The sequence below is a fragment of the Sphingomonas sp. PvP018 genome (assembly GCF_017876865.1).
GTDB classification, from domain to species: domain Bacteria; phylum Pseudomonadota; class Alphaproteobacteria; order Sphingomonadales; family Sphingomonadaceae; genus Sphingomonas; species Sphingomonas aerolata.
On sequence record NZ_JAGIOU010000001.1, the window covers coordinates 2,564,022 to 2,619,741 of the forward strand.

Genomic DNA, 55,720 nt, shown 5'->3' on the forward strand with positions numbered 1-55,720 from the left:
GCGAGTGCGCGTGAACAGGTCGAACAGCTCGTCGCCCTTGCCCCAGCGGATGGCGCGTTGCAGCGCGCTCAGATCCTCCGAAAAACGCTGCAGCATGTCGAGGACCGCCTCGCGATTGGTCAGGAACACGTCGCGCCACATCGTTGGATCCGATGCCGCGATACGAGTGAAGTCGCGAAAGCCGCCCGCCGAATATTTGATCACCTCGGACTGGGTGACCTCTTCAAGGTCGCTCGCGGTGCCGACGATCGTGTAGGCGATCAGATGGGGCAGATGGCTGGTGATCGCCAGCACCCGGTCATGATGATCCGGGGCCATGAACTCAATCTGCGCGCCCAGCCGCCGCCAGAATTCGGCGACCCGCTCGACCGCAGCCGGCTCTGCGCCCTCGGGGGGCGTGACGATGCACCAGCGATGGTTGAACAGTGTCGCGAACCCCGCCTCGGGCCCACTGCGTTCGGTGCCAGCGACCGGATGCGCGGGGATCACGGTCGCGCCCGGCAGCGCCTCCGCCAGCACGCGTGCGACCTCGGTCTTGCTGCTGCCGACATCGCTGACGATCGCCTCGGCGGGCAGGTCCGCGGCAAACTCCGCCGCGACCGCCGCCATCGCGCCGACGGGGACGCACAGGATCACCAGATCGGCGTCGATCACCGCACTCCCCGCCGTGTCGGCGATATCGTGGCACAGCTCCAGCCGGTCCGCGGTCGCACGCACCGCGGGATCGGCGTCATAGCCGGTGAGCCGCACCGTCGGCATCGCCTGCAGCACGCCGCGCGCGATCGACGATCCGATCAGCCCCAGTCCCAGAATCGTGACGCGTGCGAACGGCAACATCAGCCCCGCTCGACCAGCGCGCGCAACGCCGCGATCACGCCGCGCGTCTCATCCTCGGTGCCGATCGTGATACGCAGCGCGTTGGGCAGGCCCTGTCCGGGCAGCCAGCGGACAATATACCCCGCCTCCATCAGCCCGTGATAGGCCGCGTCGGCGGTCAGCTGACCTTCGAACAGGACGAGCACGAAATTCGCCTTGGAGGGTACACAGCGAAGCCCTGCGTTGCCCATCTGCGCGACCTGCTCGACGAACCAGCCGCGCCAGCGGTCGTTGTGCGCGCGAGTCGCATCGACGAAGCCGGTATCCGCCAGCGCCGCGACCGCCGCCGCCTGGCCCGCCGTCGTGACGTTGAAGGGCGCGCGGATGCGGTGCATCGCATCGATGATCGGCGCGCAGGCATAGCCCCAGCCGATCCGTTCGGCGGCCAGGCCGTGGATCTTCGAGAAGGTCCGCGTGACGAGCACGTTCGCCTCGGTCATCGCCAGCGCGAGGCCCGCGTCATCCTCCTCGGGGCTGAGATATTCGGCATAGGCCTGGTCGAGGACGAGTAGCACCGAGCGCGGCAGGCCGGCGTGCAACCGGGCGATCTCGGCGCGCGGCGTGAAGGTGCCGGTCGGGTTGTTCGGGTTGGCGACGAACACGACGCGGGTGCGTTCGGTGACTGCGGCGAGGATCGCATCGACATCGGTCGCATAGTCGTGGTCGTCGACGACGACCGGCTCGGCACCGACGCGCCGCGTTGCGATCTCGTACACCGCAAAGCCGTAGCGGACGTGGATGATCTCGTCTCCGGGGCCCGCATAGGCGCCCGCGACCAGATGCAGGATCTCGTCCGATCCGGTGCCATAGATCACGCGTGCCGGATCGAGGTCGTAATGCGCCGCCAGTGCCTCGCGCAACGCGGTCGCGCTGGCGTCGGGATAGCGTTCGAGCGTGTGATCCGCGCCATCGAACGCGGCCTTGGCCGCGGGGCTTGTCCCGAGCGGGTTCTCGTTCGACGACAGCTTGATCACCGTGCGGCCATCATCGGTCGTCGAGCGACCGGGCGTGTACGGCGCGATCCCCAGGATCCAGGGCTTCGGCGTGGGTGCGGGCATGATGTTTGTCATGGCCGCGGGGCATAGCGGTCGGTGTGGCGCAGTGGCAAATGGTTGTGGTAGCGGACGCGTCATGCTCGACACGATTGATCCCGACCGGACGACCGACGCGCGCTTCGGCCTGGCGCGTCGCGTGACCTTGCCGGGACCGTTGCGGCTCGATGGCGGCGTCCTGCTGTCGCCGGTCGACATTGCCTATGAAACCTATGGCACGCTGAACGCCGACGCCTCGAACGCGGTCCTGATCTGTCATGCGCTGACCGGTGATCAGCATGTCGCCTCGACGCATCCGCGGACCGGCAAGCCCGGCTGGTGGACGCGCATGGTTGGTGAGGGGCGACCGATCGATCCCGCGCGGCATTTCGTCGTCTGCGCCAATGTGCTCGGCAGCTGCATGGGCTCGTCGGGGCCTGCGACGATCAACCCCGCGACCGGGCGCGCCTGGGCGATGGGATTTCCGGTCATCACGATCCGCGACATGGTCCGCGCACAGGCGATGCTGCTCGACCATCTCGGCATCGACGTGCTGCAGGCGGTGGTCGGCGGGTCGATGGGCGGGATGCAGGCGCTGAGCTGGCCCGCCACCTTCCCCGACCGGGTCCGCGCCTGTGTCGTGATCGCATCGACCGCGCGCCACACCGCACAGAACATCGCCTTTCACGAGGTTGGCCGCCAGGCGGTGATGGCCGATCCGAACTGGCGCGGCGGCGATTATCACGACGAGTCCGCGCCGACCGCGGGGCTCGCGGTCGCGCGGATGGCGGCGCACATCACCTATCTGTCGGAAGCCGGGCTGACCGAGAAGTTCGGGCGGCGGCTGCAGGCCCGCGACGCCAAGTCGTTCGGCTTCGACGCCGATTTCCAGGTCGAGAGCTATCTGCGGCATCAGGGCCTCGCCTTTACCGACCGGTTCGACGCCAACTCCTATCTCTATATCACCCGCGCGATGGACTATTTCGATCTTGCGGAGGAGCATGGCGGGCTGCTCGCCAACGCCTTTCGCGCCACCAGGGCGCGCTTCTGCCTCGTCAGCTTCGACACCGACTGGCTCTATCCGACCGCGGAATCGCGCAGCATCGTCCAGGCGCTCAATGCCGCAGGCGCACCGGTCAGCTTCGTCGAGCTCAGCAGCCCGTACGGCCATGACGCGTTTCTGCTCGAGGCGCCCGAGCTCAACCGCGTCGTCGACGGATTTCTGAGGGCAGGGACATGAGCACCCCGACGCCGCAGGAGACGCTGCGCGCCGACCTGGGGATCATCGCGCATCACGTGGCCCGTGGGTCGCGCGTGCTCGACGTCGGATGCGGCGACGGCGCGCTGATGTCGGCGCTCCGCGACGAGCGCGAGGTCGATGCGCGCGGGCTGGAGATCGATCCGGGCAACGTCGCGGCGGCGGTAGGCCGCGGCCTGTCGGTGATCCAGGGCGACGCCGATGTCGACCTGCAGGGCTATCCCGATGCCAGCTTCGACTATGCGATCCTCAGCCAGACATTGCAGACCGCGCGCGCGCCCGATCTGGTGCTCGACCATCTGCTGCGGATCGGTCGGCGCGCCTTTGTCAGCTTTCCCAATTTCGCGCATTGGCGCGTGCGGCTGTCGCTGCTGTGGGGCGGGCGGATGCCGGTCACGCGGCAATTGCCCGAAAGCTGGTACGACACTCCCAACATCCATCACGTCACGATCGACGACTTCCGCGCCTTCCTCCGGCAGCGCGGCGTGATCGTCGAGGGTGCCTGGTTCCTGTCGGGCGACAAGCAGACGACGTCGGCGGCTGCCAACCTGCTCGCCGAGCACGCCGTGTTCCTGTTGCGGGGCGAACCGGGGGCATGACCCGGGCGTTCCCCCGGTAACACAGGTTATTTGTTTCAATTCGCTACAGGTTCTTGATTCAAATCAATAAACCGAAGGAACGGATAGCCCGGCCAACGGTTGCCACGACAATGACCAAGACCGCCATGATCGTTGAAGATGAAATCTTCGTCGCGCTGGATCTCGAAAGGATCCTGATCGACGCCGGATATCACGTCGTGGCGATCGCGGCGGACCGCGAAACCGCGCTCGTCGCCGCGGCCGGATGCGATTTCGCCTTTGTCGACGTGAATCTGCGCGACGGTCCGACCGGTCCGTCGATTGCGGAGACGATTGCACGCGATCACGGCGTGAAAATCGTCTTCGTCACCGCCAATCCCAGCCAGATCGGCGACGCCGATTGCCTCGGCTATATCCGCAAGCCGTTCAACGATGCCGCGATCCTTGCCGCCGCCGAACTGGCGACCACGGGTCAGGCGCTACGCGGCGGTAGCGAACTGATCCAGATCCGACGGCGCGGGAACTGACGGGGAGGCCGCGCGGTCAGCGGCAGAAGGAGGGCAGGGGGACCCCGATCTCGACGCACAGCCCCTCGGGACGCCAGTCGCGCCGTACCGTGCCGCCCAACTGTCGGACCGCACTCATTTCGATCAGTTGACTGCCGAAACCCTTATGGCTCGTCGGGTGCGCGATCGGCGGGCCACCCTGCTCGCGCCAGGTCAGACGCACCGTGCCCGTGGCGCCGTCCCCGTCATTCCCGATCGTCAGCGCGACATGCCCATCGACGGTCGACAGCGCGCCGTATTTCGTCGCGTTCGTCGCGAGCTCGTGGAACAGCAGGGCGAGCGGGGTCGCGGAACGGTCGTCGATCCGCACATCGTCGCCGATCACGACCAGACGATCCGTCCCGTCTTGCCGATAGGGTTCGAACAGATCGCCCAGCAGGCCCTTCAGACTGTCCTGCGGGGCTTCCGGACGCGACTGTGTGCTGTGCGGGCGGACGAAGTCATGCGCACGGCCCAGCGCGGTGATGCGGTGGCGCAGGTCGGTCGCGATCCCGGCGAATTCGGGTTTGCCGCGCGCGGAAAAGGCGATGAGCCCCGCGATGACGGCGAAGATGTTCTTGATCCGATGGCTCAGCTCCTGGCTGATCACCTCGCGCTCTTCATAGGCGAGCTTCTGCTCGTGGATGTCGGTGCAGGTCCCGAACCAGCGCGTGATCGCGCCCTGGTCGTCGCGCACGGGCAGCGCGCGGCCGAGCACCCAGCGATAGGTGCCGTCCCGGTGCCGCAACCGATATTCGATCGTATAGGGCTCGCCGCTGGCGAGCGAATGGCGCCAGATCGTCCAGGCGCGGTCCTGGTCCTCGGGATGGAACACGTCGTTCCAGCCCTCGCCATCGGTCGTGCCGGGCGTCGTGCCGGTAAACTCGTACCAGCGCGCATTGTAATAATCATGGAAGCCGTCGGGCAGCGTCGACCAGACCATCTGCGGCATCGTGTCGGCCAGAGTCCGGAACCGCAGATCGCTCGCCTCGAGCGTACGCCGCGCCCGCGCCTCGGCAAAGGCCTGTTCGCGCGCGGTCCGGCGATCGTCGAGCCGCCCCATCGCCGCCTTGGCCAGCAGCGTCAGCCCGTCACGCTGGAACGGCGTAAGCCCCGCCCGCGACGTCGTCGCCAGCACGCACAGCGCGCCGAGCGGCACGCCTTCGCTCGATACCAGAGGCGCCCCCGCATAGAAGCGGACATGCGGAGCACCGGTGACGAGCGCGTTGTCCACGAACCGCGGATCGGCCTGCGCGTCGGGCACTTCCATCACGTCGTGATGGTGCATCGCATGCGCACAGAAGGACTGGCTCCGCGGCGTCTGGTCGAGATCGGTGCCGCTGCGTGAGAGGAACCGCTGATATTCCTCCTCGACCAGGCTCAGCAGCGCGATCGGCGCATCGCACAACCGGGCTGCGAACGACACGATGTCGTCCAGCTCACCCTGCATGCGCGCGCCCGCGACATCGTAGGACGAGATGACGCGTGATCGCGCCGCCTCGTCGAACACGCTCGGCGCTACTGGAGTCGAAACGGGTGGCGTCACGACGCTTAGAACGGCACGTCGTCGTCGAGATCGTCCGAGAACCCGCCGGTCTGGCCAAAGCTGCCGCCGCGCGCGCCGCCGCCACTGCCGCCACCCGACGGCGCCGAGCGGCCACCGCCGCCGCCGTAACCGCCGCCGCCCGACGAGCCGCCGCCAAAGTCGTTGCCGCCGCCGGCCCAGTCGTCGCCGCCGCCGCGGCTACCACCGCCACCGCCTGCGCCGCCGCCCTGGCCGCCATTCGGGCCGTCGAGCATCGTCAGCACGCTGTTGAAGCCCTGCAGCACGATCTCGGTCGAATACTTGTCCTGGCCCTGCGCGTCCTGCCATTTGCGGGTCTGGAGCGCGCCCTCGATATAGACCTTCGAGCCCTTGCGCAGATACTTCTCCGCGACGTTGGCGAGGCCTTCGTTGAAGATAGCGACCGAATGCCATTCGGTCTTTTCCTTGCGCTCGCCCGACATCTTGTCCTTCCAGGACTCGGACGTCGCGATGCGCAGATTGACGACCTTGCCGCCGTTCTGGAACTGCTTGCTTTCGGGATCGCGGCCGAGATTGCCGACGATGATGACCTTGTTGACGCTGCCTGCCATGATGCCCCTCAGAGGCCGGCGAACACCGCCAGCCAATATGTGATTCCGGCCATGATGTAGGCGGCGGCGAACAAATAGCCAACCATGAACGCCGGCCATTTCCACCCGTTCGTCTCGCGACGCGTGACGGCGATCGTCGAGATGCACTGCGGCGCGAATACGAACCACATCAGGAAGGCGAGCGCGGTCGGCAGGGTCCAGCGGCCGCGCAGATTCTCGACCATCGCCTTGCCGCCCTGGTTGCTGTCGGGATCGTCGATCGCATAGACCGTGCCGATCGCCGCGACCGCAACCTCGCGCGCGGCCATCGCCGGGATCAGTGCAAGCACGATGTCGCGGTTGAAGCCGATCGGCGCGAACACCGGGGCAATGCCGTTGGCGATCCGTCCCGCCGCCGAATAATCGACCGGCGACACCTTGCTGCCTTCAGGCGGCTTGGGAAAGCTCAGCATCACCCACAGGATCACGGTCGACACCAGGATGATGCCGCCCGCACGCTTCAGGAAGATCTGCGCGCGGCTCCACAGGCCGATGCCGACGTCGCGCCACTGCGGCCACTGATATTTCGGCATCTCCATCATGAAGCCCGACGACACGCCCTTGGTCACCGTCCGGCGCAGCACCAGCGCGGCGACGAACGCCCCGACGATGCCCATCACGTAGAGCCCGAGCATCACCAGCCCCTGAAGGCCGACGAACGGCAGCACCTGCGTGTTGGGAATGAACGCGCCGATGATCAGCGTGTAGACCGGCAGCCGCGCGGAGCAGGTCATCAGCGGCGCGATCAGGATCGTCGTCAGCCTATCCTTCTCGTCGTCGATCGTCCGCGTCGCCATGATCCCGGGGATCGCGCAGGCGAAACTCGACAGCAGCGGGATGAATGCACGCCCCGACAGCCCGACGCTCGCCATCACGCGGTCCATCAGGAACGCCGCGCGGACCATGTAGCCGCTCGCCTCGAGCACGAGGATGAAGAGGAACAGGATCAGGATCTGCGGCAGGAACACGATCACAGCGCCGACGCCCTTGATCACCCCGTCGACCAGCAGCGACCGGAGCAGCGAATCGGGAAGCTCCGACGTGATGAACGCCTGCAGCGCCGTGAAGCCGCCGTCGATCAGGTCCATGAACGGCTGCGCCCAGCTGAACACCGCCTGGAACATCAGGAACATGATCGCCAGCAGCAGCACCGGCCCGGCGATGGGATGCAGCGCGACCCCGTCGAGCATGTGCGTCCAGCGCCGCACCGGCGTCTCGGACAACGTGGCGGCCGTCGCAATGTCGCGCGCGCGCCGCTGCAGCGTGACGATGTCGTCCTGCACACTGCCATCCGATTTGCGCAGCCGGATCGGACCGTTGACGACGGTCTGCGTCAGGATCGCACGCAGCGCGTCGAGCCCGCGTTTGCGGACCGCGACCGTCGGGATCACTGGCACGCCGAGTTCGCGCGAAAGCACCGCCGCGTCGAGTTTCAACCCGTCGCGTTCGGCGAGATCGACCATGTTGAGCGCCACCACGACGGGCAGGCCGAGCGCGATCAGCTGGAGCGTGAAGCGCAGGTGATTGTCGAGATTGGCGGCATCGACGACCACGACCAGCGCGTCGGGCAGGCGTTCGCCGTCCTGCGTTCCGGTGACGACGTCGCGCGTGACGCGCTCATCGGGGGAGGAGGGCTCGAGGCTGTAGGCGCCGGGCAGGTCGACCAGCTCGACCGGGCGGCCGTCGTCGAGCGTCAGCCGTCCGGCCTTGCGCTCGACCGTCACGCCTGGATAGTTGCCGACCTTCTGCCGCGCACCCGTGAGCGCATTGAACAGCGCGCTCTTGCCGGCATTGGGATTGCCGACCAGCGCGACCAGCGGTGCTGCGTTCATAATGTCAGGCTGATTATTCTGCGGCGGCTGGCGTGGGTGATACGCGAATCGCACCTGCGACCGCACGCCGCAATGCGACGGTCATCCGGCCGATCCGGCAGGCGATCGGACCCTGGCCCAGCGTCGCGCGGTGAAGAACCTCGACATCGACACCCTCGTCAAAGCCAAGTTCGCGCAACCGGCGTGCCTCCGGGCCTGCCAGTCTGGCCCAGTCGATCGCAGCGACGATGCCATGCTGCTTGCGGGGCAGCGTTTCGAGACTGACGGAACGATCGGGGCGAGTGTCCATGATGCGACTGATTATCAGTAACGGATCGCCAAGGGAAGCCCCGGCACGCGCACTTGACGCAGATTGCGTGCATTCCATCGCCGCGTGACGGCGCGCCGCGACCGGCTCACGCCACCGGATAGCGCAACCGCCCGACGAACCGCGACAGGCTGAAGCCATGCTCTGTCCGCTTGAGAAAGCCCGACTTTGCGGTTTCGAACCGCATGATGCCGTCGATCCGCCGGCTGAGAAACGCCCGCGTCTCGGCAAACCCCTCGCTGTCGTCGTCGAGGAAGACGGTGACGGTCGCGGCATAGACGCCGAGCAGGATCGTCCGCTTGGTATAATGATTGTAATCGGTCGCGACGTCGCCCGCGGCGCGCCAGATCGTGTCGACCGTCCGCCAGCCGAGCCGCCCCGCCTTGGTCAGATTCTGCGGCAACGCGAGGATCGCCAGCGCGCGGCGCAGCGATTCGCGGTCGGCGGCGGTCGCCTGCAGCCGGGCCTCGACCAGCGCGGCGATCCGGGCGCGGATCTTCATCGCCGACAACCGTTCGGGCGGCACGCTTTCCAGCATCGCAACGTCGATATCGGCGAACCAGGCGTCGATCATGTCGACCGGCCCATGTTCGAAGGCCAGCGCGGCGACGTCGCGGTCGATCCCCGCCGCGTCCGCCGCCATGTCGCGCGCCGCGTCGCTCCACCCGTCGAACGCCGCATTGGCGGCGATGCCGGGGGCGAGCAGCGAACGGATTTCGTCGAGCGTGAGGTCTTGGGTCATACCGTCTCCTGCCGTCCAAGATCAGGCGTGTCGAGCGCCTCTTCAATAGGGGGGCGATCCGCCGGCGTCCGGCGGACCAGCACCAGCGCGATCGCCACCATCACCACGCCGGCCAGATCGGGCAGGCCGAGCCGCTCGCCATAGACCAGCCAGCCGACCGTCCCTGCGACGACCGGCTGGATCAGCAGCGCGATGCCGATCACCAGCGGCGAAAACCGCCCGAGCGCATAGATCATCAATCCCTGGCCCAGCACCTGGCTGCACAGCGCGAGCCCGATCAGCGGCCCCCATTGCGCCGGCACGATCCGCTCGCCCATCGCAAGGGCGAACACCAGCAGCGGCACGATGCCCGCCAATGTCGACAGCACCAGCGCGGACAAGGGGGCAAGCGTCGTCCGCGCGCGCGCCATCAGGATGAAATACACCGTGTAGAGCAGCCCCGCGAGGATGCAGAGCAGGTCACCCGCCAGGTTCTTCGCATCGAGCTGATAGGAGCGTCCGAGCAGCAGCGCCGCGCCCGCTGCGGCGAGCATCAGCGCCCAGCCCTGCGTCCGCGTCGGCCAGGTTCGCGCGACGAGAAACCCGTAGATCGGAAACATCAGCGTCGCCGCATTGCCGAACAGCGTCGCATTGGCGAGCGTGGTGCGCAGGATGCCGAGATGCCAGCTGCCGAGATCCGCGGCAAAGCACACGCCGCCCGCGATCAGCCCGATCCAGACGCCGCGCCCGAGCCGCGTCGGTCGCGCGCCCTGTTGCGCGGCCAGCAGGACGAGAAACGGCACCGCCAGCATCAGCCGCCAGAACCCTGCCGCGACCGGTCCGACCTCGGTCGCGCGGACGAACCACGGCCCGAATGCGAGCGCGACATTGGCGATCAGCAGCGCGCCGAACGCGAGCGTGCCGGGGGCGCCGGTCGTCGTCGCCGTCGGCGTTTCGGGCACGCTAGATATTCTTTGCGGGGCGGGGCGATGCATGCCGCGCTGTAGCGTCCTATCTTGCCCCCGTCAGGCATTAAGGAGCCCCCATGCCAAGCCTTTTCGATCCCATCACGCTCGGCGCCGTAGAAGCGCCCAACCGCATTCTCATGGCGCCGCTCACCCGCGGGCGTTCGGACAAGGACGCCGTCCCGTCCGACCTCATGATCGACTATTACACGCAGCGCGCCAGCGCCGGCCTGATCATCTCGGAAGCCACCGGCATCAGCCGCGAAGGCCTGGGCTGGCCGTTCGCGCCGGGCCTGTGGACCGATGCCCAGGTTGCCGCGTGGAAGCCCGTCACCGCAGCGGTGCACGCCGCCGGCGGCCGCATCATCGCGCAGCTCTGGCACATGGGCCGTCAGGTCCATTCCTCGGTGATCGGTGGCCAGCCCGTCTCGTCGTCCGCGACCAAGACCGAAGGCCAGGCGCACACGTTCGAGGGCAAGAAGGATTTCGAGGTCGCGCGTCCGCTCGAACTGAACGAGATCCCGCGGCTGCTGAACGACTATGAGCTGGCGACGAAGAACGCGCTCGAGGCCGGGTTCGACGGCGTCCAGATCCACGCCGCGAACGGCTATCTGATCGACCAGTTCCTGCGCGACAATGCGAACAGCCGCACCGACGAGTATGGTGGCAGCATCGAGAACCGCATCCGCCTGCTGCGCGAAGTCACCGAGCGCGTGATCTCGGTCGCGGGTGCCGATCGTACCAGCGTCCGTCTCTCGCCCAACGGCGATTCGCAGGGCGTCGACGATAGCAATCCCGAGCCGCTGTTCACCGCCGCTGCCAAGGCGCTGTCCGATCTCGGCATCGCCTTCCTCGAGCTGCGCGAGCCGGGTCCCGACGGCACCTTCGGAAAGACCGACGTGCCGAAGCTCAGCCCGGCGATCCGCAAGGTCTTCAAGGGCGTGCTGGTCGTGAACTCGGACTATGACACGCTCGAAAAGGCGCAGGCCGAGCTCGACAAGGGCGATGCCGATGCGATCAGCTTCGGCCGGACGTTCATCGCGAACCCCGACCTGCCCGAGCGCCTGCGCACCGGCGCACCGCTGGCGCAGGATAACCCGAAGACCTGGTACAGCCAGGGCCCCGAGGGCTATATCGACTATCCGGCGCTGGAAACCGCGTCCGCCTAAGCCGACCGCCTGATTGTCACCGGTGACGCCATCGCATAGCAGCGCGGCTTTCGCGTCGCGCGCGGCGCACCGGTGACGACAGGACATGACATGACCGACGGCTGGGGCCCGCCGAGATCGCTCCCCAAATCCAGCCCCGCATCGGCCTGGCCGCTGAACGACCGCGGTCCGGGCCCGTTGCTGCCGGGCACCGCGGATCGCGCTGCCCGCCGCGCCGAAGAGCGTGCACGCGAGCGGGAACAGCGCGCGCAGGACCGCCTCGCCGCGACCGATCAACGCGCCGAAGCGCGGGCCGCGCAACGCGATGCGCTCTCGCAGGACCGTGAACGTGCGCGCGAAGCCCGTCGGGTCGAGGAAGCGCAGCGGATCCGCGCGCGTCTCGACGCACCGCCTGCCAATGACGAGGAAGCGCTCAAGATCGCCAAGCGCCGCCGCTCGGGCGCGCGTGCGCGCAGCGGCGAGGAGACGAAGACCGAACGCGACACGCGCGGTTATACGACGATCGTCGACCCCGCCCGCATCCGCACGCTCGCCGCCCGCGGCGCGTCGATCGCCGCGCTGGCCGCCGCGTTCGGAATCACGGCCGAAGAGGTCGAGGCCGCCCTGCGCGACACTCCCGAGGAATGATCAGGGCGATCGTGCGTGGATGAGGGCGGACATCCGAACGCCCAGGCATCCTACGCGACGAAGCGGTCCTTCAGTGCCAGCATCGCGAGCGCCGCCTTGGCCGCGCCGCCGCCCTTGTCGCCCTCGGTCGGGCGCGCACGCGTGAGCGCCTGCGCCTCGTTCTCGGTGGTCAGGATGCCGTTGCCGATCGGCAGGCCGTCCATCGTCAGCGCCATGATCCCGCGCGCGCTCTCGCCCGCGACGATCTCGAAATGATAGGTCTCGCCGCGGATCACGACACCCAGCGCGACATAGCCGTCATAGGTCTCGCTTTCGGCCGCCAGCGCGATCGCACCGGGGACCTCGAGCGCGCCGGGGACGGTGATCGTCTCGTGGCTGTGGCCCGCGGCCTCGATCGCCGCGCGCGCGCCCTCGATCAGCAGGTCGTTCAGATGGTCGTAGAACCGCGCTTCGACGATCAGGATATGCGCCATCAGTTGGGAGCCTTTTCGGTGTCGAGGGGAGCGATCGGGCGTTCGCCGACGATCGACAGGCCATAGCCGTCGAGCCCGACCAGCGTGTGGTGGGTGTTGGTGATCAGGACCATGTCATGGACGCCGAGCTCGGTCAGGATCATCGCGCCGACGCCGTAGTCGCGCAGCTCTTCCATGTCCGGGGTGATCTCCGCGCCTGCCTTCTTCAGCACGGCAGAGGTGAACGCGTTGCCGCGCGGCCGGTTGATGACGACGATCACGCCCGCGCCCTCGTCCGCGATCATCTGCATCGACCGCGCGAGGATCCGGCCGCGATCGCCCGATTCGCCGAAGATGTCGGCGAACGGCGACAGCGCATGCATTCGGACGAGCGTCGGCTTTGCGGGGTCGATCCGGCCCTTGACCAGCGCGACCTGCTCGGTGCCCGTCGCCTTGTTCCAGAAGGTCAGCGCAGTCCAGTCGCCGCCCCATTCAGACGTGAACCTGGCCTCGGCGCGCTTCTCGACGAGATGGTCGTAGCGGCGGCGATACGCGATCAGGTCGCGGATCGTGCCGATCTTGATGTTGTGGAACTGCGCGAAGGTGACGAGGTCGTCCATCCGCGCCATCGTCCCGTCCTCGTTCATGATCTCGCAGATCACGCCCGAGGGGTTGAGCCCGGCCAGCCGCGCGACGTCGACCGCCGCCTCGGTATGGCCGGCGCGGATCAGCACGCCGCCGTCGCGCGCGACCAGCGGGAAGACATGGCCTGGGGTGACGATGTCCGCCTTCTGCTTGGTCGCATCGATCGCCACTGCGATCGTCCGCGCGCGATCCGCCGCAGAGATGCCCGTGGTAACGCCTTCGAGCGCCTCGATCGACACGGTGAACGCGGTCTCGTGCCTTGTGCCGTTGTTGCGGCTCATAAGCTCGAGTCCGAGCTCTTCGGTCCGTGCCCTGGTCAGCGCGAGACAGATCAGCCCGCGACCGAACTTCGCCATGAAGTTGATCTTCTCGGGCGTCGCCATCTGCGCGGGGATGACCAGGTCGCCCTCGTTCTCGCGGTCCTCGTCATCGACCAGGATGAACATCCGGCCGTTGCGCGCCTCGTCGATGATCTCTTCGGGGCTCGACAGATATCCATGCTTCAGGCGCCCGAGTTCGGCGCTGCGTTCAGCCGGCATTGACACGGTAATGCTCCATCCGTTGGAGATAGCGGGCAAGGACGTCGATCTCGATATTGACCGTCCGGTCCGTTTCGATCGTCCCGAGCGTAGTCACGCCCCAAGTATGCGGGATGATATTCAGCCCGAATTCGACCGCGCGTTGCCCATCGGGGCCGTCGACGTCGCGGACGGTGTTGACGGTCAGCGACACGCCGTCGATCGTGACCGATCCCTTGGCGGCGATGAACGGGGCGATGTCGGTGCCGGCGCGGACGGTGACGCGATGCGAGCCGCCCTCCTCGACCACCGACACGACCGTGCCGAGCCCGTCGACATGGCCGGTGACGATATGCCCGCCCAGCTCCTCGCCGAGCTTCATCGCGCGTTCGAGGTTGAGCGGGCGACCTTGCGTCCACTGGTCGCGCGCGGTGCGGCTGATCGTCTCACCCGAGACGTCGACCGCGAACCAGTGCGGTCCGTCGCCGCCCGCGGACTTGTCGACCACGGTCAGGCACACGCCCGAACACGCGATCGACGCTCCCAGGTCGATCGTGGCGGGATCATAGGCGGTCGCGATGACCACGCGCGTGTCGCCCTGCTGCGCCACGCTGGTGATTTTGCCGATGTCGGTGACGATTCCGGTAAACATTATCCCTCGTTTCGCTCGCGCTCGTAGACCTCGACTCGGTCGCTGCCAAGTTGCCGTGAATCGATGATCGACCAGCGGCCATGCGCGCTGGAAAGATCGCCGAGACCAATATCGCCAATGGAATGCCGGCCGTTCCCGATCAGGATCGGCGCGCGGTACAGCAGCAGCCGGTCAACCAGATCCGCGGCAAGGAACGCCGACGCTACGGCCGCGCCGCCCTCGACCAGCAGATGGTCGCCGGGCAGGGCCGCAATATCCTGCGGATCGGCGATGACGTGCCACCCCGCGTCCGCATCGGGCGCCGTCCGCGACAGCAGCACGCGGCGCGGTGCTTGCGACTCCAGTCCCGCAAGCCGCACGTCGAGTCGCGGCGCATCCGCCTCGAACGTCCCGCGCCCGACCAGGATCGCCTCGTGCCGGCTGCGTTCGAGATGCGCATGCGCGCGCGCCTGTGGCCCGGTGATCCAGCGGCTCGACCCGTCCGCCATCGCGATACAGCCGTCGAGCGAGGTCGCGAGCTTCAGCGTGACATGCGGCCGGCCGCGGGCGAGTCGTGTAAGGAACCCCGCCATCGACCGTCGCGCCTCGGCGGCGCGCACGCCCGTTTCGACGTGGATCCCGGCGTCGCGCAACCGCGCGAACCCGCGCCCCGCCGTCCGGGGATCCGGATCCTCCAGCGCCGCGACGACCCGCGCCACGCCCGCCGCGATCAGCAGGTCGCTGCACGCCGGCCCGCGCGGTGATTCATGCGCGCAGGGTTCGAGCGTCACATAGGCCGTGGCTCCCCGCGCCTTCGCGCCCGCCTGCGCCAGTGCCATCGCCTCGGCATGCGGCCGACCGCCTGCTTGCGTCCAGCCGAGCCCGACGACGCGCCCGTCCGCGACGATCACGCAGCCGACACAAGGGTTGGGTGCCGTACGCCCGCGTCCCCGTGCCGCCAGCGCCAGTGCCGCGCCAATACCGCGGCCGGACTGGTCGATGCTCAGATCCCCAGCGCCTTCAGCTTGTCGTCCATCCGCTTGAACGACGCGCGGGTTTCCTCCTCGCGCTTCTTCTGCTCAGCCAGGCGCGCGGCCTTGATCGGCGCGTCGATCTTCTGCTGGGCGACGATCTGCGCATCGGTGCGATCCGCGGGCCATTGCTCGACATAGACGATGTTCGGCCGATATTCGCGCTCGGCATAGCTGTCCTTCGAGAAGGCGTAGATCAGGAAGCCCGTGACGAGCATCGCCAGCGCGAGAAAGCCGAGCTCGTACGGCTGCCGGCCCCGAAGAAACAGGCGGAGGTCGCGATAGGCGCGGACCGGCGAGAAACGACTGAAAGAGCCCATCGCGCAAAGATAGGCATGCAGGCCCCCCAAGGCCAGTACCTTGGGCGACGACCCGGGCGGCCGTCCTGCATGCCATCCTTGCGGTGGGCCGATGCCCGCGGTTCAGTTTTCCAGCACGAACGACAGGTTCATCGTCTTCCATGCCTCGACCGCGACCCCGTCGCGCGTCGCCGGCCTGAACCGCCACTTCGTCAGCGCCCGGTCCAGCGTCGCGCGATAGAAGGCGTCGCTGGTGGCGGTGACCCGCTCGACCTGTTTCACGCGCCCGTCCGCGCCGATCAGCACGCGCAGGACGACTCGCCCCTCGCGCCCGGCCCGGCGTTCCTCGGACGGATAACCCGGCTGGAAATCCGCGGCATAGCGCGGGTCGATACCCGGCTGGACGAATAGAGGCGACGGCTTGGGCGGATCGACCGCCACACTTCCCGTGCCCGTGCCGACGACGTCGATCGGCGGGGTGAGGGGCAGGGGGTCGGGCACGACCTCGAACCCCGCGGTGGTTGGTGTCGGGACCTGCGGGAGTGGCGCGTCGGGCCGCGGCGCTGGGCGCGGCTGCTGGCGGACCAGCGGATCGGCGGGCGGCACCGGCGTGGGCGGCGGCGGGGTGTGCGGAATATAGATTGTGAGTGGCGGGTCGGGCGGCGTGAACGGCACCAGTTCCGGCGCCGCAAAAAACAACGCCCCGATCACCACGCCGTTGATCGCCAGAGCGACGCCTAGGCTTCCGGGATTCAATCCGCCCGTCCGGCTCATTCTGTCCGCGTACATCCGTCCGTCTCCTTCGCATCTCCTCGAGGATGGCGGCGCGATCGATACCGCCAAATGACATGGTACATCATTACATGCGCCGCGCAAGCACGATCGGAATCGTTTTGCACGCCGTCGGATGAGGGGCGGTCAGCGGGGTTTCAGCCCGCTCGTTCAAGCCTCAGCCGGCGCGTGCCGCCGCGAGGCGCGCCAGTGCCCGCTCGCGCCCGATCAGCGGCAGCAGCGCGGCCATGTCGGGCCCGTGATCGCGCCCGGTCAGCGCGCGGCGCAGCGGCAGGAACAGCGCCTTCCCCTTGCGCCCGGTCTCCGCCTTCAACCGGCTCGTCAGCGCGTGCCAGGGGTCACTTGCCCAGTCGATTGCCGCCGCGGCCGCCAGCGCCTGGTCGAGATACGCCGCATCCTCGTCCCCGCCGACGGGTTCGACCGCGACCGGCCCCTCGATCACCTGCCACCAGTCGGCGGCATCGGCGAGCGTCACCAGGTTCGGGCGCACCGCCTCCCATGCGGCCTCGCCCATCCCCGCGGGCAGGCGGTCGGCGACGTCGGCAAAGGGCAGCGCATGCAGGATCCGCGCATTCAGCTGCGCCAGCTCCCCCTCGTCGAAGCGCGCCGGCGCGCGGCCAAACCGGGCGAAGTCGAACGTCGCGATCAGCGGCGCGGCGTCGGCGATCGGCTCGACCGGATCGCTCGTCCCGATCCGCGCGAGCAGCGCACGCACCGCCTGTGGCTCGATCCCGACGTCCCGGAAATGATCTGCGCCGAGCGACCCCAGCCGCTTGGACAATTTCCCTTCCGCCCCGGTCAGCAGCGCCTCGTGCGCAAACTGTGGTGCGGGTGCGCCGAGCGCTGCGAACATCTGCAGCTGCAGCGCGGTATTCGACACATGATCCTCGCCGCGCACGACATGAGTCACGCCCATGTCGGCATCGTCAATCGCCGACGGCAGCATGTACAGCCACGACCCGTCCGCGCGCCGGATCACCGGGTCGCTCATCGTCCGCGCCTCGAAATGCTGCTCGCCGCGGATCAGGTCTGTCCAGGCGATCGGCGTGTCGTGATCGAGCTTGAATCGCCAGTGCGGTGCCACCCCGTCGCGCTCGTACGCCGCGCGCTGCGCGTCGGTGAGCGCCAGCGCCGCGCGATCATAGATCGGCGGCAATCCGCGCCCCGCCTGAATCTTGCGCTTCAGGTCGAGCTCCTGCGCGCTCTCATACGCCGGATAGATATGCCCGCTCTCGACCAGCGCCGCGAACCGCGCCTCGTACAGCGCGAACCGCGCTGACTGGCGTTCCTCGCCATCGGGCGTCATCCCCAGCCAGTCGAGATCGCCGCGGATCGCGTCGACGAACCGTTCCTCGCTGCGCGCCGCATCGGTGTCGTCGATCCGCAGCAGGAAGCGTCCGCCTTGAGCGCGCGCAAACATCCAGTTGTGGAGCGCGGTACGGATGTTGCCGACGTGCAGCCGGCCGGTGGGCGAGGGGGCGAAACGGGTTATGACGGTCATGCCCTGCGCTGTACGAAGCGGCGCGCGCCCCGGCAAACCCCTTCGGCCCTTTCCCCATTGGAACACCGGGACTAAGGGGCGTGCGACTGGGCGTGGAGCGATTTTGATGAAACTGATGACCGGCAATTCCAACCTGCCTCTGGCGCAGGAGATCGCCGCCTATCTCGAAATCCCGCTGACCGATGTCAGCGTCCGCCGCTTCGCCGACGAGGAAGTGTTCGTCGAGATCAACGAGAATGTCCGCGGCGAGGACGTGTTCGTGATCCAGTCGACCGGCTTTCCGGCGAACGACAACCTCATGGAATTGCTCATCATGATCGACGCGCTGAAGCGCGCGTCGGCACGCCGCATCACCGCGGTCATCCCCTATATGGGTTATGCCCGCCAGGACCGGAAACCCGGCCCGCGTACGCCGATCTCGGCCAAGCTCGTCGCCAACCTCATCACCGTCGCGGGCGCCAACCGCGTCCTCTCGGTCGATCTCCATGCCGGGCAGATCCAGGGCTTCTTCGATATCCCGACCGACAATCTCTATGCGGCGCCGGTCATGTCCGCGGATATCCTTGCGCGGTTCAAGGGCAAGAACCTGATGGTCGTCTCCCCCGACGTCGGCGGCGTCGTGCGTGCGCGCGTGCTTGCCAAGCGGCTCAACAACGCGCCGCTCGCGATCGTCGACAAGCGTCGCGAGCGCGCGGGCGAATCGGAGGTGATGAACATCATCGGCGAGGTCGAGGGCCGCTTCTGCATCCTGGTCGACGACATCGTCGATTCGGCAGGCACGCTGTGCAATGCGGCGGCCGCGCTGATGGAGGCGGGCGCCGAGGGCGTCGTCGCCTATGTCACGCACGGCGTGCTGTCGGGCGGCGCGGTCGCGCGGGTCGAGGGCTCCGAACTGCGCGAGCTCGTCATCACCGATTCGATCGGCAATCACGACGTGATCAAGGGCGCCCATGGCAAGATCCGCCACCTGCAGATCGCACCACTGCTCGGCGAGGCGATCAAGCGGATCGCGGATGAAACCAGCGTCTCGAGCCTGTTCGACTGAGGCGCGCCGCTGTCGGATCGTGGTGCGGTCGCCGGTTTACCGCTGCGACAGCGCCACGATGTGGTCGAACACCGCAGGGTGTAGCGGCTTGGCGAAGGCGCAGCCATATTTGAACCTGTCGCGCCACGCGACCACCGCCTCGAGCGCGGCGAGGCCAGGCAAGGTCAGCCACACGACCGTCCCCGGCCAAAGCGTGAAGCTCGTCTCGGCCCGGAACCCCGACAGTGACAGGTCGGTCACTTCGATCTCGAACCGCGTCTGGCCGCGGTCGCGCAGATGCGCACGCATCCTGACGGATTTGCGCAACGCCCGGCGCAACTCTCCACCGGGCTCTTCACCGGTCCGAGTCTCAGGCGAGTCGTAGGCGGGGTCTGTCATGGTTCAACTCTGGCACGAAAAGGGTTACTTTTCCGCAAATGTTTGTGATCCGGCAGGCGTTTCGATCCGCTGCGGCGCGCATCCACAAAATGGCCAAAAATCAGTGATCCCCTCGCTCTATTGCGAACGAGACGCAAGTGCAAATGCCTTAAGGGTGGATTTGCGGCGCGCCCTGTGCTTTACGCGCTGGCAATTCCCGAGTTTCCCAAAAATTGCGTGGAGCCTTCCCGATGAACATCCATGAATACCAGGCCAAGGAACTGCTGGCCAAGTTCGGCGTCCCCGTCCCCGCCGGTTTCGCGGCGCTGACCGTCGAGGAAGCCGTCGAGGCCTCGAAGAAGCTCCCCGGACCGCTCTACGTCGTCAAGGCGCAGATCCACGCCGGCGGCCGCGGCAAGGGCAAGTTCGTCGAGCTCGGCCCCGACGCCAAGGGCGGCGTCCGCCTTGCCAAGACCGAGGACGAGGTTCGCGCGGCGGCAACCGACATGCTCGGCAACACGCTCGTCACCATCCAGACGGGTGACGCGGGCAAGCAGGTCAATCGCCTGTACGTCACCGACGGCGTCGACATCGACAAGGAATTCTACCTCGCGCTGACGCTCAACCGCACCACCGGCCGGGTGATGATGGTGGCCTCGACCGAAGGCGGCATGGACATCGAGGCGGTCGCGCACGACACGCCCGAGAAGATCCAGTCGATCGACATCGACCAGGCGACCGGTTTCATGCCGCATCACGGCCGCGCCGTTGCCGCCGCGCTCGAGCTGACCGGCGATCTCGCCAAGCAGGCCGCGAACACCGCGTCGAAGCTGTATGACGCGTTCATGGGCACCGATGCCGAGCAGATCGAGATCAACCCGCTCGCGGTCACCAACGACGGCAAGCTGATGGTGCTCGACGCGAAGGTCGCGTTCGACGGCAACGCGCTGTTCCGCCACAAGGACCTGCTGCAGCTGCGCGACGAGACCGAGGAAGATCCCGCCGAGCTCGAGGCGTCGAAGTACGACCTCGCCTATATCAAGCTCGACGGCGACATCGGCTGCATGGTCAACGGCGCAGGCCTCGCCATGGCGACGATGGACATCATCAAGCTCAACGGCATGTTCCCGGCCAACTTCCTCGACGTCGGCGGCGGCGCCAACAAGGAGAAGGTGACCGCGGCGTTCAAGATCATCCTCGCGGATCCGAACGTGAAGGGCATCCTCGTCAACATCTTCGGCGGCATCATGAAGTGCGACATCATCGCCGACGGCATCGTCGCGGCGGCGAAGGAAGTGAACCTGTCGGTCCCGCTGGTCGTCCGCCTCGAGGGCACGAATGTCGAGAAGGGCAAGGAGATCCTGGCCAATTCGGGTCTCGCGATCGTCCCGGCGAACGACCTTGGCGACGCCGCCAAGAAGATCGTCGCAGAGGTGCAGAAGGTCGCGGCGTAACCGCTGTCGGCCTCGCATACTGACTTCGCGAAAAACGGGGCTCGGACGGAAACGTCCGGGCCCTTTTTCGTTGGTATCGCAGCCGGTCCGATAGGGCGGTCGTCGTGACGCTACGGTATCCGATGTTTCCGTACCGCACTTGCGAAAACGACGCGAAACCGCCATCTGTCGCACCAACGCAGCCGGTAACCGGCGGGCGAAACGAACATATTCACCTTGGAAGGAATCCTGATGAAGGTGCTGGTGCCGGTCAAGCGTGTGCTTGACTACAACGTGAAGCCTCGCGTGAAGGCGGACGGAACGGGCGTCGATCTGGCGAACGTCAAGATGAGCATGAACCCGTTCGACGAGATCGCGGTCGAGGAAGCGATCCGCCTGAAGGACAAGGGCGTGACCGAGATCGTCGTCGTGTCGATCGGCGAGCAGAAATCCCAGGAAACGCTGCGCACCGCGCTCGCCATGGGTGCCGACCGCGCGATCCTCGTCCTCAGCGAGACCAAGGTCGAGCCATTGGGCGTCGCCAAGATCCTCGCCAAGATCGTCGAGGAAGAACAGCCCGACCTCGTCATCCTCGGCAAGCAGGCGATCGACGACGACAACAACCAGACCGGGCAGATGCTCGCCGGCCTCCTCAACTGGGGCCAGGGCACGTTCGCGTCGAAGGTCGAGATTGCCGACGGCTCGGTCCATGTGACGCGCGAAGTCGATGGCGGCGCGGAGACGGACACGCTCAAGCTGCCCGCGATCATCACCACCGATCTTCGCCTCAACGAGCCGCGCTATGCGTCGCTGCCGAACATCATGAAGGCTAAGTCGAAGCCGATGGCGACCAAGGCGCCGGCCGACTTCGGTGTCGACGTGACGCCGCGGCTGACCACGCTGAAGGTCGTCGAGCCCGCCAAGCGCTCGGCGGGGATCAAGGTCGCTGACGTCGATGAGCTCGTCGGCAAACTTAAGACGATGGGAGTCGCAAAGTGAAGACGCTCGTTTGGGTCGAACATGACGGTCAGGTCGTCAAGGACGCCACGCTTTCCGCGGTCACTGCCGCGAGCAAGCTCGGCGAAGTCCATCTGCTGGTCGCAGGGCAGGGGGTCGACGCCGTCGCCGCCGCCGCTGCGAAGATCGCCGGCGTCGGCAAGGTGCACGTCGCCGATGACGCGGCGTTCGCGCACGCGCTCGCCGAAAACGTCGCGCCACTGATCGTCGAGCTGATGGGGCATCACGACGCGTTCGTCGCGCCGTCGACCACGCACGGCAAGAATATCGCGCCGCGCGTCGCCGCGCTGCTCGATGTCATGCAGATCAGCGACATCCTCTCGGTCAAGAGCGACGACACGTTCACGCGCCCGATCTATGCGGGCAACGCGATCGCCACCGTCCAGTCGTCGGACGCGAAGAAGGTCATCACCGTCCGTGGCACCGCGTTCGAGAAGGCCGCCACCGAAGGCGGCTCGGGCGAGATCGAGGCGGTCGCCTCGACCGGCGACAAGGGTCTGTCGACCTTTGCCGGCGCGGAGATCGCCAAGAACGAGCGTCCCGAACTGACCAGCGCGAAGGTCATCGTTTCGGGCGGCCGTGCGCTGGCCTCGAGCGATCAGTTCCACGCGCTGATCGATCCGCTCGCGGACAAGCTCGGCGCGGGCGTCGGTGCAAGCCGCGCCGCGGTCGATGCGGGCTATGCCCCGAATGACTATCAGGTCGGCCAGACGGGCAAGATCGTCGCCCCCGAAGTCTATGTCGCAGTCGGCATCTCGGGCGCGATCCAGCATCTCGCGGGCATGAAGGATTCGAAGACGATCATCGCGATCAACAAGGACGAGGACGCGCCGATCTTTCAGGTTGCGGACATCGGCCTGGTCGGCGATCTGTTCAAGATCGTCCCCGAACTGACCGAAAAGCTCTGACGCCGCCCCTCCTCCCCCGCCAGGGGGAGGTGGCAGGCATAGCCTGACGGAGGGGAGGATAGACGGACCCATATTGCGCGTCCTCCTCCCCCACCCACCAAACCCCCGGACAGCGCCGCGGCCCGAACGCTTGCCGCCCCGCGCCAACCTCCCCAGATATCAGTCATGTACGGCGTCCAACCCCATCCGCGCGACCGGATCCTGTCCGCCGCCGGCGCCGCTGCCCTGTGTGCAGCATTGGGCTATGCGCTGATCCTCGGCCTCGGCGTCAGCCTCCCGTCGGCGATCCCCGACGCGCTCAAGACCTTCGCGGTCGGGCCGCCGCCCCCGCCGCCGCCATTAGAAAAAGTCGTACCCCGCCCGGCGAAGAGCCACCGGCCCGAAGGCGCCGCATCACCCGCCAATCTCCGGTCGAAGGCGACCGAACTCGTCGCGCCCATCCCGATCGTCCCACCCGTCATCCCGCCGCCGATCGTCGCTGCGCTCAAGCCCGGCGTCGGCAGTGCGGCGACGACCGGCGCCGCGCCGGTCCTGGGGCCCGGTACCGGCGCGGGCGGTGAGGGAGACGGTACCGGCAGCGGCCGCTACGGCGACGGCGACGGCGATGGCGGTGACGAGAGCCCGCCGCGGCTCTTGAAGGGGCGGTTCCGGAACAGGGACTTCCCCAATGCGGAGGCGATCATCGGCGCGGGCGGCGTGGTCGGTGTCCGCTACACCGTCGAGACGAACGGCCGCGTCACCGGGTGCAGCATCACGCGCTCGAGCGGCAATGCAGTGCTCGACGCGACCACCTGCCGGCTGATCGAGCTGCGCTATCGCTATCGGCCCTGGCTCGATGCCGCGGGGCGCCCGGTCCGCTCGACCGTCGTCCACAACCAGGAATGGGTCAACGAACTCGGGGCCCCCGAGGACGACGACTGATCCCCTTGCCGCCGCCCGACGCGGCGGGCACGATGGCGCGGCATGATCACCGCCCTGCTCCTGATCGCCACGCAGGCAAGCGCGGTGCCCGTCGCCCCTGATCCCCGTATCGCCGCGCGCGTCGGCCGGGTGCTCAGGAAAAACCCGGTGATCGACGGCCATAACGACCTCGCCTGGGAAATCCGCGACGTGCACGGCGCCAAGGTCGAATCGCTCGATCTCGCCACGGACACGCGCCCGCTCCAGACGGACATTCCCCGCCTGCGCAAGGGCCGCGTCGGCGCGCAATTCTGGTCGGTGTGGGTCCCCGCAGATATGACCGGCCCGCGCGCGGTCGAGATGACGCTCGAACAGATCGACATCGTCCGCCGGTTCGTCGCCGCCAATCCCGCCGCGCTCGAACGCGCGACCAGCGCCGCTGATATCCGTCGGATCGAGAAGGCGGGGCGGATCGCGTCGCTGATCGGCGTCGAGGGCGGGCACCAGATCGACGGCCGCCTCTCCGTGCTGCGCCAGTACCGCGCGCTCGGCGTCGGTTACATGACGCTGACGCACGGCAAGAGCCTGAACTGGGCGGACAGTTCGACCGATGCGCCGTGGGCGAACGGGCTCAACGATTTCGGCCGCGCGGTCATCGCCGAGATGAACCGGATCGGCATGATCGTCGATGTCAGCCACGTCTCCGACGCGACGATGCGCGCAGTCCTCGCCGTCGCCAGGGCGCCGGTGATGGCCTCGCATTCCAGCGCCCGCGCGCTGACCGACGCACCGCGCGACATTCCCGACGACCTGCTCGCCGCAATCGGCGCGAACGGCGGGATCGTCATGGTCAATTTCTATCCGGCCTTCGTCTCGACCGCGTGGCGGGCCTGGGATGCCGACCGGACCGCCTTCGCCAAGACTGCAGGCGTGCCCGCCAACGTCTACGGCGCGCGTTCACCTGCGCCACTGGTCGCCTGGGACCGGGACCATCCCGAACCGCGTGTTACCGCCGCGACCGTTGCGGATCATGTCGAGCATATCGCGCGGGTGGCTGGCCGCGATCATGTTGGCCTCGGCGGCGATTATGACGGCATCAACGGTACCGGGCCCGAGGGCATGACAGGCGTCGACGGCTATCCGCTGCTGTTCGCCGAACTCGCGCGGCGCGGCTGGAGCGATGCCGACATGGCCAGGCTCGCCGGCGGCAATATGCTCCGCGTCATGGATGCCACCGACGCGGTCGCGCGCTCGCTGTCCGCGCTGCCGCCGGGCGACGCGATCGATATCGCCTCGCGCTGAGGTTCAGGGCACCGGCATCCGCGGTGCTGCCACCGGCTCGACCCGCAATGGTGGCACCGCGCGCAGCCTCAGCCCGATCGCCAGCGCCGCCCCGCCGACGACCAGGCAAAAGCCCGTCACCCCGGGCCAGCCGGCATGCGTCCACGCGAACCCGCCCGCCGAGCCCAGCACGCTCGACCCCATATAATAGAAGAACAGATAGAACGCAGCCGCCTGCCCGCGCGCGCCACCGCCCGCGACGCTCTGTGCCCGCCGCCCGACCCACGCGCTCGCGATCGAATGCGCGCCGAAAAAGCCGATCGTCACCACCGCGATCCCGGCGATCACCAGCGCCAGCGGCTGCATCGCGGTCAGCGCGACACCGCCGATCAGCACCACCACCGGCACCCAGAAGATCGTCCGCCGCCCCAGCCTGCCGGCGAGCGTCCCGAACCGCGCCGAGCTGATAGACCCGAGGACATAGAGCAGGAACACCGCGCCGACCGCCGACTGGCTGAGCCCGTAAGGCGGCCCCATCAGCCGGAATCCTGCATAATTGTAGACGGTGACGAACACCCCCATCAGCAGGAACGCCTCGAGATACAGCAAAGGCATCGCCCGGTCGGTGAACAGCGCACGCGCATCGCGGACCAAGGCCGCCGGTCGGCCCGCGCTGGGGCGGAAGTTGCGTGACGGCGGGGCCAGCCGGCGAAACCCCTCCGCCATCGCCAGCCCCGCGACCCCGACCGCGGCGATCGCGAATCTCCACCCGCCGAAATCGGCGACGAGGCTCGCGACCAGCCGTCCGCCCATCCCGCCGATCGCGCTGCCCGCGATATAAAGCCCCATCGCACCCCCGACCGACGCCGAATCGACCTCCTCGGCGACATAGGCCATCGCCACCGCCGGCACCCCCGCGAGCGCCACCCCGGTGAGGAACCGCAGCACGAGCAACCCGCTCCACCCCGGCACCAAGGCGGTCGCCAGCGTCAGCGCACCCGCCGCGAACATCGCCGCGATCATCAGCGGCCGCCGCCCGAGCCGGTCGGACACCAGGCCTGCGAACAGGATTCCGATCGCGAGCGGCCCCGTCGCCAGCGAGACCGCAAGCGACGCCGCCTCCGCGCTCAGGGCGAACTGCGCGGCGAACGACGGCAGCAAGGGCTGCACCGAATAAAGCAGCGAGAAGGTCGAGAACCCCGCGAACAGCATCGCCAGCGTCAGCCCGCGATAGGCCGGCGTCCCCGCCGCGATACCCGTCCCTGAAATGTCAGAATCCCCGCAGGAAGCTGTCGACATTGTGGCCGAGCGCATCGACCGCATAGCCGCCCTCCATGACGATCGCGGTCGGCCAGCCGCGCGCCGCGATATCGCGCGCCAGCACCGCATAATCGGGCGTGGTCAGCGCGAAGTGCGAGATCGGATCCCCCGCCCACGTATCCGCGCCGAAGCTGACGACGAGCAGCCCGGGATCGAACGCCGCGATCGCGTCGAGCGCGATCGTCTGCGCCGTGCGAAACGCGTCGATCGTCGTGCCGTGGGGCAAAGGCAGGTTCAGCGTCGCACCGCGACCGTCGCCGTCCCCCGTCTCGTCCGCATGCCCCCAGAAGAACGGATAGTCGGTCCGCGGATCGGCATGGACCGAGGCGTAGAACACATCGCCGCGGTCGTAGAAGATGTCCTGCGTGCCGTTGCCGTGATGATAGTCGATGTCGAGGATCGCGACGCGCGCGACGCCCGCATCACGTGCCGCCTGCGCTGCGATCGCCGCGGTGTTGAGATGGCAATAGCCGCCGCAATAATCCGCACCCGCATGATGACCGGGCGGCCGGCACAGTGCGAACGCCGCGCCGTCGCCCTCCAGCACCGCGTGCGTCGCGGCCAGCGCGGACTGCGCGCTGCCATAGGAAGCGGCCCAGCTGTCGGGGGTGATCGGCGTCGTTGCGTCGAAGCTGTGCGCGCCGATCATCGCATCGATCCGCGTCAGGCCGAGCGGTCGCCGCCCGCGGATCGGAAACGCATAGGGAATCGCATCGCCCGTCCGCCCCGCCTCGCGCCACAGCCGCGCCGCGTCCTTCAGGAACGTGACATAGGCCGGCGAATGCACCGCGAGGATCGCCGCCTCGCCGCGATCCGCCGGCGTCTCGACCGGCCCCAGCGCGGCCAGGATCGCATCGACCCGCGCGGGCATCTCCGCATAGGTCGTGAAGCCGCCATTGTGCAGCTCCTGAGTCGGCGCATGCGCCCGCTGCCGGTCGTCGAAGAACATGCGCATCGGGTATACCCTCGTAAGGAGTGTCAGGTAGCGGGGCGGGCGAGCGCCTCCGCGATCAGCTTGCGCGAATTGTCGATCCCGTACAGCGCGATGAAACTGCCCATCCGCGGCCCCTGTTCGGAGCCGAGCAGCGTCTCGTACAGCGCCTTGAACCAGTCGCGCAGGGTCTCGAACCCGCCGGTCTTGCCGATCTCGTAGACGATGTTCTGCACATCCTCCGCGCTCGCATCGGCGGGCAGCGCGGCGAGTTCGGCATCGAGCCGTTCGAGCGCCGCGATCTCGACCCCTTCGGGCGCACGCCGCTTGAGCGTCGGCGCGACAAAATCGCGGCCGTACGCCAGCGCATGGTCGATCAGCTTGTCGAGCTCGGGATAGCTCTCCGCCGACGCATCGGGGACATAGTTCGCCAGATAGCCCCAGACCTGCGCCTTGCTCGCATCGCCCATCACGCCGACGAGGTTGAGCAGCAGCCCGAACGTCACCGGCAACTCGCCCTCGGGGAGCTTGCCGTCATGGATGTGATGCACCGGATTGCCGAGCTTCTGCTTCAGGTCCTGGCCGGCATAATTGCCGCGGAACTGCCAATATTCGTCCACCGCGCGCGGGATCACGCCCATATGCAACGACTTCGCCTTCTTCGGCTCGCGATACGCGTAGAACGCCAGCGATTCCTGCGGGCCATAGGTCAGCCACTGGTCGAGGCTGAGGCCATTGCCCTTGGACTTCGAGATCTTCTCGCCATTCTCGTCGAGGAACATCTCGTAGTTGAAGCCCTCGGGCGGGCGGCCGCCGAGTACGCGCGCGATCTTCGACGACTGGGTCACCGAATCGATCAGGTCCTTGCCCGCCATCTCGTAATCGACGCCGAGCGCGACCCAGCGCATCGCCCAGTCGACCTTCCACTGCAGCTTGGCCTTGCCGCCGAGCACGCTCTGCTCGATCCGCTGCCCCTCATCCTCGAACGCGATCAGCCCGGCCTCGGCATCGATCACCTCGATCGGCACCTGCAACACGATGCCGCTGGTCGGCGAGATCGGCAGCACCGGCGAATAGGTCGCGCGGCGCTCGGCGCGGAGCGTCGGCAGCATCACGTCCTGGATGCCCTGGAAATGCCGCAGCACGCCCTTCAACGCCTCGTCGAAACGCCCGCTCGTGTAATAGTCGGTCGACGACGCGAACTCGTAATCGAAGCCGTAGCGATCGAGGAATTCGCGCAAAATCGCGTTGTTATGTGCGGCAAAGCTCGAATGCGTGCCGAACGGATCGGGGATCTGCGTCAGCGGCTTGCCGAGATGCTCGCGTAGCATGTCGCCATTGGGGACGTTGTCGGGCACCTTGCGCAACCCGTCCATGTCGTCCGAAAACGCAATCAGCCGGGTCGGCGTGTCGCTCAGCGCGTGGAAGGCGTTGCGCACCATCGTCGTGCGCAGCACTTCGTTGAACGTGCCGATATGCGGCAGGCCCGACGGGCCATAGCCGGTCTCGAACAGGATCGGCGCGCCCTGCTTGCCCTGCGGATAGCGCTTGAGGAGTTTGCGCGCCTCCTCATACGGCCAGGCTTTGGATTCCAGGGCGGCGGTGCGGAGCTCGTCGGTCATGCCCCGCGCCCTAGCGCGAAGGTACGAGTCTGCAAAGTCCGCGACCGCCCGGTAGCGTTAGGGCCGCGTGCGGCCCGTACCCGTATTGGCGCCACCGCCGCCGCCCGTGCCGGGGGCACCGACCGAGCCGATATTGCCGAACAGATCCTGGAAGAAGCCGCGCTGGCGACCCAGCGTCGGCGTCGTCTTGCCATCGGGGCTGATCGACGCGACCTGATCGAGCCCGCCGCGACGGATCGCGGTGACGGTGCCCTGCTGGTCGAAGCTGATCTGCAGCGTGATCTGCGCGTTCGGGCGCGGGTTGCGGAACGCCAGGTTGCGGCTGTCGCGCGCCAGATAATACCAGTCGCCCTGGTCGAACTGTCCCGCGAGCGTCGGCTTGCCGAGCGTCTGGAGCACCGACTGACGGTTGTCGACGCCAGGCTGGACCGAGTTGACGAGGTCGACATCGACCACATAGCCCTGATGCGAGCGAAGCTGCGTGCAGCCTGCGCTCGTCAGGCCGACGAGCGCGAGCGCCGCGACGCTGGCCGTACGGCGTGTCAGGCGGAATGAAAGGACGCTCATATACTCTCCCGGGGCGGGGTCACGCGATACTGGCAGCAGCACGATTGCATCGGCCGCGGATCGCCTCGATATGCGAGGTTGCGCAGGCAAACAAGCCGCCGCGCATTGGCGACGGGAAGGCGACAGGATTTGGGCTGGTTCGGCAGGCTATTGGGCGAGAAGCACGACGAGGCGCTGCCACTTTATACCGCGGTCGTGCAGCGCGCGCGCGCGGAGCACTGGTATCGCGACGGGCAGGTGCCCGACACGGTCGACGGCCGCTTCGACATGATCGCCGCGGTGCTCGCGCTCGTCATGCTGCGGATGGAATCGGAGCCATCGGGTGGTGAGCCCGCCGCGCGACTCGCGGAACGCTTCGTCGACGACATGGACGGGCAGCTTCGTGAGCTCGGGATCGGCGACATCATCGTCGGCAAGCATATCGGCCGGATGATGAGCATGCTCGGCGGGCGGCTCGGTGCCTATCGCGACGGGCTCGCGGCCGGTGATCTCGACGGACCGCTGGTCCGCAACCTCTATCGCGGTGATCCGCCCGCGCCCCCCGCGCTCGCGCATGTCCGCACGGCACTCACCGACTTCCACGCCGCACTCGCCGGTGTCCCGCTATCAACCTTACTCGCCGGAGAGCTGCCATGACCCCCGAATTCAGCCGCCCCGAGCGACTCGACACGATCGGCGAGCGCGATCGCAGCGTGACCTTCGCCGCAACGCCCGAGGAACGCCGCAAGCTTGCCGCACGGTTTGCGATCCTGTCCGTCGACCTGCTCGAGGCGCGCTTCACGATCCGGCGGGACACTGCCGGGATCGTCGCCAACGGGCATGTGACGGCAAAGGTGGTGCAGGCCTGTTCGGTGACCGACGAACCGCTCACCGCGACGATCGACGAACCCGTCGCGCTGCGCTTCGTTGATGATTTCGGCGCGGTCGACGGCGAGATCGAATTGTCGGACGATGCGCTCGACACCGTGCCGATCGATGGCGGTGCGGTCGATCTGGGGGAAGCGGCGGCCGAGACGCTCGCGCTCGCGCTCGATCCCTTTCCCCGCGGCCCCAATGCCGCGGCCGCACTGCGCGCCGCCGGGGTGATCAGCGAAGATGAATATCAGCCGGTCAACGCGTTTTCGGGGCTGAAGGCCCAGCTCGAGGGCAAGGGCTGACGAGTCCGGCCCGACGCGTCAGTCCGCGTCGGGCCCCAGCGTCGGATCGAGATCGCGCGGCCGGACGAAGCGGGTGAACCGCGCCGATCCGCTCGTCAGATCGTCCCAGTCGTCGATGTCGAACTGCAGCTCGGCAAGACTTGCGGTCGGATATTTGTCCTCGACCGCGTCGCGGAACGGGTGGGTCACGTCTGGGGTCAGCAACAGGACGAGATCCTCAAGCCCCGGATTATGCCCGATCACCAGCGCGCGATCGACGCCGCGCGGCAGATCGCGGACGAGGTCGAGAATCGTCCCCGCCGACGCCAGATACAGTCGCCGGTCCCAGTCGGGTGCCAGCGTGCGTCCATAGCCCGCGACGATCTCGTCGAGCGTCTCGACGACACGGACCGCGGGCGAGGCGACGACATGGTCGAACGCGAGCGACAGCGTGCGCATCTGCCGCCCGATGATCGTCGCGGCGCGGCGGCCCTTGGCGTTCAGCGGCCGGTCGAAATCGCGCGAGACCGTGTCGTCCCAGCCCGACTTGGCATGGCGCAGCAGCGTCAGCGTCTTCATGGCTCGGGCGTCATGATAAGGGTCCTCGGGCCGGTTCGCCCGCCTCATGCCTCAAGGCGGCGCGCGAGGAAAGCCGTGCCGCGACTCGGGTCACCGCTTCGTCGAGCGTCACGCGCGTCACCGGCACACCGGGCGGGAACGCGCTGAGCAGCCGCGACGGCATCGCCGCGGACAGCATGACGAACGCGCCCGAATCGTCCGCACGCCGGATCAGCCGGCCGAACGCCTGCGCCAGCCGCGCGCGGATCAGCCGGTCGTCATATACGGCACCGCCGCCGGCAAGCCGTCGCGCGGCATGCAGCACGGTCGGCTTGGGCCAGGGCACGCCCTCCATCACCACCAGCCGCAGCGATTCGCCGGGCACGTCGACCCCGTCGCGCAGTGCATCGGTGCCGAGCAGCGACGCGCCCGGGTCATCGCGGAAGATATCGACCAATGTGCCGGTATCGATCGGATCGACATGCTGCGCGAGCAGCGGCAGCCCTTCGCGCGCCAGCCGGTCGGCGATCCGGCCATGCACGCCGCGCAACCGGCGGATCGCGGTGAACAGCCCGAGCGTCCCGCCGCGCGAGGCGACGATCAGTCGGGCATAGGCGTTGGCCAGCGCGCCCACATCGCCGCGCTTGACGTCGGTGACGATCAGCACCTCGGCCTGCGTCGCATAGTCGAACGGGCTGAGCGCGGCGAATCGCGCGGCCGGGCGGGTGAGATGCGGTGCGCCGCTGCGCGCCTCGGCGATCTGCCAGCCTTCCTCCGCGCTGCCGCCCCCGGTCAGCGTCGCCGACGTCACCAGCGCGCCATGCGCGGGTTTCAGCACGACCTCCGCAAAGGGCCGGGTCGGGTCGAGCCAGCGGCGGTGCAGCCCGATATCGAATTCGCGTCCCTCGACCCGGTCGACCGCGAGCCAGTCGACGAAATCGGCATCTGCGGGCCCACCGACGCGCGCCAGCAGCGAAAGCCAGGCCGCCACCGTCTCGGCGCGCCACCCGATCGACGCGATCGCGCCCTCGACGCGCGCGCGCGCCGGTCCGTCGAGCCAGTCGGGCGCCTCGCTCAGCACCGCCTCGAGCCGCCGGCCGAGCGTGACCAGCGGACGCACCAGCGCGTCGAGAGCGGCCGCGGCAGGTGCGGCGGCCTCGATCAGCGTCGGATCGGGTTCGGCGAGTTCGGTCTCCAGCCCATAGCCCGCATCGCCCGGCTGTTCGGCGCGCGCATAGGTCAGCCCGCGAACCGCGGCGAGCAGCTCTTCGATCGGCCCGAACGGCGCGCCCTCGCCGATCCGCTGTAGCCAGCCCTCGCTCGCCAGCGCGCCGGCCGCGGCCACCGCCTCGCCGATCGCGCGATTGCCGGCCTCGTCATAGCTGGCGAGATCGGACAAGCGTGCGGCCAGTCCGCGCCGCCGTCCCCGGCTGCTGCCCTCGGGACCGATGATCCAGCGGCGCAACTCGATCGTCTCGCCGCCGGTCAGCGCGGTCGCGAACATCGAATCGGCGGCGTCGAAGATGTGATGCCCCTCGTCGAAGACATAACGCGTCGGCCGCGTCGCGAGTTCGCGTCCGCGTGCTGCGTTGACCATGACCAGCGCATGGTTGGCGATGACGATGTCGGCATCGGTCGAGGCGCGTGCCGCACGTTCGATGAAGCATTTGCGGTAATGCGGGCAGCCGGCATAGACGCACTCGCCGCGCCGGTCGGTCAGCGCGGTCGATCCGTTGCGCCGGAACAGTGTCGGCAGCCAGCCGGGCAGGTCGCCGCCGACCATGTCGCCGTCCGCGCTATACGCGGCCCAGCGCGCGACGAGCTGCGCAAGCACCGCCGCCCGCCCCGCAAAGCCGCCTTGCAACGCGTCTTCGAGGTTCAGCAGGCAGAGATAATTCTCGCGGCCCTTGCGCGTGACGACCTTGGTCCGGCGGACCGCGGGATCGGGAAAGAGCCGTTCTGTCTCGCGTCCCAGCTGGCGCTGCAGCGCCTTGGTGTAGGTCGAGATCCAGACCGCGCCACCCGCCTTTTCCGCCCAGATCGAGGCGGGGGCGAGATAGCCGAGCGTCTTGCCGATCCCGGTCCCCGCCTCCGCCAGCACCAGATTGGGCGAATCGCGCACCGCCCGCGGTGCGAACGCGGCCGTCGCCGCGGCGGCATAGGCGCGCTGCCCCGGTCGCTCCTCCGCGCCATGCCCGGTCAGGTCGTCGAGCCGCGCCTCGGCATCACCCGGCTCGATCGCGATCGTCCGCGGCGCGGGGCGCGGAGCCTGCTCCTCCCATTCGGGCAGTTTCGAAAACAGCCAGCGTTCGTTGACCGCGGGCTTGGCCAGCCGTTCGGCGACCACCGGCGCCCAGGGCCAGCGTAACCGATAGAGCGACTGCGCCGCGGTCCAGGCCCCCTCGCGTTCGGGCCAGTCGGCCGCGTCGGTCAGCGCCAGCATCGCCTCGGCCGCGCGCAACAGGAACGGCGCGACATCGGCATCCTCGGTCGGCAGGTCGAGACCGGTGACGCGGGCGATGCCCTTTGGCGTCGGCACCGCAAACTGCGCCGGGCGCAGGAACGCATAGAGTTCGAGCAGGTCGAGTCCCGACAGATCGGCATAGCCCAGACGCTGGCCGATCAGCGCGGCGTTGAGCAGGATGACGGGGGTATCGGCAGCGATCCGGATCGCTTCGCCACGCCCGATCCCGCGCGTCTCGCCGCCCTGCGCGACCCAGATGCCGCCATGGCTGGCGTGAAGGGCGGGGTAGGCAAGCACGTTGCCGACCGTGCGCGATGCGGAACGAATTGGCAACCTCGCCGTGCCGAAAAGCCGCAATACCAACTTGTACGTGGGTCTCATCGGTGATGAGGAGCCGTCCTCGCCCTGCCGAACAGACGCTGAGTCGCGCACCGGGCAGCGTGGCAGGCGATGTTCATTCGATCCAAATTTCAGCATCGGTCGGCGGACGAGCCAAGTCATTCCAATATTCTGACGATCGGTCGGCCGACACCTGTCCGAAACGGATCATGTTTGGTCCGTTACGGCGGGGACAGCGGATAGTCTTGCCCGGGGAGAGGGCCGATGAGCGAGTCGCTGGGGATCATCGATATCATCGTGCGCGAGGCGGTGGCATTTGCTGCGGTCGGCTTGCTGATCGGCGGCATCGATGACCTCCTGGTCGACATCGCATTCTTTGTCTGGAAAATCTGGCGCGGACCATCGACCTTGCCGGGCATGGACGCGCTGCCCACGCCGTCGGAGCCCGGCCGGCTCGCGGTGTTCGTACCGGCCTGGGACGAGGTGGCGGTGATCGGCGCGATGTTGTCGGCGGCGGTGGCGCGGTTCGACCATGACGATTACCGGATCTTCGTCGGACTCTATCCGAACGACCGCGCGACGATCGACGCCGCGGCGCGCGTGGCGGCCCGCGATCCGCGGATCCGCCTGGTCATCGGCCAGCGCGATGGGCCGACGACAAAGGCGGACTGCCTCAACACGCTCTGGCATGCGCTGCGCCGCGCCGATGATCGCGACGGGCGGCGGACCAAGGCGGTCGTGCTGCACGATGCGGAAGACGTCGTGCACCCGCTCGAACTGCGCGTGTTCGATTCGCTGATCGACCATTATGCCGTCGTGCAATTGCCCGTCCTGCCGCTCGTCAAGCGCAGCTCGCGACTCGTGTCGGGGCATTATGCCGATGAGTTCGCCGAAGCGCATATGAAGCAGCTGGTCATCCGTACCGCGCTCGGTGCGGGGATGCCGCTGGCGGGGACGGGGTGTGCGATGTCCACCGCGATCCTCGATACCGTGGCGGCGACCCGCGACGGCGATCCGTTCGACGCGTCCAGCCTGACCGAGGATTATGAACTCGGGCTGCGGATCGCCCAGCTCGGTGGGGCCGGACGGTTTGCGCGGATCGTCGACGATGCGGGCGCGCTGATCGCGGTGCGGGCGTTCTTCCCGGCGACCTTCGATGCCGCCGTCCGGCAAAAGGCGCGCTGGATGACCGGGATCGCGCTGGCGGGCTGGGACCGGACCGGCTGGGCCCGTCCGCAGGCACTGGCCGATCACTGGATGCGGATGCGCGATCGGCGGGCGCCGCTCAGCATGGTCGTGCTGGCCGCCGCCTATGTCGGGCTGACCGCCTGGGTCCTGACGTTCCTGGTTCATGCGATGGTCCCGGCCGCGCAGGGCTGGCCGGCGATGCCGGTCGTCTGGCTGGCGGGGGCGAATATCGGGCTTCTCGTGTGGCGGCTCGGGATGCGGATGGCCTTCACCGCGCGCATCTACGGCTTGGCCGAGGCATTCTGGTCGCTGCCCCGCTTCGTCGTCGGCAATGTCATCAGCCTCATCGCCGCGCCGCGCGCCGTGGTCCGCTATATTGCGATGCTGCGCGGCGCGGCGCTGGTCTGGGACAAGACCCGGCATGAATTTCCCGATCTTCGATCATCGGGAGGGTGAGCGGGACGCACACGCTGCGCCACGGGTGAAGGGCGGGCGGCCGCTCCGTTTTCTCGCCGCCGCGCTCGGCGCATGGGTCGTGATGCGGATCCTGGTGCTGTCACCCTATGCCGCGGGGGTGCTGTCGCCCGGCGGATCTGGCAGCCTGCAGCGTCCTACTGTCGTGGCGGGCACGCGGCACGATCGGCAAGCTTCGCCCTCAGCCCGCGCCGTGGGTATCGCCACTACCGACCATCGTCGCGCCACCGCCGATGCGAACATCACTGCTGCCGCGGCCCACCGCCCCGACCGGCGTGTCACGCCGTCGCGACCGCCCTACTGGACCATCGGGCATGGTGCCCACGCGTCGCGCAGCCATGCCCGCGCCGCGCCGGTGCTCGCCGCGGTCATCCTGAACGCGGGCACGCGCGCCGTTGACGTTCGCACGACGCTCGCTGCAGATCGTGACGCCCAAGTCGCTATGGACGTCCAGCCCGACCTCGCGCTCGACCGGCAGGGCCGGATCGCGATGCTCCCGCCGCTCGGTCCGGCCGCGATCGGTGCGACCCGCGCAACTGCGCACGCGCCGCTGAGCGTCAGCAGCTGGCTGCTCGCGCGCGGTGGCGCGTCGGGTACGGTATCGGGGGGGCAATTGGGCGCATCGCAGGCGGGGGTGCGGGCCGTCTACGGAATCGACCCATCGCGGCGGCTCGGGCTGACCGCGCGGCTCGCCGCGCCGCTCGAGGGACGCGGACGCGAGGCGGCCCTCGGCATCGAATGGCGGCCGACCCGCTGGCCCGTCCGTCTGATCGCCGAACAGCGCTTCGTCCTCGACGGGGGCCGCGGCGGCCCGACGGTCGGCGTGATCGCAGGCTACGGCCCCGCCGAGATCGCACCCGGTGCGCGCATCGAGACCTATGGCCAGGCGGGGGCGATCATGCGCGACGGCGTCGAAGGGTTCGTCGATGCCGCCGCGCGCCTGACGCACGGCGTCGCGGATCGCGGTGGGCTCCGTCTCGACGCGGGGGTCGGCGCTTGGGTGAGCGCGCAGCGGGGGGCGACACGGGGCGATCTCGGTCCGTCGCTCGGGCTCGCACTGCCGCTCGGCCGACGATCGGTCCGTCTCGCACTCGACTGGCGCCAGCGTATCGCCGGCACCGCCCGGCCCGGCTCGGGTCCCGCATTCTCGGTCGGCAGCGACTTCTAGCCGGCCGCTAGCCCCCGCGGCCGGTTTGCGTATAACGACGCGCGTGGACCTGTATCTTCCCATCGCAAACCTGTCGGTCAATGCGCTCGTCATCATCCTGCTCGGCGGCGGTGTCGGGCTCTTGTCGGGGATGTTCGGGGTCGGCGGCGGCTTTCTGACGACGCCGCTGCTGATCGTCTATGGCATCCCGCCGACCGTTGCCGCCGCCTCGTCCGCAAGCCAGGTCACCGGGGCAAGCGTGTCGGGCGTGTTCGCGCATTTCCGCCGCAACGGCGTCGATGTGAAAATGGGCGGCGTCCTCGTCGCAGGCGGCATATTGGGCGCGTTCTTCGGCGCCTGGCTGTTCCGGCTGCTCCAGCAGAGCGGCCAGATCGATACCGTGATCGCGATCGTCTATGTCGTGATGCTCGGCTCGATCGGCGGCATGATGGCGAGCGAATCGATCGGGACGATCCGCCGTGCCCGGACCGGCCGCCCCGCCAAGCCGCGCAAGCGACGCCATCACCCGCTGGTCGCCGCGCTCCCGCTGCGCACGCGATTCTACGCCTCGGGCCTCTATATCTCGCCGCTGGCGCCGCTCCTGCTCGGCTTTTCGACCGGGATCCTGACCATGTTGCTGGGGATCGGCGGCGGGTTCATCCTGGTACCGGCGATGATCTATCTGCTCGGCATGGCGACGTCGGTGGTGGTCGGAACCTCGCTGTTCCAGACGCTGTTCGTCACCGCGGTGGCGACGATGGTGCATGCGACGACGACCAAGGCGGTCGACATCGTGCTGGCCGGGCTGCTGCTGATCGGATCGGTCGTCGGCGCGCAGATCGGTGCGCGGTTCGCGACCAAATTCCGTCCCGAATATCTTCGTCTCGGGCTCGCCGTGATGGTGCTGCTCGTCGGCGCACGGATCGTGCTCGGGCTGGTGTGGCGGCCCGAGGAGATCTTCTCGGTCACGCTGTCGTGAAGCCCGGCGCGCCGCTCCTCCTGCTCGCGCCGCTGCTGATGGCGCAGGCCAAGCCGGTGCTCGTCCCCGACGTGTCGCAGCGCAATATCGAGATCGCCTACAGCTTCACCGGGGCCGAACTGCTGCTGTTCGGCGCGATCCTCTATCCCGGCGGGCGCCTGCCGAGCGGCGAGAGTCCCACCGACATCGTCGTCGTCGTCAAGGGGCCGACCCAGTCGATCGTGATGCGCGAGAAGGAGAAGGTCGCCGGCATCTGGGTCAACACGTCGCGGCTGCGCTATCGGTCCGCGCCCAGTTTCTATGCGATCGCCTCATCCAAGCCGATCGGGCGGCTGGTCGACGACCGCACCCGGGCGATCTACGAACTCGGCCTCGACAGCCTGCAATTGTCGCCCGCGTCGAGCGCGCCGATTCCGACGCAGGACCGGTTCCAGCGCGGCCTGGTCGACCTGAAACGGCGTGCCGGGCTGTATTACGAGGCGCCGGGCGCAGTCGAGATCACCGATGACGTGCTGTACCGCGCGCGGGTTTCAGTGCCCGCGCGCGTACCGGTCGGGCGCTTCACCGCGGAAACCTTCCTGATCCGCGACGGCCGTGTGCTGGCCGCGGCGGTGCGCGACATCGACATCCGCAAATCGGGGTTCGAACGCTTCGTCGCGCGCGCGGCCGACCGGTCGGCGATCGCCTATGGCCTGGTCGCGGTCTTTCTCTCGATCTTTCTCGGTTGGGCGGCCGGCTGGATCGCGCGCCGGGTCTGAGGCGCGCGAGCGCTCACGCATTCTTTACCCGTGCGCGGCATGGATGCGGACATCTGGCAAAAGCCGGAGGATCGAGGACCGACCGCCTATGACCGACATGCCCGCCGCCCATCTGTTCCAGCGGGCGATTGCCGCCGCGGCGATCGTGGACGGCGCGGGGCCGGACGCACACCCGGGGGGACAGGCCGACGTCCCGATCGGCGTCATATCCGCGATCGCCGGTGCCAGCAGCCGGGTCCTGCTCGACCGGACCGCGATCGCGCCGCTGCTCGCGCACTCCGACGCGGTGCTGGCCGCCGCCGGCCAGGTCGGCAGCCAGGTCAAGATCCGGGTCGGCACGTCATGGATCATCGCCAATGTCCGCTCGCTCGCGCTCGAGGCGGCGATGGGCAGCGTCATCGCGGGCGAGATCGATTTCCTTGGCGAGGGGGATGAGGACCGGGCGACCGGCGCGTTGTACGGATTCCGCCGCGGCGTGACGCGCTATCCCATGCCGGGCTGCGAGGTGTTCGCGGTCACGACGCGCGACCTGCGCGAGGTCTATGCCGCCGAGGACCGCGCGAATATCGCGATCGGTACCGTCTATCCGACCGCCGACGTTCCCGCCGCGCTGTATGTCGATGCGATGCTGGGCAAGCATTTCGCGCTCGTCGGCTCGACCGGCACGGGCAAGTCGACCGCTGCCGCGCTGATCCTGCACCGGATCTGCGACCTCGCGCCGCAGGGGCATATCGTGATGATCGACCCGCATGGCGAATATGCCGCGGCCTTTGGCACGAACGGCGCAATCCACGACGTGTCGAACCTGCAAATGCCCTATTGGCTGATGAATTTCGAAGAGCATTGCGAGGTCTTCCTGACCAGCACCGGGGAACAGCGCCAGTTCGATGCGGACATCCTCGCCAAATGCCTGCTTGCCGCCCGTGCGAAGAGCCGGCTCGGCCAGGCGATCGCCAAGCTGACGGTCGACGCGCCGATTCCCTATCTGCTCAGCGACCTGACCGGCATCATCAGCCTCGAAATGGGCAAGATGGACCGCGCGGGCGACATCAGCCCCTATCTGCGGCTCAAGGGCAAGATCGACGAGATCAAGGCGGATCCGCGCTATGGCTTCATGTTCTCGGGGATGCTCGTCGCGGATACGATGGCGGCGTTTCTCCAGCGCATCTTCCGCCTGCCCGGCGACGGCCGGCCGATCTCGATCATCGACGTATCGGGCGTGCCGTCGGACATCACCGCCGTCGTCGTCGCGATGCTCGCACGGATGACGTTCGATTTCGCGATCTGGTCGCGCAACGAGCCGCAGCGACCGATCCTGCTCGTCTGCGAGGAGGCGCATCGCTACATCCCGAACGATCGTCAGGCGGAAAGCTCGGTCGGGCGGATCCTCGGACGGATCGCCAAGGAGGGCCGCAAATACGGCGTTTCGCTCGGGTTGATCACGCAGCGCCCGTCCGATCTGGCGGAAGGCGTCCTGTCGCAGTGCGGGACGATCGTCGCGATGCGGCTCAACAACGAACGCGATCAGGCCTTTGTCCGCGCGGCGATGCCCGAGGGCGCACGCGGCTTTCTCGAATCCATCCCTGCGCTGCGCAATCGCGAGGCCATTATCTGCGGGGAGGGCGTTACGATCCCGATCCGCGTCGCGTTCGACGATCTCGAGGACACGCGCCGCCCTGCCTCGAGCGATCCGCTCTTCTCGGCGCTATGGCGCGATGTCGGCGGCGAGGAGCAGATTATCGACCGGACGATCCTGAAATGGCGCGCGCAGGGCAAGTGAGCCGGCTGTCGGTCGTCGTGGCGGGTGCTACTCGCGGCGGCGCCTAGGCGGCGTAGTCGGTTTCGGTGATCTCGTTGTCCGCCATCAGCCGCAGCCGGTTGATCAGGCGGCATGCGATCTCCGGCTTGCCGGGCCCGTTCGGGGTGGCGAGCATCGGGATGAGCTGCTGGTCGACGAACGTGTCGGGACCCGAATAGGCCAGCGAAAAGCGCCGGAACCCCCGGTCGAGGCCGATCATGTCCGTGATGATCGTCACGTCGCTATGGCGCCGGTCGGCGCTCAGCCGCGCGAGCAGATTGGAGATCGCCGGATCCGGTCCCTCGACCAACTGGACGAAGTGCAGATCGGTGATGATCAGCGCGCCGGTGATGCCGGCCTGTGCGTTCCGCGCACTGGACTCGTTGACGATCTCCATCAGCGCGCGCTGATCCATCGCGATATCGGGCTTGATCTTGCTCAGATACAGCACTGTCCGCAAGGCTGGCACGGGCGTCGCGCGGGCGGGCCGGATCGCGGTGACGGGTGTCGGCCGGGGTTGCGGCCGGCTGGCGATCCGCAGGGCCCAGTCCTGCTCGCGGCGCATCGCGCGTCCCGGAACATAGCCCTGGATCGAAATGAGCCGTCCGGTCGCGGTCGAGGAGAGCCCTGTCTGCATGATCGTCACATATCCGGTAAAGCGATGGTGCATCCCGCCTAGCATGGCGCATGTCAGCACTGTAATATCGTAGAACTACGAACCGGACTTTAGTATGGGATCTGCGTCCGTGATCGGGACCCACAGCGCGTTAGTCTGTTCGAATTCGGAAAGATGATCGATCAATAGTGCACGCGGTCGACACGGGCATCTGCGGGGACTCGGTGGCGGATGCAGATCCGTATGGCGCGGCGCGCGTTGCTAGGTGCCGGTGCGGACCGCGAGCAGGCGGGCGACCCGCGCCTTGAACGCGCGCAATGCCGGGCCGGACAGCTGTGCCGCGCTCGCCAGCGATACCGATCGCGGATTGATCGCGCCGCCATTCCTCCACACTTCCCAGTGGAGATGCGGCCCCGTCGACATACCGGTCGAGCCGACATAGCCGATGACCTGGCCCTGGCGTACGCGCGTGCCCGATGCGACCGCGATCCGGCTCATATGGCCATAGCCGCTCGCCAGACCGCCGCCGTGGACGAGCTTGACGAAATTGCCATAGCCGCCGGTCCGGCCCGCGAAGCTGACCACCCCGTCGGTCATCGCATGGATCGGCGCGCCCCGCGGCGCCCCGATGTCGAGTCCCTTGTGCATCCGCGTGAAGCCGAGCAGCGGATGCACGCGCAGGCCGAAACCGGACGTGATGCGGCCCATCACCGGCATGCCCGACACGGCGCGGCGTTCGGTCTGGCCATTGGCGTCGAACCAGCCGCCGCGGCCGGCGTCTTCGCCCTCTGCAGTGTCGAGATCCGACTGGTTGTTGGTCGCAGCGGCCGGTGCGAAGCGGACGAGCTGCAGCGTGCGCCGTCCCTGGTCGATCCCGGCGAACAGCAGCGCGCCGATCCGCGTTTCGCCGGTCGCGGCGCGTTCGCGGGCAACGATCAGGTCGAAACGGTCCGTCGCGCTGACGTCGCGACCGATCGAAAGCCGCGTCGCGATCGCCTTGATATAGGTCTCGACCGCCTTGGCCGGCACGCCGGCGGCGCGCATCGACCGGTAGAGGCTCGATCCGGCGAGCCCCTGGATCCGCAGCGGCGTGCGGTCGACCGCGATCGCCGTGCGCGTCATTGCCAGACCCGCTGCGGTGCGGTGCAATGATACGTCGAGGTCGAACCGTGCGCGCACCGCGAGCGAGTCGAGCGGACGCGCGACCGTGCGATTTGCACGCCGGCCCAGCGTCAGCGCGATCCGCGTGCCCGCCGGGATCGCGCCGGGATCGACCGTCTGCGCGATCAGCGCCGATGCAGCACTGGCGTCACGCCGGCTGACGCCCGCGCGGATCAGGACCCGGTCGAAGGCATCGCCCTGACCCAGTGTCGCGGCAAGATCGACGCTGGGCCGTTCGGGGGCCTGCGCGAGCGGCACGACAAGGTCGTTCGCCGCCATCCGCCGCCCCGTATCCGCGCCCTGGCCGAGCGGCGCGATCGCCAGTGCCCGCGCCTGCTCGCGTGCCGAACCGGCCAGCGGTGCGGGGACGCCGCCGGTCAGCGGACGAAAGCCGGGGGCGAGCATGACGGTCGCAGCGCACAGCGCGGTGCAGGTCGCGAGGCCGCGCCACCACGTCGCACTACCGATCGCGCTGCCCAGATCGGGCACCCAGTCGATCCGTGCTGCGGCGTCGTGCAACCGCGTGATGCCCCGGGGAATTGCGTCGGAACCGGTGGTGGCGGCGCGCCCGAAACCTCGGGCGTCGATGCCGCCCGCCAGCGCCAGTTCCTGCTCCGTCCCTAGATACACGTCGCGCACCTCGTGGCCCAAATTCCTGGCGCACATTTCCGGCCAGGCTCGCCGTTCCCCCCGGCGCGGGTCGGAGTCCTGTGCAGCAAGGGTCCTAAAGTCAAATTAACCCGCCGCACGCCAGCCACGCACGACGACGAGGCGTGGTGCGGCGGGGGCGGACGGAAGCCTGTGCGCGGAATACGGCGAACTTGTCCTGCCGGTCATTGCGCCGCGCGACCTAACGCCCGATGTTCAAGGCTATGAGTGACGATGTGTCCGGCGGCGTGACCGCGGTCCTGGGGCCGACCAACACAGGCAAGACGCACCTCGCGATCGAGCGGATGTGCGCGCATTCGAGCGGCATGATCGGCTTCCCGCTGCGACTGCTGGCGCGCGAGGTCTATGACCGCGTCGTCGCGATCAAGGGCGCGAACCGCGTCGCGCTGGTCACCGGCGAGGAAAAGATCATGCCGCCCGATGCGCGCTGGCTGCTCTGCACCGCCGAATCGATGCCCGACCGCGACGTCGCGTTCGTCGGGCTGGACGAGGCGCAGCTGGGCGCCGATCCCGAGCGCGGCCATGTATTCACCGACCGGCTGCTCCGTGCCCGCGGACGCGAGGAGACGATGATTCTCGGCTCCGAGGCGCTGCGGCCGATGATCAAGGCGCTCGTGCCCGGGGCGGAAATCGTCAACCGCCCGCGTTTCTCGACGCTTACCTATGCGGGCGCCAAGAAGATCAGCCGCCTGCCCAAGCGGTCCGCGATCGTCGCCTTCTCGGCCGAGGAGGTCTATGCCGTCGCCGAGATGCTGCGGCGGCTGCGCGGTGGTGCGGCGGTGGTGATGGGCGCGCTGTCACCGCGTACCCGCAACGCGCAGGTCGCGATGTTCCAGGCGGGCGAGGTCGATTATCTCGTCGCCACCGACGCGATCGGCATGGGGCTCAACATGGACGTCGCGCATGTCGCGTTCGCCAGCCTCAACAAGTTCGACGGCAAGCGCCAGCGTCGCCTGACCGTGGCCGAGATGGCGCAGATCGCGGGCCGCGCCGGGCGACACCAGCGCGACGGCACGTTCGGCGCGCTGTCCGATGACGGGCCCGGCGCGTTCCTGCCCGAAGAGGTGCTCGCGATCGAGGAACACCGCTTCCCGCGCCTCGAAAACCTTTACTGGCGGCAGGGTGAACCCGATTTTGCCAGCATCGACGCGCTGGTCGCCAGCCTCGAGGCGCGCCCGCCCGCGGGCGTCCTGCGCGCCGCACCCCAGGCGCTCGACCTCGGCGTGCTCAAGCGGCTCGCCGAGGAGGGCTGGGTGCGCGAACGGACGCGGCACCCGAAGATGGTCGCGCGGCTCTGGGCGGCGTGCGGCATCCCTGATTTCCGCAAGGTCGGGCTCGACCCGCATGCGCGCTTCGTCTCGCGGGTGTTCGGACATCTCAGCGAGGGGCGGGGGCATATCCCGCACCAATGGTTCGCCGACGAGATCGTGCGGCTCGACACCGTCGCGGGCGACGTGCCGGTGATCGCGGGCCGGATCGCGGCGACGCGGATCTGGGCCTATATCGCGCAGCGGGCCGACTGGCTCGCCGAGCCCGCGCACTGGGCCGCGCGCACCGCCGCGCTCGAGGAGCGTCTGTCCGACGCGCTTCATGCCAGTCTGACGCAGCGCTTCGTCGACAAGCGTACGACCGCGCTGATGCGTCAGATCGGTGCGGACGCCGCGTCGCTCCCGGTCGTGATCGGTCCGGAGGGCGAGGTGATGGTCGAGGATCACCCGATCGGCCGCCTCGACGGCTTCCGCTTCACCGTCGCCGCCGACGCGCGCGCCAGCGACAAGCGCCTGCTGCTCGCCGCCGCCGAAAAGCGGCTGACGGGCGAACGCACGCGGCGCGGCCAGTCGCTCGTCGATGCGCCGGATGCGGACATCGCGCTCGACGAGTCGGCGCAGATCGTATGGGCGGGGCATCCCGTCGCCCGGCTCGGCGCAGGGCCGTCCTTCGCCCGCCCGAAACTGATCCTCGATCGCGCGCTCGACTGTCTCGACAAGGCGGCGCGCGAGCGGATCGAGACGCGCCTGTCGCGCTGGCTCGCGGCGATGCTGAAGCGGCGGCTCGCGGTGCTCGTCGATCTTGCCGCGCTCAGCCGCGACGCGGACGCGACCCCGGCGCTGCGCGCGGTCGCCAGCGCGATCGAGGAAGCGGGCGGGATCCTGCCCCGCCTGCCAATGCGGCTCGCGCTCGAGGCGGTTGATCCTGACGAGCGCAAGCGGTTGCGCAAAATCGGCATCATGATCGGTGCGCTCGACCTGTTCGACGTCCGCCTGCTCAAGCCCGAGCCGGCGCGCTGGCGCCGTATCCTCGCTAGCATCCGCGGGACGGTGATCACCGCGCCGCGCGACGGGGCGACCGTGCTCGCGCGCGGCAGTGATGGCGCGACGCTCGAGGCCGGGTTCCGCCCGCTGGGGCTTCAGGCGGTGCGCGTCGACCTGATCGAGCGTATCGCCCGCGCCGCGCATGATTCGCGCACCGGCCGCGCACCGTTCGCGCCCGACCCGGCGCTCGCGACCTCGATCGGGCTCGAGCCTGCGTCGATCGAGCGGCTGATGGCCGAGCTGGGCTTCAAGGCGCTGGCGGGCGACACGCCGCGCTGGGTCTGGCGCGGCCGCCCGCCCGCGCGCGCCGTCCCTGCGACGCCGATCGACCCGTCGCGGCAGAACGCGTTTGCCGGGCTTGCCGCACTGGTCCGCCATGGTTGAAGGCGCGATGCGGATCGATCGGTTCCTGTGGTTCGTCCGGCTCGCCAAGACGCGCAGTGCGGCCCAGGCGATCGCCGAGAAGGGGCATCTGCGAATCGACGGCCGCGCGATCGACCGCGCACACTGTCCCGTCCGGATCGGCAACGTCCTCACCTTCGCCGCCAACGACCGCGTCCGCGTGATCCGCATCGAGGCACTGCCGACACGCCGCGGTCCCGCCCCCGAAGCGCAGGCGTGCTATCAAGACCTGATCGCTGGCCAGACCCCCGCCGGCACCGAAGCGGACGACGTCGCACCACCCCGCCCGTCATCCTGACGAAAGTCAGGATCCAGGATACCGAAGGACAGCGTCTCATGGCCTTGGATCCTGACTTTCGTCAGGATGACGGCGTGGTTTGGACGGAAGCGGTCGGAGGCGGCAAAGCCTGATAACGTCTCGCAGAAGGCTTGCTATGATTGACGCGACGGGCCTGCGCGCATAGTCGCAGGCCGTTCGTCGCCGGGAAGGAATCCGGCCCAGGAGTTCTGCAATGACCTACGTCGTCACCGATGCCTGCATCCGCTGCAAGTACATGGATTGCGTGGAAGTGTGCCCGGTCGATTGCTTCTACGAGGGCGAGAACATGCTGGTGATCAATCCCAGCGAGTGCATCGACTGCGGCGTGTGCGAACCCGAATGCCCCGCCGAGGCGATCCTGCCCGACACCGAGAGCGGGCTGGAGCAGTGGCTCGAACTCAACACGACCTTCTCCGCGCAGTGGCCCAACGTCACGCGCAACGACAACCAGACGCCTCCCGACGCGGACGCGATGAAGGGCGTTGAGGGCAAGTTCGACAAGTATTTCTCGCCCGAGCCCGGCGCCGGCGACTGAAAATCGCACGAAATTCGTGTCTTTATGGCGGATTGGGGCACGAGGGCTGTCACGATCGGCTGGTAATTTTGTTGCAAAGATGGTAATTGGGTCCGTGACGGGCGCGATATGTCAAGTCGTCCGCCTGGAGTATGTTCGAACCCTATTCCTCCACGGTGCAATCCGGCGAACGCGTCGCTGTGGCACCGCGTGGAGGCATTGATCCGGAAAGGCCCCCAATGGCTGCCAAGGCACTGTCCTTCGACGTCGGTGATTTCGTCGTTTACCCAAAGCACGGAGTCGGCCGTGTGATCGAGCTGCAACGCTCGGAAATCGCCGGCATGACGCTCGAACTCTACGTCCTCCGTTTCGAGAAGGAGCGCATGACGCTCCGCGTTCCGACCAACAAGGCCGAAAGCGTCGGCATGCGCAAATTGTCCTCGGACAAGACCATGCGCGAGGCGATGGACACGCTCAAGGGCAAGCCCAAGGTCAAGCGCACCATGTGGTCGCGCCGCGCGCAGGAATATGAGGCGAAGATCAATTCGGGCGACCTCGTGTCGATCGCCGAAGTGGTCCGCGACCTGTTCCGCGCCGACGACCAGCCCGAGCAGAGCTATTCCGAGCGTCAGATCTTCGAAGGTGCGACCAGCCGTCTCGCCCGCGAACTCGCCGCGATGGAAGAGATTGACGAGCCCAAGGCGCAGGAGAAGATCCTCGACATCCTCCGCGCTGCCGCCGCGATCTACAACAAGGACAAGCTGCCTGCCTGACCGCTGGCGCTCCGTTCGATGACGCAAGGGCGGTCCCGCGGGGCCGCCCTTTTGCGTTTCTGGCCCGCCGGCCGATGACCACCACGGATTCCGCTTCCGCCTCTCGCCGATCGGGTGTATTGTCTGGGCAATACACAGGAGGATGCCATGAAGTATCTCGCGCTCGGTCTCATGATGCCGCTTGCCGCCTGCTCGTTCAGCTGGTCGGGGGACGATGACGGGGCGGGGGCATCGCCGAGCGGCACCGGCACGACCCGCACCTATATGGTCAGCGATTTCAGCACGATCGACCTGCGCGGTGCGAGCGATGTCGATGTGCGCGTGGGAACTGGCTTTTCGGTGCGTGCGCAGGGGCCTGCCGAGGCGCTCGACCGGCTGACGATCGAGCGGGACGGCGACACGCTCGAGATCGGGCGGCGCAAGGGCGTCAATCTCAACTGGGGGCGATCGGGCAAGGTCAAGGTCTTCGTCACGCTGCCGCGGCTGGCGGCGGCGGCGATATCGGGATCGGGGGACATGACCGTCGACCGGGTCGAGGGAACGCGATTCGCGGCCGATGTCGCAGGCTCCGGCAGCCTGGGGGTCGCGGCGGTGAAGGTCGACGATCTCGCCGTCTCGATCGCGGGCTCGGGCAGCGTCTCGGCGGCAGGATCCGCGCGGGCGCTGGCGGTCGAGATCGCCGGCTCGGGGGATGTCGACGCAGCCGGGCTCAAGGCCCGGTCCGCGCGGGTCGAGATTGCCGGCTCGGGCAGCGTCCGGGCGGTCGTCGATGGCCCTGCCACCGTCGACATGATGGGGTCGGGCGATGTCGACCTGGGCAGCGCGGCGCGGTGCACCGTGTCCAAGATGGGCTCCGGCTCGGTCCGCTGCGCACCGTGACCCGCTGCGCGCACGGCTTGCGTCGGTGCGCCGAAGCGGCAACGATCTGGCGATGATCCGTTTTCTTGTCCTGCCGCTCCTGTTTGCCTGTCCCGTTGCCGCAGCCGCGGCCGATCGTAGCGTGTCGGTGGGCAGCTTCGAGCGGGTCCGGATCGACGGTCCGTTCGACGTGCGCCTCGTCACGGGATCGCCCGGCGCAAAGGTCTCGGGGGATCCGCATGCGACCGAGGCGGTCGACATCCGCGTTGACGGTGCGACGCTGTCGGTCCGGCGGAGCACGAGCCGCTGGGGCGAGCGCCCCGAGATGGGGGCGCAGCGCCCGGTCATCGTGACGCTGTCCACCCCGCGTCTTGCCTTTGCCAGCGTCGTGGCGGGGGGGCGGCTGACGATCGATCGCATGAAGGGGCTGCGGCTGGATCTCGCGGTCAGCGGTGCGGGCAGCCTTGCGGTGAACGATACGCAGGCGGACCAGCTGAACGCCACCGTCATCGGCACGGGGCGGATGACGCTGGCAGGGCGCAGTGCGCGCGCGCGTCTGACCGTCAGTGGTCCGGGGCTGATCGACGCGACCGCACTTGCCGTCGATGATCTCGTCGTCATGCAGGACGGCGTCGGCGAAACCCGCGCCTCGGCGCGCCGCACCGCGCAGGTGACGAACGGCGGTGCGGGCTCGGTCACGGTCGCGGGCACCGCCGCCTGCACGGTCCGCGCTGCCGCGACCGGCCCGGTGATCTGCGGCCGCTAGGCGCGCAGGCTAGATCAGCGCGAGTTCGGCGAGCTTGGTCATCAGCGCGGGCGGCATGATGTCGAGCCCGGTCGCGTCGCCGCCCAGATCGAGCGGCGCATCGGCGCCCTCCAGATACCGCCACCCCTGATGTGCGCGCTTCGGCCGCGCTTGAACGAGCACCAGTCTGGGATCGATATGGATCGCGACTCGTCCGCCCTCCGCCTCGCCAAAGCCCAGGATCGGCGACCGCGCGATCAGCTGGTGCTTCAGGATCCAGTACATCGAACCGCCTTCGCCGACCGGCCCCGCCACCTCCTCGTGTCGCTTGGGCAGGTAGCGGGTGGTCAGGAACACGGGGCCCTCCTCACCGCGCAGCCGCAGGCGCTCCGCCAGATGGTCGACGCTGTCCGCGCCGAACGCGACTTTGGTGAGGTGAAGCGGCATCCGTCTGGAAATGGGCGCTAATCCGCGCCAGTCAACCGGAGCGTCAACCGTGCAGCCCCCACAGGCTGGCAAGGCCGAGGAACGAGAAGAACCCCATCGTGTCGGTCATCGTCGTCACGAACACCGCCGACGAGACCGCCGGATCGATCCGGAACTTGTCGAGCGTGATCGGGACCAGCACGCCGGAAAGCCCTGCGGTGATGTTGTTGGTCAGCATCGCCGCGGCGATCACGATCGACAGATCAGTGTTGCGGAAGATCACATAGGTGCCAAGCCCGATCAGCGTGCCCAGCATGACGCCATTGGCCGTGGCGATCCGGAATTCGCGGACGATCATCCGCTTGGTGTTCGAACTCGTCAGCTGGTTGGTTGCGAGCGCGCGGACCACGACCGCGAGCGTCTGCGTCCCGGCATTGCCGCCCATCCCCGATACGATCGGCATCAGCACCGCGAGCAATGCGAAGCTCGCGATCGTCCCCTGGAACAGCCCGACGACCGACGACGCGACCATCGCGGTGCCCAGATTGACCACCAGCCAGGTGAAGCGCGTCCGCACCGTCAGCCGGATCGGTTCGTTGATGTCGCCGTCGCCAGCCCCTGCCAGACGCAGCGTATCCTCGCCCGCCTCTTCGGAAATGATGTGGACGATGTCGTCGACGGTGATCATGCCGACCAGCCGGCCGCCATGATCGACCACCGCGGCGGAGATCAGCGCATATTTCTGGAAGCGGAGCGCCACCTCTTCCTGGTCCATGTCGACCGGGATCAGCGTCTGTTCGCGCTTCATCACATCGGCCATCGCAATCCCGCGCGGCGTGCGCAGCATCCATGACAGCTGGCACGTGCCGATCGGCTTGTGCGCGGGGTCGACGACGAAGATTTCCCAGAAATCGGTCGTCAGCTCCTCGTGACCGCGCAGATAATCGATCGCGTCGCCGACGGTCCAATGCTCGGGCACCGCGATCAGCTCGCGCTGCATCAGGCGGCCCGCGGATTCCTCGGGGTAGCTCAGCGCCTCCTCGATCGCGGCGCGATCGTCGGGATCGAGCGCGCGCAGCACCGCGCGCTGCTCGTCCTCGTCCATGTCCTCGATGATCGCGACCGCGTCATCGGTATCGAGTTCGGAGGCGAGGTCGGCGACCTGGTGCGGCTCGAGTGCGTCGATCAGATCCTCGCGGACATAATCGTTCATCTCGGCGAACACGTCGCCGTCGAGCAGGTCGGTGACCGCGCGCGCCAGCGCCGCGCGATCCTCCTGCGGCGTCAGCTCGAACAGATCCGCGATGTCGGCGGGGTGCAGCGGCTCGACCAGCGCGCGTGCCGCCGCATTGTCGCCGTCCTCGACCGCGTCGAGCACGGCGCGGACGAATTCGGGCCGCAACCGGTCGTCGCGATCGAGCTGCGTTTCGGGCTGGGTCTCGGTTTCGACCTCGGGAAGCTCGAGTTCGCTCATGGCTGCCTCCCTTAAAAGCGTGCGCTTGGGCCCTAACGCGCTGCGCATGCATTTGCCAGTCGCGGGGTGGATCCCTATCTGCCGCGCATCAATTCAGGAGAAGACCCAATGGCCGATACCCCCGAAACGCTGACGCTGACCCTCGACGGCGGTGACGTGACGATCAAGCTGCGCCCCGATCTGGCCCCGAAGCATGTCGAGCGCATCGTCGAGCTGGCCAATGACGGCTTCTATGACGGCGTCGTGTTCCACCGCGTGATCCCGGGCTTCATGGCGCAGGGCGGCGATCCCACCGGCACCGGCATGTCGGGCTCGGACAAGCCGAACCTCAAGGCGGAATTCTCGGCCGAGCCGCATGTCCGCGGCGTGTGCTCGATGGCGCGCACCAACCAGCCCGACACGGCGAACTCGCAGTTCTTCATCGTGTTCGACGACGCGCGCTTCCTCGACAAGCAGTACACCGTCTGGGGTGAAGTCACCAACGGCATGGAGCTGATCGACGCGCTCCCCAAGGGCGAGCCGCCGCGCGCACCCGGCAAGATCGTGAAGGCCCGCGCAGCCTGAGCTGAAGACTGCACCGGCGCAGCGAAGCTGCGTCGGAGACAGTCGAAGCCGGCCGGCGGAGCAAAGCTCCGTCCGACGGCGAGGCTTAGCCGCAACGCGCTTCAAGTCAGAAGCGCGTCGCGGTTGCTACCCTGATCCTCTCTCAACCGTACATCCGGTATCCGAGCGGAGGCTGCGCCTCGCTAAACTTCCGCCAGCGTCTTGATCAGCCAGTCGTGGAACAGCTTGACCGGCTTGGCCTGCAACGCGCGCGGGCGGCAGACGAACCAATAGCTGTACGGGCTCTCCACCTCGATTTCGAACAGCCGCACGAGCCGCGGATCATTCGCATCCTCGAAATGGCTGGCATGCATGAACGCGACGCCCAGCCCCTGCGCCGCCGCCTCGAGCATCAGCGCCCCCGAATCGAAATGATCGATCGCCAGCGGCTCGATATCGTCGAGCCCAGCCGCCGTCCGCCACGCGGTGAACGTATCCGTCATGTCGCGGTGGACCAGCGCGGTCAGCGTCGAGAGCTGTTCGGGTCGGGTGATCGGATCGGCGCGGTCGAGCAGCGTGCGCGCACCGATCACATAGACCGAATTGCGATCGAGCCGCCGCGCATAGAAGGCCGGATCGATCTCGCGTGACAGGGCGATCACCGCGTCCAGCCCGTCGCCCAGCCGCGATACCAGATGCGCCGCGGTATCGATGTCGAGATGCAGTTCGGGATGCGACGCGCGCAGTTCGCCGAGTCGCGGGAACAGCTTCTGCGACGCATAGAGCGGCAGGATGCCGAGCCGCAGCCGCAGCACCTCGGTCGTGCTGGTCATCGACTCGACCGCATCCGACAGCGAATCGAGCACCGGCGCGATCTGCGCGAGCAGGCGTTCGCCGTCGGCGTTCAGCACCATCGCCTGGTGCCGGCGTGCGAACAGCGGCTTGGCAATGAACCGCTCGAGGCTCTGCACGCGTCGGCTGAGCGCGGGCGCGGACAGCGCCAGATCCTCCGCGGCGGCCTTGATCGAGCCCAGCCGCGCGACCTGGACGAACGCCTCGATAGCCCCGAGTGGCGGCAGCCTCCGCATGATTCCTCCCCGACTCCCTTATCCGACTCGATGCATGTGATCCGCATCATTGGCCGCATTGAAGCCTACGATTGCAGTTAGCGCAATCGTAGCGGATCCATTCGCACTTGCAACATGAACCGCCTCGACGCAAAAAGACCTCGCCTTTCAGGCATCCTCTCCTAAAAACTTTCATGGGCTGGCCTTCATTGGCCGGCCCTTTTTTTGTCTTTTCAAGTCCTCGCAAGCCCGGCGGCGGCCCCCCATCTGACACGCTTCGAGTTTGAAGGAGTCGAGATGCCCGATAGCGAAACCCCGACGCGGAAAATCCAGGTGGCGAACGCGCGTCCCGAGGACAGCGGCCGCGGCTTGGCGCATCTGCCGCGCGCGCTGATGGCGACGCTCGGCATCGGCGAGGGCGACGTGATCGAGATCCTCGGCAAGCAGAACACCCCCGCGCGTGCGGTCGGGCCGTATCCGGAGGACGAGGGGCTCGACATCCTGCGCATCGACGGGCTCCAGCGCGCCAATGCGGGCGTCGGCTCGGGCGACTTCGTCGAGGTGCGCAAGGCCGAATCGAAGCCCGCGACGCGCGTCGTCTTCGCGCCCGCACAGCAGAATCTGCGGCTTCAGGGCTCGACCAACGCGTTGAAGCGCACATTCCTCGGCCGGCCGATCTGCCAGGGCGACATCGTCGCGACCGCGGGGCATCAGCGCGTCGGCAACATGCCCGCGGGCGTCCAGCAGTTCATGAACGCGCCCGCTTATGCACTGCAGGAGATCCGCCTCGCGGTGATCGCCGCCAGCCCCAAGGGCGTCGTCCATATCGACGAGAATACCGAGATCGAGCTGCGCCCCGAATATGAGGAGCCGCAGGACGCACGCCGCGCCGACGTCACCTATGACGATATTGGCGGCATGGCGCAGACGATCGACCAATTGCGCGAGATGGTCGAGCTGCCGCTGCGCTATCCCGAGCTGTTCCAGCGCCTCGGCGTCGATCCGCCCAAGGGCGTGCTGCTGCACGGCCCCCCCGGCACGGGCAAGACGAGGCTCGCGCGCGCGGTCGCCAACGAATCCGACGCGCAGTTCTTCCTGATCAACGGCCCCGAGATCATGGGGTCGGCCTATGGCGAATCGGAAGGCAAGCTGCGCCAGGTGTTCGAGGAGGCCGCCAAGGCCGCACCGTCGATCGTCTTCATCGACGAGATCGATTCGATCGCGCCCAAGCGCGGGCAGGTGTCGGGCGAGGCGGAAAAGCGTCTCGTCGCGCAGCTGCTGACGCTGATGGACGGGCTGGAGGCACGCGCCAATCTCGTCGTGATCGCCGCAACCAATCGTCCCGAGGCGATCGACGAGGCGCTGCGGCGTCCCGGCCGGTTCGACCGTGAAATCGTCGTCGGCGTTCCCGACGAGCGCGGCCGCCGCGAGATTCTTGGCATCCATGCGCGCGGCATGCCTTTGGGCGACCGGGTCGATCTCGACGAGCTGGCGCGCACGACCTACGGCTTTGTCGGTGCCGATCTCGCAGCGCTGGCGCGTGAGGCGGCGATCGAGGCGGTGCGGCGGATCATGCCCAAGCTCAACCTCGAGGAGCGCACGATCCCGCCCGAGGTGCTCGACGACCTGTCGGTCACGCGTGAGGATTTCCTCGGCGCGCTCAAACGCGTCCAGCCGTCGGCAATGCGCGAAGTGATGGTCCAGGCGCCGACCGTGCGCTGGGCCGATGTCGGCGGGCTCGACGATGCGCAGATGCGGCTGAAGGAGGGCGTCGAGCTTCCGCTCAAGAATCCCGACGCGTTCCGCCGCTTGGGCATCCGCCCGGCCAAGGGCTTCCTGCTCTATGGCCCGCCCGGCACCGGCAAGACGCTGCTTGCGAAGGCGGTCGCGCGCGAGGCGGAGGCGAACTTCATCGCCACCAAATCGTCCGACCTGCTCAGCAAATGGTATGGTGAGAGCGAGCAGCAGATCACACGACTGTTCCAGCGCGCGCGTCAGGTCGCACCCTGCGTGATCTTCATCGACGAGCTCGATTCGCTGGTGCCCGCCCGCGGTAGCGGGGCGGGCGAGCCGCAGGTGACCGAGCGTGTGGTGAACACGATCCTTGCCGAGATGGACGGTCTGGAGGAGCTCCAGTCGGTCGTCGTGATCGGCGCGACCAACCGGCCCAATCTGATCGACCCGGCGCTGCTTCGCCCGGGGCGGTTTGACGAGCTCGTCTATGTCGGCGTGCCCGACAAAGCGGGGCGCCGCCGGATCCTCGGCATCCAGACGCAGAAGATGCCGCTCGCGTCCGACGTCGATCTCGATCGTCTCGCGGACCGCACCGACCGGTTCTCGGGCGCGGATCTGGAGGACGTCGTCCGCCGCGCAGGGATGATCGCGCTGCGTCGCTCGATCGATTCGACCGACGTGACGATGGCCGATTTCGACAATGCGCTGAAAGAGTCGCGCGCCAGCGTCACGCCCGAAACCGAGCGTGAGTATGAGCAGATGGCGGCTCGCCTGAAACAGGACGCGACGGCCATCCAGCCGATCGGCTTCGCCTTCCCCAGTAAAGGCGCGGCGTGATCATCGCCCCTCTCCTTGACGGGAGAGGGGCTACCGCCAGCATGGTTCCATTCGGCGGTCTATAGTCGACTGGCCGAATGGCCCTGATCTTGTGCCATGTGTTGACATTACCGGGCACGGGTCCAATGTAACTTTCATGTACGCATCCGCGACACATAAGCGTTTCCTCGACCACGCCGGCCAACTCGCCGCACGGGGTTAGCCCGAGCTCGCGGCTATAGGCCGCTCGAGTTCGGGCTTTATTCGATCTGACCTTTGGGACGTGCGCTGCACGCCCATGATCTCGAATATACGGAAACCACGCAATGTCAGGCCCAGCCTCTGAATCTGGCGATCACTCGCCAGCGCGCCGCGACGTCGATGAAGACGCCCTATCCCCGAAAACCTCGTTGCGGATGCGTCCCAGGCATTTCTTTTCGAAGCAATTCGATATGGAAATCGTCGAGGATTATTCGAAGGAAGAGGCCGATCGGGACTCCGCTGGGCAGCCGAAATGGCTCAACCGACTGATCCAGATGAACTTGTTACTGATGATCCTCTTGATCGGGGTTCCGCTGCTTCTGTACTGCATCGGAATGTCGGCGAAATAGCGGAGCCGCTGCCTGATGAATCTCGGGTCAGCCGCCCGACGCGTCCTTCGCCTCATTCAGCGTCGCCCAGGCATAGCCGATCAACACCACGCACGCCGCGCCCGCGACCAGATAGGGCAGCGAATGCTGCGCCTCGTACAGCCCGACCCCGATCGACGGCCCGAGCACGAAGCTCGCGCCGTTGATGCTGGTCACCTTGCCCGCGACCGACCCTTGCGCATTCGCGCCGACCGCGAGCGAGGCGCCCGCGGTAAAGCCCGGCCGCGTGAAGCCGAAGCCGAGGCTCGCCAGCGCATAGGCGGTCGCGATCGTGTAGAGCGAGGTCGCGATCCCCGTCAGCGCGGTGCCCGCCGCCGCCAGCACCAGCCCCGTCAGCACGAGCTGGCGCGGGGTCAGGTTGAGCCGCGGAATGATGCCCCATTGCGCGAGCAGCGCTGCACCTGCGCCCATCATCAGCACGATCCCCGTGGGCTCGAGCGCGAGTGCGGGCGCAAGGTTGAGCCGG

Annotated in this window: 55 protein-coding genes (2 of these 55 only partly in view); 27 read left to right on the forward strand and 28 right to left on the reverse strand. The window is 68.0% G+C overall.

What is annotated here, in order from left to right:
• Both J3A66_RS11250 and hisC read right to left on the reverse strand, forming a co-directional pair.
• Positions 1-837, reverse strand: partial view of a prephenate/arogenate dehydrogenase family protein gene (locus J3A66_RS11250; RefSeq protein WP_056673245.1) — the 5' portion only. Its footprint begins 72 nt before the window's first position; 837 of the gene's 909 nt are visible here — the first part of the coding sequence; the start codon lies at positions 835-837; the stop codon falls past the left edge of the window.
• Positions 837-1,934, reverse strand: a complete 1,098-nt coding sequence (gene hisC, locus J3A66_RS11255; protein WP_209568952.1) for a histidinol-phosphate transaminase — start codon at positions 1,932-1,934, stop codon at positions 837-839. The genes J3A66_RS11250 and hisC overlap by 1 nt, the downstream gene beginning before the upstream one ends.
• Positions 1,935-2,007: 73 nt before the next feature.
• Here hisC and J3A66_RS11260 point away from each other — a divergent pair, with 73 nt between their 5' ends.
• The 3 genes from J3A66_RS11260 (at position 2,008) to J3A66_RS11270 (ending at position 4,270) form a co-directional block, all read left to right on the forward strand.
• Positions 2,008-3,147, forward strand: a complete 1,140-nt coding sequence (locus tag J3A66_RS11260) for a homoserine O-acetyltransferase (protein ID WP_209568954.1) — start codon at positions 2,008-2,010, stop codon at positions 3,145-3,147.
• Positions 3,144-3,764 carry a methionine biosynthesis protein MetW gene (gene metW / locus J3A66_RS11265; protein ID WP_209568956.1) on the forward strand — a complete coding sequence of 207 codons (621 nt, stop codon included), beginning with the start codon at positions 3,144-3,146 and terminating at the stop codon, positions 3,762-3,764. Before J3A66_RS11260 ends, metW begins: the two co-directional genes overlap by 4 nt.
• A 110-nt stretch (positions 3,765-3,874) precedes the next feature.
• The gene (locus J3A66_RS11270; protein WP_209568958.1) at positions 3,875-4,270 is read left to right on the forward strand and encodes a response regulator; all 396 of its coding nucleotides are present in this window, start codon (positions 3,875-3,877) and stop codon (positions 4,268-4,270) included.
• Between the two features lie 16 nt (positions 4,271-4,286).
• Here the strand turns inward: J3A66_RS11270 and J3A66_RS11275 are convergent, their stop codons facing one another.
• The 6 genes from J3A66_RS11275 to J3A66_RS11300 form a co-directional block, all read right to left on the reverse strand.
• On the reverse strand, positions 4,287-5,738 hold the full coding sequence (locus tag J3A66_RS11275) for a PAS domain-containing protein (RefSeq protein ID WP_209570481.1): 1,452 nt from the start codon (positions 5,736-5,738) through the stop codon (positions 4,287-4,289).
• Between the two features lie 101 nt (positions 5,739-5,839).
• Entirely contained in the window at positions 5,840-6,424 is a 585-nt protein-coding gene (ssb, locus tag J3A66_RS11280) for a single-stranded DNA-binding protein (protein WP_056406676.1), read from the reverse strand.
• An 8-nt stretch (positions 6,425-6,432) separates the two neighbouring features.
• Positions 6,433-8,295, reverse strand: coding sequence for a ferrous iron transporter B (locus J3A66_RS11285; RefSeq protein ID WP_031439774.1), 1,863 nt, complete (start codon positions 8,293-8,295; stop codon positions 6,433-6,435).
• 13 nt (positions 8,296-8,308) lie between these two features.
• On the reverse strand, positions 8,309-8,584 hold the full coding sequence (locus tag J3A66_RS11290; RefSeq protein ID WP_031394931.1) for a FeoA family protein: 276 nt from the start codon (positions 8,582-8,584) through the stop codon (positions 8,309-8,311).
• A gap of 106 nt (positions 8,585-8,690) precedes the next feature.
• A complete protein-coding gene (locus tag J3A66_RS11295) occupies positions 8,691-9,344 on the reverse strand; it encodes a COQ9 family protein (RefSeq protein WP_107931032.1) in 654 nt (217 codons plus the stop codon).
• Complete coding sequence (locus J3A66_RS11300; protein WP_209568960.1) at positions 9,341-10,318, reverse strand: DMT family transporter; 978 nt, start codon at positions 10,316-10,318, stop codon at positions 9,341-9,343. Before J3A66_RS11300 ends, J3A66_RS11295 begins: the two co-directional genes overlap by 4 nt.
• Before the next feature lie 50 nt (positions 10,319-10,368).
• Between J3A66_RS11300 and J3A66_RS11305 the strand changes: the two genes are divergently transcribed.
• Both J3A66_RS11305 and J3A66_RS11310 read left to right on the forward strand, forming a co-directional pair.
• Positions 10,369-11,457 carry an alkene reductase gene (locus J3A66_RS11305; RefSeq protein WP_209568962.1) on the forward strand — a complete coding sequence of 363 codons (1,089 nt, stop codon included), beginning with the start codon at positions 10,369-10,371 and terminating at the stop codon, positions 11,455-11,457.
• A 90-nt stretch (positions 11,458-11,547) separates the two neighbouring features.
• Complete coding sequence (locus tag J3A66_RS11310) at positions 11,548-12,084, forward strand: hypothetical protein (RefSeq protein ID WP_245336804.1); 537 nt, start codon at positions 11,548-11,550, stop codon at positions 12,082-12,084.
• A gap of 50 nt (positions 12,085-12,134) precedes the next feature.
• On the opposite strand, the gene ribH is transcribed toward J3A66_RS11310, so the two are convergent.
• The 7 genes from ribH to gltX all read right to left on the reverse strand — a co-directional run bounded on the left by ribH (position 12,135) and on the right by gltX (position 17,953).
• Positions 12,135-12,557: a 6,7-dimethyl-8-ribityllumazine synthase gene (gene ribH / locus J3A66_RS11315; protein WP_031440486.1), complete on the reverse strand. Its 423-nt coding sequence runs from the start codon at positions 12,555-12,557 to the stop codon at positions 12,135-12,137.
• Positions 12,557-13,720: a 3,4-dihydroxy-2-butanone-4-phosphate synthase gene (gene ribB, locus J3A66_RS11320; RefSeq protein WP_037531593.1), complete on the reverse strand. Its 1,164-nt coding sequence runs from the start codon at positions 13,718-13,720 to the stop codon at positions 12,557-12,559. The genes ribH and ribB overlap by 1 nt, the downstream gene beginning before the upstream one ends.
• Entirely contained in the window at positions 13,710-14,351 is a 642-nt protein-coding gene (locus J3A66_RS11325; RefSeq protein WP_209568963.1) for a riboflavin synthase, read from the reverse strand. Before J3A66_RS11325 ends, ribB begins: the two co-directional genes overlap by 11 nt.
• On the reverse strand, positions 14,351-15,310 hold the full coding sequence (gene ribD / locus J3A66_RS11330; RefSeq protein WP_209570482.1) for a bifunctional diaminohydroxyphosphoribosylaminopyrimidine deaminase/5-amino-6-(5-phosphoribosylamino)uracil reductase RibD: 960 nt from the start codon (positions 15,308-15,310) through the stop codon (positions 14,351-14,353). Before ribD ends, J3A66_RS11325 begins: the two co-directional genes overlap by 1 nt.
• Positions 15,311-15,333: 23 nt before the next feature.
• Positions 15,334-15,681: a hypothetical protein gene (locus tag J3A66_RS11335; RefSeq protein ID WP_031396092.1), complete on the reverse strand. Its 348-nt coding sequence runs from the start codon at positions 15,679-15,681 to the stop codon at positions 15,334-15,336.
• Positions 15,682-15,783: 102 nt separating this feature from the next.
• On the reverse strand, positions 15,784-16,449 hold the full coding sequence (locus tag J3A66_RS11340; RefSeq protein WP_166746548.1) for an energy transducer TonB: 666 nt from the start codon (positions 16,447-16,449) through the stop codon (positions 15,784-15,786).
• A 160-nt stretch (positions 16,450-16,609) separates the two neighbouring features.
• Entirely contained in the window at positions 16,610-17,953 is a 1,344-nt protein-coding gene (gltX, locus tag J3A66_RS11345; protein WP_166746547.1) for a glutamate--tRNA ligase, read from the reverse strand.
• A gap of 106 nt (positions 17,954-18,059) precedes the next feature.
• Here gltX and J3A66_RS11350 point away from each other — a divergent pair, with 106 nt between their 5' ends.
• Entirely contained in the window at positions 18,060-18,998 is a 939-nt protein-coding gene (locus tag J3A66_RS11350; protein ID WP_056673279.1) for a ribose-phosphate pyrophosphokinase, read from the forward strand.
• Positions 18,999-19,034: 36 nt separating this feature from the next.
• Here J3A66_RS11350 and J3A66_RS11355 read toward each other — a convergent pair whose 3' ends face one another.
• Entirely contained in the window at positions 19,035-19,376 is a 342-nt protein-coding gene (locus J3A66_RS11355; RefSeq protein WP_209568973.1) for a PilZ domain-containing protein, read from the reverse strand.
• Positions 19,377-19,606: 230 nt separating this feature from the next.
• On the opposite strand from J3A66_RS11355, the gene sucC reads away from it, so the two are divergent.
• The 5 genes from sucC to J3A66_RS11380 all read left to right on the forward strand — a co-directional run bounded on the left by sucC (position 19,607) and on the right by J3A66_RS11380 (position 24,915).
• On the forward strand, positions 19,607-20,809 hold the full coding sequence (gene sucC, locus J3A66_RS11360) for an ADP-forming succinate--CoA ligase subunit beta (RefSeq protein ID WP_031440309.1): 1,203 nt from the start codon (positions 19,607-19,609) through the stop codon (positions 20,807-20,809).
• A gap of 231 nt (positions 20,810-21,040) precedes the next feature.
• Positions 21,041-21,787 carry an electron transfer flavoprotein subunit beta/FixA family protein gene (locus J3A66_RS11365; protein WP_031393439.1) on the forward strand — a complete coding sequence of 249 codons (747 nt, stop codon included), beginning with the start codon at positions 21,041-21,043 and terminating at the stop codon, positions 21,785-21,787.
• A complete protein-coding gene (locus J3A66_RS11370) occupies positions 21,784-22,713 on the forward strand; it encodes an electron transfer flavoprotein subunit alpha/FixB family protein (protein WP_209568975.1) in 930 nt (309 codons plus the stop codon). Before J3A66_RS11365 ends, J3A66_RS11370 begins: the two co-directional genes overlap by 4 nt.
• A gap of 165 nt (positions 22,714-22,878) precedes the next feature.
• Positions 22,879-23,634 carry a TonB family protein gene (locus tag J3A66_RS11375; protein ID WP_209568977.1) on the forward strand — a complete coding sequence of 252 codons (756 nt, stop codon included), beginning with the start codon at positions 22,879-22,881 and terminating at the stop codon, positions 23,632-23,634.
• A 42-nt stretch (positions 23,635-23,676) separates the two neighbouring features.
• Positions 23,677-24,915, forward strand: coding sequence for a dipeptidase (locus tag J3A66_RS11380; RefSeq protein ID WP_209568979.1), 1,239 nt, complete (start codon positions 23,677-23,679; stop codon positions 24,913-24,915).
• Positions 24,916-24,918: 3 nt separating this feature from the next.
• Here the strand turns inward: J3A66_RS11380 and J3A66_RS11385 are convergent, their stop codons facing one another.
• Genes J3A66_RS11385 through bamE form a run of 4 tightly spaced genes read right to left on the reverse strand, consistent with a single transcriptional unit; the run spans position 24,919 to position 29,334 of the window.
• Positions 24,919-26,193: an MFS transporter gene (locus J3A66_RS11385; protein ID WP_209568982.1), complete on the reverse strand. Its 1,275-nt coding sequence runs from the start codon at positions 26,191-26,193 to the stop codon at positions 24,919-24,921.
• Positions 26,165-27,169, reverse strand: a complete 1,005-nt coding sequence (locus J3A66_RS11390) for a histone deacetylase family protein (RefSeq protein ID WP_209568984.1) — start codon at positions 27,167-27,169, stop codon at positions 26,165-26,167. Before J3A66_RS11390 ends, J3A66_RS11385 begins: the two co-directional genes overlap by 29 nt.
• Before the next feature lie 23 nt (positions 27,170-27,192).
• On the reverse strand, positions 27,193-28,767 hold the full coding sequence (locus J3A66_RS11395) for a lysine--tRNA ligase (RefSeq protein WP_209568986.1): 1,575 nt from the start codon (positions 28,765-28,767) through the stop codon (positions 27,193-27,195).
• A 57-nt stretch (positions 28,768-28,824) separates the two neighbouring features.
• A complete protein-coding gene (gene bamE / locus J3A66_RS11400) occupies positions 28,825-29,334 on the reverse strand; it encodes an outer membrane protein assembly factor BamE (protein WP_031396395.1) in 510 nt (169 codons plus the stop codon).
• A gap of 129 nt (positions 29,335-29,463) precedes the next feature.
• On the opposite strand from bamE, the gene J3A66_RS11405 reads away from it, so the two are divergent.
• Positions 29,464-29,970, forward strand: coding sequence for a ubiquinol-cytochrome C chaperone family protein (locus J3A66_RS11405; protein ID WP_107931007.1), 507 nt, complete (start codon positions 29,464-29,466; stop codon positions 29,968-29,970).
• Positions 29,967-30,491, forward strand: coding sequence for a YceD family protein (locus J3A66_RS11410; RefSeq protein WP_209568987.1), 525 nt, complete (start codon positions 29,967-29,969; stop codon positions 30,489-30,491). Before J3A66_RS11405 ends, J3A66_RS11410 begins: the two co-directional genes overlap by 4 nt.
• A gap of 18 nt (positions 30,492-30,509) precedes the next feature.
• Here the strand turns inward: J3A66_RS11410 and J3A66_RS11415 are convergent, their stop codons facing one another.
• Both J3A66_RS11415 and J3A66_RS11420 read right to left on the reverse strand, forming a co-directional pair.
• Positions 30,510-31,049: a histidine phosphatase family protein gene (locus J3A66_RS11415; protein WP_031396398.1), complete on the reverse strand. Its 540-nt coding sequence runs from the start codon at positions 31,047-31,049 to the stop codon at positions 30,510-30,512.
• 10 nt (positions 31,050-31,059) lie between these two features.
• Positions 31,060-33,789: an ATP-dependent DNA helicase gene (locus tag J3A66_RS11420; RefSeq protein WP_348634041.1), complete on the reverse strand. Its 2,730-nt coding sequence runs from the start codon at positions 33,787-33,789 to the stop codon at positions 31,060-31,062.
• A gap of 306 nt (positions 33,790-34,095) precedes the next feature.
• Between J3A66_RS11420 and J3A66_RS11425 the strand changes: the two genes are divergently transcribed.
• The 5 genes from J3A66_RS11425 to J3A66_RS11445 all read left to right on the forward strand — a co-directional run bounded on the left by J3A66_RS11425 (position 34,096) and on the right by J3A66_RS11445 (position 40,157).
• Positions 34,096-35,475, forward strand: coding sequence for a glycosyl transferase family protein (locus J3A66_RS11425; RefSeq protein WP_209568992.1), 1,380 nt, complete (start codon positions 34,096-34,098; stop codon positions 35,473-35,475).
• Positions 35,441-36,661: a hypothetical protein gene (locus J3A66_RS19280; RefSeq protein WP_245336806.1), complete on the forward strand. Its 1,221-nt coding sequence runs from the start codon at positions 35,441-35,443 to the stop codon at positions 36,659-36,661. Before J3A66_RS11425 ends, J3A66_RS19280 begins: the two co-directional genes overlap by 35 nt.
• Before the next feature lie 43 nt (positions 36,662-36,704).
• Positions 36,705-37,619, forward strand: coding sequence for a sulfite exporter TauE/SafE family protein (locus tag J3A66_RS11435; protein ID WP_037529957.1), 915 nt, complete (start codon positions 36,705-36,707; stop codon positions 37,617-37,619).
• Between the two features lie 38 nt (positions 37,620-37,657).
• Positions 37,658-38,377, forward strand: coding sequence for a TIGR02186 family protein (locus tag J3A66_RS11440; RefSeq protein WP_052149151.1), 720 nt, complete (start codon positions 37,658-37,660; stop codon positions 38,375-38,377).
• 88 nt (positions 38,378-38,465) lie between these two features.
• Positions 38,466-40,157 (forward strand): DUF87 domain-containing protein, encoded by a 1,692-nt coding sequence (locus tag J3A66_RS11445; protein WP_209568994.1) that lies wholly within the window; start codon positions 38,466-38,468, stop codon positions 40,155-40,157.
• Positions 40,158-40,200: 43 nt separating this feature from the next.
• On the opposite strand, the gene J3A66_RS11450 is transcribed toward J3A66_RS11445, so the two are convergent.
• Together J3A66_RS11450 and J3A66_RS11455 are read right to left on the reverse strand one after the other, a co-directional pair.
• Positions 40,201-40,845, reverse strand: a complete 645-nt coding sequence (locus J3A66_RS11450; protein ID WP_159511982.1) for a BLUF domain-containing protein — start codon at positions 40,843-40,845, stop codon at positions 40,201-40,203.
• 207 nt (positions 40,846-41,052) lie between these two features.
• Positions 41,053-42,582, reverse strand: a complete 1,530-nt coding sequence (locus tag J3A66_RS11455; protein ID WP_209568995.1) for a M23 family metallopeptidase — start codon at positions 42,580-42,582, stop codon at positions 41,053-41,055.
• 242 nt (positions 42,583-42,824) lie between these two features.
• Here J3A66_RS11455 and J3A66_RS11460 point away from each other — a divergent pair, with 242 nt between their 5' ends.
• The 6 genes from J3A66_RS11460 to J3A66_RS11485 all read left to right on the forward strand — a co-directional run bounded on the left by J3A66_RS11460 (position 42,825) and on the right by J3A66_RS11485 (position 48,565).
• On the forward strand, positions 42,825-45,317 hold the full coding sequence (locus tag J3A66_RS11460; RefSeq protein ID WP_209568997.1) for a helicase-related protein: 2,493 nt from the start codon (positions 42,825-42,827) through the stop codon (positions 45,315-45,317).
• The gene (locus J3A66_RS11465; protein WP_244648453.1) at positions 45,310-45,633 is read left to right on the forward strand and encodes an RNA-binding S4 domain-containing protein; all 324 of its coding nucleotides are present in this window, start codon (positions 45,310-45,312) and stop codon (positions 45,631-45,633) included. The genes J3A66_RS11460 and J3A66_RS11465 overlap by 8 nt, the downstream gene beginning before the upstream one ends.
• Positions 45,634-45,847: 214 nt before the next feature.
• The gene (fdxA, locus tag J3A66_RS11470) at positions 45,848-46,189 is read left to right on the forward strand and encodes a ferredoxin FdxA (protein ID WP_031393648.1); all 342 of its coding nucleotides are present in this window, start codon (positions 45,848-45,850) and stop codon (positions 46,187-46,189) included.
• A 218-nt stretch (positions 46,190-46,407) separates the two neighbouring features.
• Positions 46,408-46,941, forward strand: coding sequence for a CarD family transcriptional regulator (locus J3A66_RS11475; RefSeq protein WP_031393647.1), 534 nt, complete (start codon positions 46,408-46,410; stop codon positions 46,939-46,941).
• A 147-nt stretch (positions 46,942-47,088) separates the two neighbouring features.
• The gene (locus J3A66_RS11480; RefSeq protein ID WP_209568999.1) at positions 47,089-47,820 is read left to right on the forward strand and encodes a head GIN domain-containing protein; all 732 of its coding nucleotides are present in this window, start codon (positions 47,089-47,091) and stop codon (positions 47,818-47,820) included.
• A gap of 52 nt (positions 47,821-47,872) precedes the next feature.
• A complete protein-coding gene (locus J3A66_RS11485) occupies positions 47,873-48,565 on the forward strand; it encodes a DUF2807 domain-containing protein (RefSeq protein WP_209569001.1) in 693 nt (230 codons plus the stop codon).
• Between the two features lie 9 nt (positions 48,566-48,574).
• Here the strand turns inward: J3A66_RS11485 and J3A66_RS11490 are convergent, their stop codons facing one another.
• Both J3A66_RS11490 and mgtE read right to left on the reverse strand, forming a co-directional pair.
• Positions 48,575-48,991: a DUF1489 domain-containing protein gene (locus J3A66_RS11490; protein WP_031396430.1), complete on the reverse strand. Its 417-nt coding sequence runs from the start codon at positions 48,989-48,991 to the stop codon at positions 48,575-48,577.
• Positions 48,992-49,034: 43 nt separating this feature from the next.
• Positions 49,035-50,444: a magnesium transporter gene (gene mgtE / locus J3A66_RS11495; RefSeq protein ID WP_031440994.1), complete on the reverse strand. Its 1,410-nt coding sequence runs from the start codon at positions 50,442-50,444 to the stop codon at positions 49,035-49,037.
• Between the two features lie 108 nt (positions 50,445-50,552).
• On the opposite strand from mgtE, the gene J3A66_RS11500 reads away from it, so the two are divergent.
• Positions 50,553-51,008, forward strand: coding sequence for a peptidylprolyl isomerase (locus tag J3A66_RS11500; RefSeq protein WP_056406711.1), 456 nt, complete (start codon positions 50,553-50,555; stop codon positions 51,006-51,008).
• Positions 51,009-51,190: 182 nt separating this feature from the next.
• On the opposite strand, the gene J3A66_RS11505 is transcribed toward J3A66_RS11500, so the two are convergent.
• A complete protein-coding gene (locus tag J3A66_RS11505) occupies positions 51,191-52,075 on the reverse strand; it encodes a LysR substrate-binding domain-containing protein (RefSeq protein WP_037530034.1) in 885 nt (294 codons plus the stop codon).
• Positions 52,076-52,351: 276 nt separating this feature from the next.
• Here J3A66_RS11505 and J3A66_RS11510 point away from each other — a divergent pair, with 276 nt between their 5' ends.
• Together J3A66_RS11510 and J3A66_RS11515 are read left to right on the forward strand one after the other, a co-directional pair.
• Positions 52,352-54,625, forward strand: coding sequence for a CDC48 family AAA ATPase (locus J3A66_RS11510; protein WP_209569002.1), 2,274 nt, complete (start codon positions 52,352-52,354; stop codon positions 54,623-54,625).
• Between the two features lie 305 nt (positions 54,626-54,930).
• A complete protein-coding gene (locus J3A66_RS11515; RefSeq protein WP_166746529.1) occupies positions 54,931-55,215 on the forward strand; it encodes a hypothetical protein in 285 nt (94 codons plus the stop codon).
• Between the two features lie 27 nt (positions 55,216-55,242).
• Here J3A66_RS11515 and J3A66_RS11520 read toward each other — a convergent pair whose 3' ends face one another.
• Positions 55,243-55,720: the end of an MFS transporter gene (locus J3A66_RS11520; protein ID WP_209569004.1), read on the reverse strand. The gene runs 845 nt beyond the window's last position; only the last 478 of its 1,323 coding nucleotides appear in the window; its start codon lies off the right edge, out of view; it ends in the stop codon at positions 55,243-55,245.

Excerpts from the sequence above, each read along its gene's own strand:
- J3A66_RS11500 (WP_056406711.1), top strand. The coding sequence starts at position 50,553 with ATGGCCGATACCCCCGAAACGCTGACGCTGACCCTCGACGGCGGTGAC.
- J3A66_RS11270 (WP_209568958.1), top strand. The coding sequence starts at position 3,875 with ATGACCAAGACCGCCATGATCGTTGAAGATGAAATCTTCGTCGCGCTG.
- J3A66_RS11310 (WP_245336804.1), top strand. The coding sequence starts at position 11,548 with ATGACCGACGGCTGGGGCCCGCCGAGATCGCTCCCCAAATCCAGCCCC.
- J3A66_RS11505 (WP_037530034.1), bottom strand. The coding sequence starts at position 52,075 with ATGCGGAGGCTGCCGCCACTCGGGGCTATCGAGGCGTTCGTCCAGGTC.
- mgtE (WP_031440994.1), bottom strand. The coding sequence starts at position 50,444 with ATGAGCGAACTCGAGCTTCCCGAGGTCGAAACCGAGACCCAGCCCGAA.
- J3A66_RS11275 (WP_209570481.1), bottom strand. The coding sequence starts at position 5,738 with ATGCAGGGTGAGCTGGACGACATCGTGTCGTTCGCAGCCCGGTTGTGC.
- J3A66_RS11465 (WP_244648453.1), top strand. The coding sequence starts at position 45,310 with ATGGTTGAAGGCGCGATGCGGATCGATCGGTTCCTGTGGTTCGTCCGG.
- J3A66_RS11450 (WP_159511982.1), bottom strand. The coding sequence starts at position 40,845 with ATGCACCATCGCTTTACCGGATATGTGACGATCATGCAGACAGGGCTC.
- ribH (WP_031440486.1), bottom strand. The coding sequence starts at position 12,557 with ATGGCGCATATCCTGATCGTCGAAGCGCGGTTCTACGACCATCTGAAC.
- J3A66_RS11475 (WP_031393647.1), top strand. The coding sequence starts at position 46,408 with ATGGCTGCCAAGGCACTGTCCTTCGACGTCGGTGATTTCGTCGTTTAC.
- bamE (WP_031396395.1), bottom strand. The coding sequence starts at position 29,334 with ATGAGCGTCCTTTCATTCCGCCTGACACGCCGTACGGCCAGCGTCGCG.
- fdxA (WP_031393648.1), top strand. The coding sequence starts at position 45,848 with ATGACCTACGTCGTCACCGATGCCTGCATCCGCTGCAAGTACATGGAT.
- J3A66_RS11295 (WP_107931032.1), bottom strand. The coding sequence starts at position 9,344 with ATGACCCAAGACCTCACGCTCGACGAAATCCGTTCGCTGCTCGCCCCC.
- J3A66_RS11445 (WP_209568994.1), top strand. The coding sequence starts at position 38,466 with ATGACCGACATGCCCGCCGCCCATCTGTTCCAGCGGGCGATTGCCGCC.
- J3A66_RS11485 (WP_209569001.1), top strand. The coding sequence starts at position 47,873 with ATGATCCGTTTTCTTGTCCTGCCGCTCCTGTTTGCCTGTCCCGTTGCC.
- J3A66_RS11395 (WP_209568986.1), bottom strand. The coding sequence starts at position 28,767 with ATGACCGACGAGCTCCGCACCGCCGCCCTGGAATCCAAAGCCTGGCCG.
- ssb (WP_056406676.1), bottom strand. The coding sequence starts at position 6,424 with ATGGCAGGCAGCGTCAACAAGGTCATCATCGTCGGCAATCTCGGCCGC.
- sucC (WP_031440309.1), top strand. The coding sequence starts at position 19,607 with ATGAACATCCATGAATACCAGGCCAAGGAACTGCTGGCCAAGTTCGGC.
- J3A66_RS19280 (WP_245336806.1), top strand. The coding sequence starts at position 35,441 with ATGAATTTCCCGATCTTCGATCATCGGGAGGGTGAGCGGGACGCACAC.
- J3A66_RS11390 (WP_209568984.1), bottom strand. The coding sequence starts at position 27,169 with ATGCGCATGTTCTTCGACGACCGGCAGCGGGCGCATGCGCCGACTCAG.
- J3A66_RS11480 (WP_209568999.1), top strand. The coding sequence starts at position 47,089 with ATGAAGTATCTCGCGCTCGGTCTCATGATGCCGCTTGCCGCCTGCTCG.
- J3A66_RS11460 (WP_209568997.1), top strand. The coding sequence starts at position 42,825 with ATGAGTGACGATGTGTCCGGCGGCGTGACCGCGGTCCTGGGGCCGACC.
- ribB (WP_037531593.1), bottom strand. The coding sequence starts at position 13,720 with ATGCCGGCTGAACGCAGCGCCGAACTCGGGCGCCTGAAGCATGGATAT.
- J3A66_RS11380 (WP_209568979.1), top strand. The coding sequence starts at position 23,677 with ATGATCACCGCCCTGCTCCTGATCGCCACGCAGGCAAGCGCGGTGCCC.
- gltX (WP_166746547.1), bottom strand. The coding sequence starts at position 17,953 with ATGACCGTCATAACCCGTTTCGCCCCCTCGCCCACCGGCCGGCTGCAC.
- J3A66_RS11300 (WP_209568960.1), bottom strand. The coding sequence starts at position 10,318 with ATGCATCGCCCCGCCCCGCAAAGAATATCTAGCGTGCCCGAAACGCCG.
- J3A66_RS11335 (WP_031396092.1), bottom strand. The coding sequence starts at position 15,681 with ATGGGCTCTTTCAGTCGTTTCTCGCCGGTCCGCGCCTATCGCGACCTC.
- J3A66_RS11350 (WP_056673279.1), top strand. The coding sequence starts at position 18,060 with ATGAAACTGATGACCGGCAATTCCAACCTGCCTCTGGCGCAGGAGATC.
- J3A66_RS11515 (WP_166746529.1), top strand. The coding sequence starts at position 54,931 with ATGTCAGGCCCAGCCTCTGAATCTGGCGATCACTCGCCAGCGCGCCGC.
- J3A66_RS11410 (WP_209568987.1), top strand. The coding sequence starts at position 29,967 with ATGACCCCCGAATTCAGCCGCCCCGAGCGACTCGACACGATCGGCGAG.
- J3A66_RS11340 (WP_166746548.1), bottom strand. The coding sequence starts at position 16,449 with ATGTACGCGGACAGAATGAGCCGGACGGGCGGATTGAATCCCGGAAGC.
- J3A66_RS11325 (WP_209568963.1), bottom strand. The coding sequence starts at position 14,351 with ATGTTTACCGGAATCGTCACCGACATCGGCAAAATCACCAGCGTGGCG.
- J3A66_RS11290 (WP_031394931.1), bottom strand. The coding sequence starts at position 8,584 with ATGGACACTCGCCCCGATCGTTCCGTCAGTCTCGAAACGCTGCCCCGC.
- J3A66_RS11355 (WP_209568973.1), bottom strand. The coding sequence starts at position 19,376 with ATGACAGACCCCGCCTACGACTCGCCTGAGACTCGGACCGGTGAAGAG.
- J3A66_RS11415 (WP_031396398.1), bottom strand. The coding sequence starts at position 31,049 with ATGAAGACGCTGACGCTGCTGCGCCATGCCAAGTCGGGCTGGGACGAC.
- J3A66_RS11305 (WP_209568962.1), top strand. The coding sequence starts at position 10,369 with ATGCCAAGCCTTTTCGATCCCATCACGCTCGGCGCCGTAGAAGCGCCC.
- J3A66_RS11365 (WP_031393439.1), top strand. The coding sequence starts at position 21,041 with ATGAAGGTGCTGGTGCCGGTCAAGCGTGTGCTTGACTACAACGTGAAG.
- J3A66_RS11385 (WP_209568982.1), bottom strand. The coding sequence starts at position 26,193 with ATGTCGACAGCTTCCTGCGGGGATTCTGACATTTCAGGGACGGGTATC.
- J3A66_RS11285 (WP_031439774.1), bottom strand. The coding sequence starts at position 8,295 with ATGAACGCAGCACCGCTGGTCGCGCTGGTCGGCAATCCCAATGCCGGC.
- J3A66_RS11375 (WP_209568977.1), top strand. The coding sequence starts at position 22,879 with ATGTACGGCGTCCAACCCCATCCGCGCGACCGGATCCTGTCCGCCGCC.
- J3A66_RS11440 (WP_052149151.1), top strand. The coding sequence starts at position 37,658 with ATGGCGCAGGCCAAGCCGGTGCTCGTCCCCGACGTGTCGCAGCGCAAT.
- hisC (WP_209568952.1), bottom strand. The coding sequence starts at position 1,934 with ATGCCCGCACCCACGCCGAAGCCCTGGATCCTGGGGATCGCGCCGTAC.
- metW (WP_209568956.1), top strand. The coding sequence starts at position 3,144 with ATGAGCACCCCGACGCCGCAGGAGACGCTGCGCGCCGACCTGGGGATC.
- J3A66_RS11260 (WP_209568954.1), top strand. The coding sequence starts at position 2,008 with ATGCTCGACACGATTGATCCCGACCGGACGACCGACGCGCGCTTCGGC.
- J3A66_RS11490 (WP_031396430.1), bottom strand. The coding sequence starts at position 48,991 with ATGCCGCTTCACCTCACCAAAGTCGCGTTCGGCGCGGACAGCGTCGAC.
- J3A66_RS11510 (WP_209569002.1), top strand. The coding sequence starts at position 52,352 with ATGCCCGATAGCGAAACCCCGACGCGGAAAATCCAGGTGGCGAACGCG.
- J3A66_RS11425 (WP_209568992.1), top strand. The coding sequence starts at position 34,096 with ATGAGCGAGTCGCTGGGGATCATCGATATCATCGTGCGCGAGGCGGTG.